This window comes from Haloleucobacter ellipsoideus (genome assembly GCF_052491725.1).
In genome coordinates this window covers 1-56,412 of the sequence record NZ_JBQWAR010000016.1, presented here as the reverse complement: position 1 = coordinate 56,412, position 56,412 = coordinate 1, and the positions used below count along the sequence as shown (strand labels likewise).

Sequence of the window (56,412 nt, the reverse complement as noted above, 5' to 3'; positions counted from 1 at the left end):
GCTCTGTCCGGGTTGATGAGGCCGGAGGCGAGACCAGAATGGTGGCGGTGGCGATCTCTGTGCCATTTGCCGAGGCCACACCATCGAGAAGAACGGTTTTGTCACCCGGATGGGTTTCCCGCACGGTGACCCGCAGGCTGATTTCCGGCCCCACGGGCAGGGGCGCTTTCACATCCACATTCAGCGCCCGCACCGTGCTGCCGGGGCCGGGCAGGCTGGAGCCGACAAGGCCGGCAAAAAGCGAGGAAAGAAGACCGACAGCGACCTGCCCGGCCGCATCTCCGGCCAATGGCGCACCATCTGCGAAGGCATTTGCCCATGCACGTGCATCCGCTGCCTGAAGGGCGCGGCTGGAAGTGGCGCTGTCACCGATCTGAAGTTCGGCGAACGTCTTGTTCGCAAGGGTTGGCATCGAGGGTTCTCCTGGATTTTCACCAGGGGCATGCCGATGCAGAACGGACCGCCCCTGGTCTGCCGTTGATCACGGCGGATGGACATGCGGACAGGTTCTCGTTTGAAGAGGCGAGGGGAGAAACTCCCCTCGCCGGACCGCTATCAGGAAGCGGCGATAGGCTTGTTGATGATGCTCTTGGCTTCGCGCCGGTCGGCAATGGCGAAGTACAGCAGCTTCACCAGATCCATCACCACCATCCAGATCAGGACATAGACCCAGACCAGACCGATCATGCTCCACGGCAGGGGCGGCACAAGGCCGACGCCGAAGGCGCAGATCAGAACGGCGACGATCTGGGTGCCCACCACTGCAAGGAACAGCGGAGCACTGGGATAAGGCGGGCAGAACAGCGAGCCACGCGTACGCACCACGAAGAGCAGCAGATGGCCGCCGGCAGCAAGCTGAAGGAACAGCATGGTCTGCAGATGCGGGAAGTCCATGTGCATGAACTCCATGAGGCTGCTGTTCTTCATCCAGTACATGCAGATCATGACAAGGCCGAAGCTCTGCACCAGCGCCATCAGGCCCATGATGGACGAGAAGATGATGATGCGGTGCATGTTCCACTTCACGGGTTGTGAAGCGGGTTTCACATTGTCATAGGCAATGGTCATGATCGGGATGTCATCCAGCAGCGCCAGAACCACGATCATGATGGCCGTGAGCGGCTGGAAGTCGAACACCAGATAGCCGAGCACAACGACCAGCATGATGTCGATGGTCATCGCGATGCGGTAGTACACATAGCTGGTGATGCGCTCGAAGATCGCGCGCGATTCATTGATCGCGTTGACGATGGTCGAGAGGCCGGGGGCGGTGAGGATGAGAGCCGCAGCGCTGCGGGCAGCATCCGTTGCACCACTCACGGCCACGCCGCAATCGGCCTGCTTCAGGGCCGGGGCGTCGTTCACGCCGTCGCCGGTCATGGCAACGATATGACCACGCTCCTGAAGCGCCTTCACGATTTCGAACTTGTGCTCGGGGAACACGCGACCGAAACCGTCCGCCTGCTCAACGGCGCGGGCGGCGTCCAGCGGAATATGGTTCGGGTCCATATCCTTGCTGAAGACATTGGAGGCCACCAGCAGGTTGGAACCGATGCCCAGCTCGCGGGAGATCTCGGAGCCGATAGCCACGTCGTCACCGGTCACCATCTTCACGCCGAGGCCAAGCTTCTTGGCTTCGGCAATGGTGGCCTTGGCATCCGGGCGCGGCGGATCAAGCAGCGGCAGAAGGCCGAGCAGGGTCCAGCTCTTGCCGCCATCCTCGGAGCGCGCAACGCCAAGCGCACGCGTGCCGTGGGAGGCAAGCTCGGAAACCTTGCCGAAATAGACCGGCCCGTCGCCTTCCGTTGCATCTTCCTTGATGCCGCACAGGGCGGCGATCGCCTGGGGCGCGCCCTTGGCGAACTGGAGCTGCTTGCCATCGGGACCGGTGACAATGCCGACAGTCTTCTTGTTGACCGGATCGAAGGGCACAAAGTCCACGACCTTGTACTGGTCGAGCACCTTGGGGTCCTTCAGCGCCTTCACGACAGCCATGTCGATGGCATCCGTGCTCTGGCGCTGGCTCGCGATGGCGGCACCCACGACAAGGTCATCCGGCTGCGTGCCGGAGAAGGGGATCGGCGTCTGCAGGGCAAGCTGGTTCATGGTCAGCGTGCCGGTCTTGTCCGAGCACAGCACGTCCACGCCGGCCAGTTCCTCGATCGCCGACAGGCGGGACACGATGGCCTTCTGCTTGGACAGGGCCAGCGCACCCAGAGCCATGGTCACCGACATGACGGCCGGCAGGGCGACAGGCACCGAGGCCACCAGCAGAACCAGAACGAACTGGGCGATTTCACCCGCTTCAGACCACTTCCACACACCATCCGACGCCAGATCACGCCACACCTGCGTGCCGATGAGGATCACGGCCAGGATGACAGCGAGAAGGATCAGGAAGTCACCGATACGGGTAACGGCCTGCTCGGCATGGGACTTGGCGCCGGCAGAAGCCACGAGCTTGGCCGTGCGGCCAAAGAAGGTGTTGTTGCCGGTTGCCGTCACCACACCGATCATCGACCCCTGACGCGCGATGGAGCCGGAGAAGCCGTTGTCGCCAATCTTCTTGGAGACGGGCAGGGACTCACCCGTGAGGGCGGCCTGATCAACGGAAAGATACTTGCCGTCAAACAGCACAACATCCGCCGGCAGGATTTCACCGCCCGCAATGGTGACGACGTCACCGGGGACGATATCCGCGGCATCGACCTCGACCCAGGAGCCGTCACGCAATACATGCGCCTTGAGCGCGAGGCCCTTCTTCAGGGCAGCCAGGGCGCTGGCCGCCTTGTTGTCCTGCCAGAAGCCGACAGCCGCATTATAAAGCAGCAGGGCCGTGACGACGATGAAGTCCGGCCAGTCCTGACGCAGCAGCGAAATGATGGCTGCAGCCTCGATCATCCATGCGATCGGGCTCCAGAAATAGCCGAGGAGCTTCTTCCAGCGGCTTTCTTCATGGGCCTCGATCGAGTTGGGGCCATATTTGGCAAGGCGCTGCTTGGCCTCGGCCGAAGAAAGGCCCTTCTCGGAAGACTGGTTGTTCTTGAAAACAGCAGCGATACCCGCTGCATCAAGCGTTGTTTTCTTTTGTGCACCCGAAGATGCGCTGGCGGCTGCGCCTGAGGGCGCAGAAGTTCCTGCAACTGTTGCTGAGGCCGTCGGCGACATGGAGTCCCCCATTCCTGTGTGCGGCACTTCATATTTCGATGCTGCCAGGCAATGCGTGCCTGACAGCATCATGCATTAGGGTAGAAATACCCTGTTTTGATTGCTCACTAAGCCCTTATGAGCAAATCCGAGGACTACTCACCCGCCGGAGCAAGCTGGTGAGTGCTCTCATTTGTGGGCACGCTGTTGTTCGCGGCCAGGGTCAGGGATGCGCCTTTCGGGGCGTTGACATCGAGAATCTGGGCGATCTTCTGCGTGCGCTGAGCCGCGGCAGGACTCAGGGCACCCTGCGCACTCGCGATGGAAACAACTTCATTCAGAAGCTTCTGTCGTTGATCCTTGTCAGTAACCAGATCAGACAATGCATCAATCGCCTTGTCCTGGTGCTCATCGAGCAGGATCATGAAGAACTGCTCACGCACCATCGACTTGAAGTCTTCAACGGAAAGATCCATCAGATTCTTGCGGGCGATGTTCAGCGCTTCAGCCGCACGCTCATCCAGCACGCGTTCCGCGGACAGGACATAGAGGACGGAGCGGATCAGCGCCTCGTTGAAGCCGCCGGCATGGACGAGAGAGGCAATTCTCTCCGCCTTCTGCTTGCGCTCTTCCAGCGCCTGCGGGCTCACGGCCGGCAGCTCGCGCACCTTCTCCCCATCATTCAGGCCAAGCAAGCCCTGCACTTGAGGAGAGCCGAAGATGCCGAAGAAGGTCTGCTCCATGGCACGGTCCCGCGCATCGCGGAACAGGTTCAGAGAGTTGTTGATCTGGTCGGAGATCTGCTGCTGGAAGGCAAGCAGGGGGTTGTCCTGCTTCGTGGTGACGCGCTGCTCACGTACCTTTTCAGCCAGCTGGGCCACAGGCTTCATGAACGGGTTGCTGTCTGCAAACAGCGTATAGCTGAGGCGCAGCGGGTTGGCGTCAATGAGGAACTGGGCCAGTTGCGGGGTCGCGAACGCCTTGACGGCCGGGCGCAGGAAGGTGCGATAGAGAGAGTGGTTGATCTCGCTCAGGCGCTTGACGGCCGCGAAGGCGCGGTCATCTTCCGGCGTGTTGCGGCCATAGGCGCGCAGGTCATCAAATGTGCGCATCTCGAAGCGGCTGTGCCATGCGGGCTTGCCGGCCTTGATGTCTTCCTCGCTGGCCGGGGTGATGACCAGCTCGAACAGGCCGGGCGGCAGGCAATCGATGAAATTCATCAGCCGCACCATTTCCTCGTCCTCTTTCGCCCCCACCTTGGCGGAGACGAAAATGGCGAGATGGCCAACCTTCTGGTTCATGCAATAGACAACCGTGCGGCCCTGGGCGCGCATGTCGTCCACATCCTTGTACAGGTCCAGAATCCAGCCCAGGGTCTGCGGCGGCGGGCTGATATTGTCACCCAGCGAGGTGAACACGATGATGGGCGATGTAATGTTGCGAAGGTCGAAGACCTTGCCGTCGCTGGAGCGGAGCTCGTTGCGGGTGAGCTTGTCACCAATGAACATTTCATCGACGAGATACTGGATTTCACCCCCGTTCAGGAAGATGAAGTCACCCCACCACTTCTCAAAGCCGAGATAGCGCGGGCCATCGGTGTCGATATTGGCATAGACATCATACTGCTTGCTCCACAGCCAGTTGGCCGGGTTCAGCCCGTCGAAGTTCAGGATGAGCCATGTGCCATCGAACTTGCCGCCGGTGAGATCGCTCACCAGTTCGGTGATCCAGGAGCCGCCGAGCAGACCGCCGGCATAGCGCATGGGGTTCTTGCCATGCTCGCCCTGCCAGTAGGACATGGGAGAGCCGGCGACCATGGTGGGGCCGAACAGGTCCGGCCGCAGCATGGCGACCATGAGGGTCTGATAGCCCGCCTGACAGTTGCCGATGGCGAAGGGGCGCGGCGCATCAGGGTGAAGGCGGACGATATGTTCAAAGAACTTCACCTGGCCTTCCACCACATCGAGGAAGGTCTGGTTCGGCTCGGGCTGGGCCGAGAAGCCGATGAAATAGACCGCATGGCCATTGGCCAGCGCATCGCCGATTTCGCTCGAGGTCTTGAAGCCGCCAATTCCCGGGCCCTGGCCAGCACGCGGGTCCACAACCACCACGGGGCGCTTGCTGGGGTTGATGACGGTGCCTTCCGGGGGAATGATGCGCGAAAGGGAATAGTTGATCGGACGATCCAGTGAACGGCCGCTGACAAGGATCTCGTGATCGAAGGTTAGAACGGTCGACATCGGGCGCGATGTCATGTCCTTCTGCTCGTTGCCCCGCTGGCGCAGCAGATCAAGGAAAAGAATGCTCCTTTGCCAGGCATCTACCGCATAGTTGGGAAGAGGTGCGGAGCTGGTGGCCTGAATGCCCCAGTTCTTGGCCTGATCCGCAACGGATGCGAGAGGCGCGGGCAGGGTCCAAGGGCCGATTGTAACGGTAGAGGTCGTGGTGGGTTCACCGGACATTACATCCTCCTGACAGGAAAGCATGGCACGGGGCATTGACGGCAGGTCACGCTGGGTAAAACGAGACGTGCCAGGAAACAGTCATTCCTAACTTCTCGTTAAGAATTTAGGGGTCGGCCTCATCGAAGGCAACTGTGTATACGCCTTCTGAAGATTATTTTTTGCAGCGCAATAACATATGACAATCTAAGTCGCTGTCTGTACTGGCTTATTTTCGGATTCTCGGGCCGGGATGACGGTGCATGGAGGGCCTGTGTCGTTTCGGCGTCTCGAAAATCCATTTTATTTCAATGGGATATGCGGCTGATGTTGTGGTCTGTCCATGTGCTTATGGTGGTATTATGGTCTTGTCAATGCATTCCTGGATGAAGCGCATGATTTAGAGTAACCTTGCCACATGGTAATGTGGGGCGATCATCTGTTTTTCTGAAATTATAATAATATCAACGCGGTGCATGCCGCCGTTGATGTGCCTCAAATGTTTTTACATGGAATTCCAGAATTTCCTGTCGCCGCAAAGATTATGATCCTGGAATTTTGCCTGTTTGTTGTGCGAATACAGAATCGTGGATGAGGCGCGCCATGCTCCGGCAAGCGGCTGGCACGCCTTCAGCGGCCCCGCCTGTGGTGCGCCCTTCGCATATGCGCTAAAGGGCTTATAATGCTCGCCTTATGGCTCATTCAGCATGTGCGAGAAGCGGGGCGACATGAGAGATTTCACCTGCCTGTATGCTCACGACTTTCTGCGGGTTGCGACCTGCGTGCCCCAGGCCAGCGTTGCAACGCCTGATCTGGCGGCCGAACGCACCCTGGAGCAGGCAGCCGAGGGCAGTGCGCGTGGCGCGGCAGTCATGCTCTTTCCCGAGCTGGGCCTTTCCTCATATGCCATAGATGACCTGCTGTTTCAGGATGCGCTGCAGGCTGCCGTGGATGATGCGCTGGCGCGGATCATCACCGCCTCTTTTGATCTCTATCCCGTGCTGGTGGTTGGCGCGCCCCTGCGCTGGGAGGGGCGGCTCTATAATGCGGCCATTGTCATCCATCGCGGGCTGGTTCTGGGGGTCGTGCCCAAGAGCTATCTGCCGAACTATCGTGAATTCTATGAGGCGCGGCATTTCACGCCCGGCGCACAGTTGCGCGGGCAGACCATCCGCGTGGCCGGGCAGGAGGTGCCTTTTGGCGTTGACCTGCTGTTCCGCGCGACAGGAGATGTCCCCTTCACCTTCCATGTGGAGATTTGCGAGGATCTGTGGGTGCCGCTGCCGCCATCCTGTCATGCCGCCCTGGCGGGGGCAGAGCTGCTGCTGAACCTTTCGGCCAGCAATATCACCATCGGCAAGGCGCGCATCCGCAAGGAGCTGTGTGCGGCGCAATCGGCCCGCACGGTTGCGGCCTATGCCTATTCTGCCGCCGGGCCGGGCGAGTCCACAACAGATCTGGCCTGGGATGGACAGGCCGCGCTGTTTGAGTGTGGTGAGCTTCTGGCAGAAAGCGCACGTTTCCCGGATGGCTCGACCATGGTGATGGGCGATGTGGATCTCGGCCGGATCCGGCAGGAGCGCATGCGGCTGAACAGTTTCGGCGCCTGCGCGCAGGTCGAGGGGCAAAAAGGCGGAGCCTTCCGCACCGCAAGCTTCTTCATGCCCGCGCCGGGAGAGCCTGTGGCGCTGGAGCGCAATGTGCCGCGCTTTCCCTTTGTGCCGGCCGATCCCGCCCGCCTCCGGGAGGATTGCTACGAGGCCTACCAGATCCAGATACAGGGCCTTGCCCAGAGGCTGCGCTCAACGGGCATGCAGCATGTGGTGATTGGCGTTTCGGGTGGGCTGGATTCCACACAGGCGCTGATTGTCGCCGTCAAGGCCATGGACCAGTGCGGCCTGCCGCGCACAAATGTTCTGGCCTATACCCTGCCGGGCTTTGCAACCTCTGACGAGACAAAGGCCAATGCCTGGGCCCTGATGCGCGCCCTTGGGGTGAGCGCGGAGGAAATCGACATTCGCCCTGCCGCGCGGCAGATGCTGGCGGATATGGGCCACCCCTTTGCGGAGGGCGAGGCGGTTTATGATGTGACCTTCGAGAATGTGCAGGCCGGGCTGCGGACCGATTATCTGTTCCGCCTTGCCAACCAGAAGCGGGCTCTTGTGGTCGGTACGGGGGATCTTTCAGAGCTGGCTCTGGGCTGGTGCACATTCGGTGTGGGGGATCACATGTCCCACTACAATGTGAATGCCTCCGTCTCGAAAACGCTGATCCAGCACCTCATCCGCTTCGTGGCGCATGAGCCGGACATGCGCGGGGAGATCGCGGACATTCTGGAAGCCATTCTGGCAACCGAAATTTCCCCGGAACTGGTGCCCGCTGCTCCCGGTGCCGCCATCCAGTCCACCCAGCAGATTGTCGGGCCCTATCCGTTGCAGGATTTCACCCTGTATTATCTGACCCGCTATGGCTTCCGCCCATCCAAGATTGCCTATCTCGCCCACCATGCCTGGCATGATGCGGGGCGGGGCGGGTGGCCCGGGGCATTGCCGGAAAATGAGCGCCGGGCTTATGACCTGCCCGAGATCAAGCACTGGATGCAGGTGTTTCTGGGGCGTTTCTTCACCAGCCAGTTCAAGCGTTCCACCCTGCCGAACGGGCCGAAGATCTCGTCTGGCGGGTCGCTCTCCCCGCGCGGAGACTGGCGTGCCCCATCAGATGCGGGCCCCGGCCCCTGGCTGGATGAGCTGAACCGCAACGTGCCCGATTGAGCCGGTTCCGCAGCTTTTCCTCCCTCTGGTCCTGTCTTGTGAGGAGACGATATCTTGTCCTCCCAGCCTGCGAGTGATCTGCGTGCTGTGCGCAGCAGTTATGGCGATGTGCGTTTCAGCTTCAGGCCCGGACAGAATGCTGTGGAGGGCGGATACCATATTGATGTGCTGGACCCTGAGGGGCACAAAATTCTGCGCACCCTGGAGGTGACAGAGCCGCCGCGGGCCGATGGGCTGATCACGGTCGATTATCCGGTTGGCGATGCATCGGAGGATTTCGGCTTTCCGCCGACATGGCTGGCATGGCAGGTGAGGGCGGGCAAGGAGGCCCCGGTGAAGGCCGCCGGTGATGTGGTGCTGGATAATCCGGCGATCATCAGGAAAATGGTTGTCCTCGGTATCAATTCACTGGTTGGCGGCTATTTCAATGATCTGTCAGACCCCAGCAATCCCGGCGGCACGGGGGCTGAAGGGCGTCGCGATCTGGTGGCCGCGGCCACGTTTCGCCGCCGCTATGCGGAGCTGGCAGGGTTGAAGGAGGTGGAGGTTCTGCCCCTGATGACTGTCGTGGGTTCCAGCCCCATCAATCCGATGCCGTATCAGAAGGGGTTTGATCCGAACAATTACTGGTGGAACCCGGACAGGAACGAGCCCGGCCCCAATCTGCTGATGGCAGACAGGATTGTCCGTGAAACCGGCATGGCGCCAGCATATTTCGTTGAATCCGGCCCCGGTGAGACGACAGGTATCATGCACGCCCCGAAGGAGATGCGCCCGGCCATTCTGGAGGCATGGCGCAAATCGAATATCGCCATGCTGAAATGGATGCGGGAGCACTGGGGGAATCCTGATCTGGAAATCTGGTTTCAGGGGGCGACAAGCTCATTCTGGGGCGAGGATATTCCCCCCACGGAAGTCAATGCCGAGGGCGCGCAACTGCTGCGGGATCTGCAAACCCGCATGGCGCTTGAGGATGAAGGCTTCAAGATGGGCAGTTATGTGCCGCGTGCCCATGACTGGCAGACCTATGCCAATGAAATGGAGCTGGGCGTGGGCTGGATCCATTACACCGTGGATGGCTATCACGATGCCGCCCGTGAGATGGCGGAATCCATGGCCAGAAACCGCAACATGGCGCTTGATCCGCCGGAATGGACAACGCTGCGTGTGGTCGAGGATATCCATGGTGCAAAGCAGGCCAATGGGGATAACCGTGTTGAATGGAAGCCGCGCCCCGGGGCAAAGGGGTGGTGGTATGTCAATAAGCGTGCCGATACGAAGGAGGTCATAAGCTCCGGTGTGCTCAGCGTGCCGCATTTTATTTTCACCGCGGATGAGCAGGTGCGCGAATATGGGGGGCAGGGCAGCTATATGGTGATGGAGATTGGCGAATACAGCCCATCCTCAAATATCCGTGGGCCGGGAACCATGTTTGAGGGCACGGTGGAATAATCATGCCCTGCCGAGACATCGCCGAAAGCATGCGCTTTATGTTTCCACGATGTCAGAACGTCCCGTCGATCTGTCTCCGGTGAACCACCGCCAGTTTTCCTGCAGCACCAGCCGTCCAGAGGCATCGCGGGCGGGTGGGGATGGAGTGGCAGTGGCTGGCCATCACCTCGCCAGCCTGATTGATGTGGTGATAAACGAAATCCAGTTCCCTATTCTCCAGAACCGTGCCGAGCAGATCGCCTTCACGGATCACGCCGCCGGAGTAGTCGCCACTCAGGATAGCCCCGTTCTGGCGGTATCTGAAAACGGTCTCAGTGCCTGTTTCCCCGTTTTCACTGTTGGAAAGTACCCGGAAACATCGTCCATCATAGTTCATGATATGGCCCGCCGCCCTGTTTTCACGTGAACTGCTTGCGATGATGGGTGGCACAGCATGGCAGCAATAACCAGAGAACCCTTGCAAGCGGGGCGTGGATAGGTCATCTCCACGCAAATTTCCGTGGACTCATTTCATGAACATGCTGCGTATTTATTGGCGGGCTCTGGTGCTGCTTGGGCCTCAGGCGAAGATGGGTGCTGTGCTTGCAGTCTCCAATCTTGCGCTGGCGCTGGCCCAGTTTGCCGAACCGATCCTGTTCGGCCGCATCATCGAGGCGCTGGTGCAGGCGCAGGCTTCATCCCGCATCCCGACCTTTGGCGAGATGACGCCCTTGCTGGCGGCATGGGTGGGCTTCGGCCTGTTCAACATTGCCGCCGGCGTTCTGATCTCCCTGCATGCGGACCGGCTTTCGCACCGTCGCCGGCTGGGGGTGCTGACCCAGTATTTCGAGCATGTCCTCCAGCTGCCCCTGAGCTATCACGGGGAAACCCATTCCGGGCGGCTGCTGAAGGTGATGCTGGAGGGCGTCAACGCGCTCTGGGGCCTCTGGCTCTCCTTCTTCCGGCAGGACTGTGCGGCGATCATCTCGCTGGTGGTGCTGGTGCCAGTGGGCATCTGGATCAACTGGCGGCTGGGGCTCATCCTCATTGGCCTGATGGTCGTGTTCGGCCTCATCACGGGTTATGTGGTGCGCCGCACCGAGACCATGCAGAAGGAGGTGGAGGAATATAATTCCAGCCTTGCCGAACGCACCTCGGATGCCCTGGGCAATGTGGCGGTGATCCAGAGCTTCACCCGCGTCGAGGCCGAGGTGAAGGACCTGCGCAACACCGCCGCCCGTGTGCTGGAGATCCAGATCCCCGTTCTTTCCTGGTGGGCCGTGGTGTCCATGACCACGCGCGCCGCCACCACTCTCACCATTCTGGTGATCCTGCTGGTGGGCACCTGGCTTTATATTCAGGGGCTGGCGGATATCGGGCAGATTGTGACCTATGTGGCTTTTGCCAATCTGCTGATCGGCAAGCTGGATGCCACTGTGAGCTTTTTCAACCGCCTGCTGATGTCTGGCCCGCGGCTGAGCCAGTTCTTCCAGGTTCTCGATACGGTTGGTGCGGTGCGCGATGCGCCCGATGCCAGGCCGCTTGAAAATGTGAAGGGCGATGTCGTCTTCGATCGGGTCTGCTTTTCCTATGATGGCAAGCGCCCGGCGCTGGAGAATGTGAGCCTGCATGCCGCGCCCGGCCAGACCTTCGCTCTGGTGGGCACCACCGGTGCCGGCAAATCCACAGCTCTGGCCATGCTCCACCGTGTGTTCGATCCGCAATCGGGGGCGGTGCGGATTGATGGGATGGATCTGCGCCATGCCACGCTTGAGTCTCTTCGCGCATCCATCGGCGTGGTGTTTCAGGAGCCTCTGCTTTTCAATCGCTCGATCGAGGAAAATCTGCGCGTCGGCAAGCCGGATGCTACCGAGGCGGAGCTGCGAGACGCCTTGCGGCGGGCGCAGGCGCTGGAGCTGGTGGAGCGTAATCCGCTGGGGCTGAAGGCATTGGTGGGGGAGAGGGGCAGGGCCCTTTCCGGGGGAGAGCGGCAGCGCCTCTCCATCGCACGCGCCATCCTCAAGAACCCGCCCATTCTCATTCTTGATGAAGCCACCAGCGCGCTGGATGCGGCGACCGAGGTGAAGGTGCAGGCGGCTCTGGAAGAAGTGATGCGTGGCCGCACCACATTCGTGATCGCCCACCGTCTGGCGACCATCCGCCATGCTGACCAGATTCTGGTGTTCGAGCATGGCCGGGTGGTGGAGCAGGGGACGTTTGACCAGCTTGTTGCGCATGACGGGCGCTTCGCCACGCTGGCCCGCGCCCAGTTCATGGCAGAAAAGAAGGATGCTTCGGCAGAGGCCTGATGCGTGTTCGAGGTTGCGCCTTTCAGGCGCAGCCTCTCATGCCCTCTGATCCGCTTTGCGGCCATTGCACCAGCGCCAGGGTCTTCAACCCGCACAGCTCCAGCCCGGTAGCTACCCAGTCACAAGGGGAGCGCATGAATGGGCCTGCCTATGTGATGGGCGATAGAGAGCGCGCAAGCATGAGTACACATGCATATGCTCCGGCAGGATCATGTCCTTGCCAGAGTAATAGAGCGTGAAAATCCATACTCTCCCGAAGGAGATATTGATTATTCAAATTTCAGGGAGAAGAAGTAAGTGGCGGGAGTGACGGGGCTCGAACCCGCGACCTCCGGCGTGACAGGCCGGCGCTCTAACCAACTGAGCTACACCCCCGTGTCGGTCACCGCTGTCAGCGCCGCCGGAGTGAGACGCTAGATATAGGAGCTCTTTTTTTTCGTCAAGCAGCCCCTGTCACATTCCGGACAAGGCCTGTGGACATCTTTCTGGAATCGTTGCCAACTCTATATTTGGGGCCTCCCCTGTCATGGCTGTTGTCTCCTGCCATGGGGGTGCGAAAATGCTCTTTCATGCAGGGTGATGGAATCAAGGTGGGAACATGCCAGTGAATCGCCGGATAAAACTGCCGGATGGGGAGAGCATTCCCGCCTTGGGGCAGGGCACCTGGATGATGGCCGAGCATCCGCACCAGCGTGCGCAGGAAATCGCGGCATTGCGCGCCGGGCTCGATCTGGGGCTGACGCTGATCGATACCGCGGAAATGTATGCGGATGGAGGCGCGGAGACTCTGGTGGGCGAGGCGATAGAGGGGCGGAGGGATGAGGTTTTCCTCGTTTCCAAGGTCTATCCTCATAATGGCACGCGGGCCGGTGTCATGGCCGCCTGTGAGCGCAGCCTGCGCCGGCTGAGGGTGGAGCGGCTGGATCTTTATCTGCTGCACTGGCGCGAGGAGATTCCGCTCGAAGAGAGTATCGCCGGGTTCGAGGCGCTTCAGGCGGCGGGCAAGATCCGCATGTGGGGTGTCAGCAATTTTGATGTGACGGATATGGAGGATCTGTTCGCCGCTGGCGGTGCGGCCTGTGCCACCAATCAGGTGCTGTATAATGTGACCCGGCGCGGCCCTGAATATGACCTGTTCCCGGCTCTCTCTTCCAGAGGCATTCCGCCCATGGCCTACAGCCCGCTGGAGCAGGCGGCCCTGCCGAAGGGAAGCGTGCTTGAGGCCATTGGGCGCAAGCATGGCGCGGATGCCTATCAGGTGGCCTTGGCATGGGTGCTGAGGCGGCCGGACATGATTGCGGTTCCCAAGGCTGGAGACCCTCGCCATGTCGCGGCGAATGCCCGGGCGCTGGAGCTGGTGCTGGATGAAGAGGATCTGGCTGCGATTGATGCCGCCTTTCCCCCGCCATCCCGGAAACGCCCGCTGGAGATGATCTGAAGGGCGGGAGCTGTTTCAGGCAGGCTGACCGGCCAGATGGTCCAGCAGGGCGCGCGCGGCATGCGAAGGTTCCTCGCCCGCGCATGTGCATAGGGAGAGGCGGCGCACGGCCCATCTGTCCGTCAGGCGAAGCATGGCCAGTGTGCCGGACCTCAAATGGCGGCGCGCGGCAGTCTGCGGGACAATGGCTGTGCCCGCACCATCGGCAACCATGCGGCAGATGGCATCGAAGCCGGGCAGGCGGAGGCGTATTTTCTGTTCGGTTCCGGTCTTGCGGGCCTGTGTCCCGATATGCTCCTGCAAGGCGCCGCCCATGAGAGCGATGAAATGATCGCCAAGCAGATCGGCAAAGGCCACGCGCTTTTGTGTCGCCATGGCGTGGCTGCGCGGGAGGATGGCGACCAGCCGGTCTATGGCGAAGGGGCGCAGTTCAAGCCCTGTCGTATCCACCGCATCGGAGAGAACCCCGATTTCGGCAAAGCCGGCGGAAACGGTGCGGGCAATATCCACGCTCTGCCTTTCACGCAGGTCGATATCCATGCGTGGATTGGCGGCCAGCCAGGGGCCAAGGCGGGCCGGAAGAAATTCCGTAATGGCTGCCGTATTCGCCACGATGCGAATGGATGTGCGCAGCGCGCGCGCATGTTCACCAAGCTCGCCCCGCATCTGTGCAATCTGATGCAGAATGAGACGGGCATGATGGGCAAGCGCCTCTCCTGCTTCCGTCAGCTGCACGCCGCGCCTTCCACGCTTCAGCAGCAAGACCTGTCCATCGGCCTCCATGTTACGCAAGCGCTCACTGGCGGCCGGCAGGGACAGGCCAGCCTGTGCCGCCCCGTGCGTGATGCTGCCAGCCTCCGCCACGGCAAGAAACAGGCGCAGGTCTGTGAGATCAAACCGCATATGGGCAGGTTAGGGCAGAATCAGCCTTCGGGCCAGCCGAAGCCTTGCTGCGTGAAAGCCGCATTGTGGATGGGGCAGGGTGCTTTATGCCGGAGGCATGATGGATCATTCTTTCCTCCTCATTCTGGCGGTTTTCGCCACCTTCTCTCTGGCCGGTTTCGTCAAGGGCGTCACCGGAATGGGGCTTCCGACGGTTGCCATGGGCGTGCTGGGGGCCTTGCTCTCGCCGCTGGCGGCGGCAAGCCTGCTCATCGTGCCCTCATTCATCACCAATGTCTGGCAATTGCTGGCGGGCCCGCATGTCGGCAAGCTGGTGGCGCGCCTGTGGCTGATGATGATCGCGATCATCCTTGGCACCCTTGCCGGCTCGGCAGTGCTGACAAGTGGAGACACCAGTCTCGCCACGGCCGCGCTTGGGGCGGCGCTTGTCATCTATGCCGCCTATACGCTTCTTGCACAGCCCCTGCGGATTCCCTCGCGCGCTGAAGGCTGGCTTTCACCGCTGGTGGGCCTTCTCACGGGCATTGTGGCGGGCGGCACAGGGGTCTTTGTCATTCCGGCGGTGCCCTATCTTCAGGCGCTGGGGCTGGAGAAAGAGGATCTGGTGCAGGCGCTGGGGCTGTCCTTCACTGTATCCACCATGGCGCTGGCCGGAGGGCTGGCATGGCATGGCGCGTATCAGTTCGACAATCTGGCCGCATCCGCCCTTGCCATCGTGCCCTCGCTGCTGGGCATGTGGGTGGGGCAGAAGCTGCGCGGGCGGATCAGCCAGCCGGTGTTTCGCCGCTGGTTCCTGATCTGCCTTTGCGTGCTTGGTGGCGAGATGCTGTTCAGTTCGGTTCTTTGAACTTCGCCTTTTTTGCCCTGAATTCGGGCAGGGTGGGCTGAGTCTGTCGCGAATGTGTCCGCCTGCCACATGTTCGGGGGTAATCTGAGACCTCTTCCCGATCTTGCGCCAGCCGCCGTGCCTTTAACCGCATTTTAAGGTTAATGCCGCAGGGTGCCTGCCCATTTTCCGTTTACGACGGAGCGGGGGTGCGTTTCCCGTTGATTCTGAAAGGGTTCCATTCTGTCGGTCGGAAGGTGTGCCGCTGATCACCTGCAACCCGATGTGACGGCAAAGCCACAGCTCCGGGCCATTCAGGCCCCGCAGGCCATGCCGGCCCTTCCAGTGCCGTGATGCCGCCATAAAACGCCATGAAACCGGAAGGTGAAGCGGAGCAGTGCAGTTGCGGGTACGGCTTGCAAGTGCATCTGACGTCGCTTTGTTCGAGGTATGAGCAAAATGCGGAAGCATTCGGTGGCGTTTCAGTCAGTTATCATGAGTGTGGTTGTCACGGGCCGCAGGCATGCGCGCAGGTTGCCGGTTTCTTCCCGCCACCGGGGCGCCGTAGGGTTGCCTTGTCTCGGCCCCGATATTGCCAATGCTTCCTGCGATGCTTCCAGCATTATGTCGATGAATCATCTTTCTCTTCAGGGCGGCGCGCCCATGCATCACAGGAGCCTTGCGGGCCATCGCCCGGCCGCACGCCCTTCTTGGTGTTTTGCTGGTGCCCTTTTTGCCGGAATGATGGGCATCTGGCTCAGCGTGCCACAGGCTCATGCTTTCGATGGCACCGCTTCCAACGGGCTTGACCCGCAGATTTTGACGCCCCCCGCCAATGTGCCGCAGGCTCCGGCGGTGGTCACCGTGGATGAAGCCTTCCGCACCGGCGCCCGCGCCCTGCGTTCCGGCGAGACCGCCAAGGGGCTGGATGCCCTGAGCTATGCCGCCGCGCAGGGCCATGCCGTTGCGCAGTGGAAGCTGGGGCGCATCTATGCGGATGGTGACGGCGTCACCCGCGATGACGCCAAGGCGTTCCGCTATTTCAGCAATATCGCCAACTCCCACGCGGAAGACTATCCGGGCACGCCGCAGGCGCGCTTTGTGTCGAACGCCTTTGTCGCCCTGGGGTCCTACTATCTGGTGGGCATTCCTTCCGCCGGTGTCGCGCGGGATGAAAACCGCGCGCGGGACATGTTCTCCTACGCCGCATCCTATTTCGGTGATCCAGAGGCCCAGTATCGTCTGGGGCGCCTGTATCTGGAAGGCATCAATGGCCACCGCAATACCCGCAGCGCCGGCCGCTGGCTGACCCTTGCCGCACAGAAAGGCCAGTTCGAGGCCCAGGCTCTTCTGGGTGAGCTTCTGTTCCGTGGGGCGGACGGGATCGTGCGTCAGCCGGCACGCGGCCTGATGTGGCTGACCCTGGCGCGTGATGGGGCCGCCCGGCCTGAGGACAAGTGGGTGGTTGACCTGCACGAGGAAATCTTCGCCGAAGCCTCGCAGGAGGATCAGGCCAAGGCATACAGCTATCTGGAAAAGTGGCTGAAGACAGCGCAGCGCTGAACATGAGCGGGGGCGCACCCCATCAGGGCAGCTTGGCCCCGCACTCTGCCGGGTGATGGGGAAGGGCTGATCCGAGCCCATGTGACATGTTCAACTGCGAGCCTGTCCAGATATGATGGGTCGGCGAGAGGGCATCCGGCTGATCCAGAGTTCCGATCGTGATATCGACCTCGCTCTCCTGCGCCATATCGAAGAGGATCGGGCTGCCGCATGCGCCACAAAAGCCGCGCCTGACACCGGGCGAGGATTCGAACTGGCGCAGCATTCCCCGCACCATATGGAAAGCCCCGCGCGGCACGGATGCCCATGGCACTGCCGATGCGCCGGAAGCGCGTCTGCACATGGTGCAATGACACCAGAAGGCGCTGGTGACAGAGCTGATGCGATAGCGGACCTGCCCGCACAGGCAGCCGCCCTCGATGGGTGTGCGGAACCTTCCGCTCATGCGGAAAGTGAGAATTCCGCCCACACGGGCACATGGTCGGAAGGCTTGGTCCAGCCACGCACATGCTTGTCTATGCCTGTCGCCACCAGCTTGTCCGCCGCCTGGGGAGAAAGCAGCAGGTGATCGATGCGGATGCCCTTGTCGCGTTGCCAGGCTCCGGCCTGATAGTCCCAGAAGCTGTAGAGGCGGGCGGCATCGGTGGTGGCGCGCACGGCTTCTGTCAGTCCCAGATTGAGGAGGCTGCGGAAGGCGGAGCGGGTGCGTGGCAGGAACAGCGCATCATTCACCCACGCCTCCGGCTCCGCGGCGTCTATGGCGGCGGGAATCACATTGAAATCCCCGGCGAGAATGAGAGGCTCTTCCAGCTTCAGCCGGTCCTCGGCCAGAGCTGTCAGGCGCTGCATGAAGCCCAGCTTGTAGGGATATTTTTCCGTATCCGGCGGGTTGCCATTGGGCAGATAGAGGCAGCACACGCGCACCACGCCGCCCTTTACCGAAACAACCGCCTCGATAAAACGGGCCTGCGTGTCCTCTTCATCACCCGGCAGGCCATGGGTCACATCCTCCAGCGGCAGGCGGGAGAGCAGGGCGACGCCGTTGAATGTTTTCTGCCCATGGACAGCGACATTATAACCCAGTGCCTCGAAAGGCTCGCGCGGGAAGGCTTCTGTCTGGCACTTGATTTCCTGAAGGCAGACCACGTCTGGCTGGGTTTCCTGCAGCCATGCAATGGCGTGGTCCAGCCGCTGGCGAATGGAGTTGACGTTCCAGGTGGCGATGCGCATGTCGGGGCGGCTCCTTTGGGCGGCAGGATAAGCCCTGAGCCCGGGGCGGCAAGAGGGCTGCGGTGTGAAGATGTGAGCCGGGCTGGGTGCATCGCGGCTTGCATGTGCGGCTAAAGGGTGGCATGCACACACCCGAACTGGAACAGGTGGAAGTGGGCGTATGACGTTCGCGTCAATCGAATTTCTTTTTTATTTCTTTCCGCTGTTCCTGGTGAGTTATTTCTCCGCGAAGACCATCACGACGCGGAATTACATATTCCTTGCCTTTTCACTCGTATTTTATGGCGCGGGTTATACACCGCACATTCTCATCCTCCTCGTCTCGGTTGCGGTGAATTATTATCTCGCCTTGGCCATTGACCAGAGAGAGGCGGGAGAGCGAAAGCGGGTGCTGGCCTATGGCGTCACCTTCAACCTCGCCTTGCTCGGTGTGTTCAAATATACCGGCTTTATCATTGATAATGTGAATGATGTGGTGGGGCCAATGGGGCTTCACCTTCCCGTTCCGCAGATTTCACTGCCGCTTGGAATATCCTTTTATTCATTCCATGCGATTTCCTATCTTGCCGACATCTACAAGAAGAAGGTGCGGGCGAACCGGGATTTTGCGCAATTCTCCCTCTATATGTGCATGTTCCCGCAGCTGGTGGCCGGCCCCATCGTGCGCTACTCCACCGTGGCGCGCCAGCTTTCGGAGCGGCGCACCACATGGGGGCGCTTTTCTGCCGGTGCACGCCTTTTCGCCATTGGTCTGGGCTGGAAGGTGCTGATTGCGGATGAGGTGGCGCGGCTGGTGGATGGTGTGTTCGATGCCACAACCAACCCCACCTTCATCGAGGCATGGCTGGGCCTGTATGCCTATACCATCCAGATCTATTTCGACTTTGCCGGCTATTCCACCATGGCCGTGGGGCTGGGCGTGATGGTGGGCTTTGCCCTGCCACGCAACTTCCGCATGCCTTATACGGCGCGCTCCATCACCGAGTTCTGGCGGCGCTGGCATATGAGCCTGTCGGCCTTCCTGCGGGACTATCTCTATATTCCGCTGGGTGGAAACCGGAAGGGCGAGTATCGCACCTATATCAACCTCTCCATCGTGTTCCTGCTGTGTGGCCTGTGGCACGGGGCGAGCTGGAATTTTGTGATCTGGGGCGCACATCACGGCGCGTTCCTGATTCTGGAACGGGCGTGGCTGGGCAAGGTTCTGAAGAGGCTTCCGGGCTTCATCTCCCAGTTTTATGCCGTTGTTGTGGTCATGCTCGGCTGGGTCTGGTTCCGTGCGGATACGCTGGATGGGGCGGTGCAGATGTTCCAGGGTCTGGCCGGGTTCAATGGCCTGTATCGTGAATCCATGGCGCTCTATTTCGGCCTGTACCCGCTTTCCGTGGCGGCGCTTGTGGGCGGCGGACTCATCGGCTTCATCCGCTGGCGGCGGAACCGGCTGTTTGGTGGCGAGGGGGTGTTGTCGGCCATTGCGGATTATGCCCTCATTGCCGCCATCATGGTGCTGAGCGTTATCTGGGTTGGGGGCACGACCTCCACGCCCTTCCTCTATTACCGGTTCTGATGCCATGAGAATGCTCTCACGCCATCGCCGCTATCTTGGGGCTGTTGTTGCCGGTTTTACCGGCCTGTTGCTGCTTTCCAATGTCATTCCGGACCCTCTGGGCCGGTGGGAGGCGCGTACGGAATACAACCCCTCGGCCTCCTGGGATGTGCGTCTGCAACAGGGGTTGCGCATTGCGGGGGAGTATCTGAATGACAATTTCGGCTTCCGCGCCACCATTCCGCTGATGTTGCGCAACTTCCGCGAGGAGGTGTCCTCGCCCGATACCAACAATGTCTATACGGGCCGGAACGGGCAGTTCTTCTGGGGGAGGGAGGGTGCACCTTTCCAGTCCTCCGGGGCACTGGTGCGCACGCAGGATGTGGAGCGCTTCGTCTTCATGATTGGCGAGATGCAGCGCATTCTGGGCCCGCGCGGCACGAAAATCGTTGTCGCCCTGCCGCCGAATGCCCAGTCTGTCGATCTGGATGAGCTGCCGCCATGGCATGACGCGCTGAATTACCCCACCACGGAATATCAGCTCGCGCTGGACGGGTTGCGTGCCGAGGGCGTGACCACGGTGGACCTGCGAGAGGTGCTGCGCGAGGCGCCCAAGCCGCGCTTTCTGGAGACCGACACCCACTGGAATGTCCGCTCTTCCATGCTGGCCTTCAATGCGGTGATGCGCGCCGCGGACAAGCCCGGCTGGCAGCTGGATATGAACACCATGCTGGGCCACATGTATGAGATTCCCGCCGGTGATCTTCTGCGCACCATGCGGATGCCGCCGGACATCAAGACCCACAATTTTGCGCCGAATGTCCCCGTACGCGCATCTGCTCCCCGGCCAGACCCTGCGCTGCTTCATCACAATGTGCACCCGGCCTTCCGTTCTGTGGCCTTCGATTATGCGAAGACCGGGCCGCGCGTGCTCATCATGGGCGATTCCTTCACAGGCGGCTTCTGGGCCAATCTGTTCGTGAATTCCGATGCAAGCGTGGTGGCATGGATGCACGCATCCCGGCTCGTCACCGGCTCATGTGATTTCAATTTTACGGATATTGAGCGCTTTGCGCCGGATATTCTGATCTATGCCCGCACCGAGCGCTTCTTCCCCTGCGAGGCGGGGGACTGGCCCACCGGGCTGCCGCGCCCCGGCATGAGGGGCTGGCCGGAAGGCGCCGCCCCTTAAGCTGTCCGCCCTGTAAAAAAGGCTGGCCGCAGGGCATGCGCCAGCCTTTTCGGTTATGCGATATGGCTCCTGGGTGCCTGTGGGCGGGCCAGCCTCAGAGCGCAAAGCTGGTGCCGCACCCGCAACTGGCTACCGCCAGCGGGTTCTGCACCTTGAAGGCAGCCCCCATCAGGTCCGAGACATAATCGAGTTCCGAGCCGCGCACATAATCAAGCGAGATGGCATCCACCACCAGCTTTGCGCCATTTTTCTCGACGACATAATCATCGTCATTCTGCTCGGTGGTGATGTCATATTTGTAGGAGAAGCCGGAGCACCCTCCGCCTTCCACGCTCAGCCGCAGGAAAGACCCTTGAGGTTCCTTGGTCATGATCTGGCTGATCTTGCGCGCGGCCTTGTCGGTGATGGAAAAAGCCGTGGGCTCCGAAGCGTGCGTGGTAATGGGCTGTGTGGCATTCATGGTATCGACTTTGCGAACAGAAGCTGGCAACTCCCCTGAAAGGTAAGGGCAGGGCGGCAGAATTTAAAGGGCATGCGGCGTATTCCGCTTGCCGGAGTGACGCGCAACTGTCATCCGGGCGGTATCAACTGCCCTTGCGCGGCGTGACAGGGCGCGGACGGGACATGGGGTGAGGGAGGGTGCGGCATGGCGGTTTCCGGTGCGAAGCTTCGCGTTCTGTGGTCATCGGACCCTTATGCGTCTCGTGGCCGTCTGGTGGCGGAGGAGGACAGCCCGCCCCGCAGCGCCTTCCGCCGCGATTGTGACCGGGTGATCCATTCCACGGCTTTCCGCCGTCTGCGTCACAAGACGCAGGTCTTCAGCTTCAATGAGGGGGATCATTACCGCACGCGGCTGACCCATACGCTGGAGGTGGCGCAGGTGGCGCGTTCCATCGCCCGTGCTCTGGGGCTGGATGAGGATCTGGCCGAGGCGCTGGCTCTCTCGCATGATCTTGGCCACCCTCCCTTCGCCCATGCCGGAGAGCGGGCGCTGAACGACTGCATGAAGGAGCAGGGCGGGTTTGACCATAATGCCCAGTCTCTTCGCGTGGTCACGCGCATCGAGCGCCGATATGCGCGGTTTGACGGGCTGAACCTCACATGGGAGACCCTTGAGGGAATCGCCAAGCACAATGGTCCGCTGACCGACCGGGAGGGCAATGGCATCGGCCGCTATGCCTCCACCGGCCTGCCTCACGCCTTTGCCGCCTATAATGAGCAGCAGGATCTGGAATTGTGGAGCCATGCGGGCGCAGAGGCGCAGGTGGCCGCCATTGCCGATGACATTGCCTATGATGTCCATGATCTGGATGACGGCATCCGCGCCCGCATGTTCACGCTGGATGACCTGACCACACTGCCGCTGGTGGGGGATGCGGTTCTGGAAGTGCGCACGCTGTATCCGAACCTTGAAATGCCCCGCGCCGTGGGTGAGGTGTTGCGCCGTGTCATCACCCGTTTCATCGAGGATGTGGTGCTGGAGAGCGAGAATCGCGCCGCCCGGTCTGGCGTTGCAAGCGCTCAGGATGTGCGCGCTCTCGGGCACCCCCTCGTCGGCTTCAGCCCGGAGGTGACCCGGGCGGAGCAGGCGCTGAAGGGCTTTCTCTATCCGCAGATGTATCGCCATGCGCGGGTGGAGCGGGTCATGGCGGATGCCCAGCAGGTCGTGCGTGACCTGTTCGCCCATTTTCTGGCCCATCCGCACGACATGCCGCCTTCCTGGCATGACGATCTGGAGAGCCTGAACGACGAGCGCCTCGCCCGCCGGGTGACAGACTATATCGCCGGCATGACGGACCGTTATGCCCTGGACCAGCACGCCCGTTTTTTTGACACGACGCCGGATCTGCGATAGGCGCGACCCCGGCCAATCGATCGGAATACCCCATGAACGTTTATGCGATCTTCGCAGTGCATGTGCGCGAAGCTGTCGCCGCCCTCGCTTCCGAGGGCCTCGTGCCTGCCGGGCTTGATCTTTCCCGCGTGGTGGTGGAGCCCCCGCGTGATGCGAGCCATGGCGATCTTGCGACCAATGCCGCCATGGTGCTGGCCAAGGAAGCGCGCATGAAGCCGCGCGATCTGGCCGAGCGCATCGTGGAAAAGCTTGCCGCCGCTCCCCATGTGATCAAGGTGGATGTGGCCGGCCCCGGCTTCATCAATATCACGCTGGAACCCTCCTTCTGGCCCACCGTGCTCGCCGCCGTGCTGGAGCAGGGCCGGGATTTCGGGCGCACCAGCCTTGGCGCCAATGCGCCGGTGAATGTGGAATATGTCTCCGCCAACCCCACCGGCCCCATGCATGTGGGCCATTGCCGGGGCGCGGTGTTTGGGGATGCCATGGCCCGGTTGCTGGCTTTTGCCGGCTTCGCCGTCACCAAGGAGTATTATATCAATGATGCGGGCGCACAGGTTGATGTGCTCGCCCGCTCCGCTTTCCTGCGCTATCGCGAGGCGCTGGGCGAGGACATCGGCACGATCCCGGATGGACTTTATCCGGGTGACTATCTCGTTCCGGTCGGTCAGGTGCTGGCGAAAGAGCATGGTGACAGGCTGAAGGCCCTGCCGGAAGCCGAATGGCTGCCGCTGGTACGCGATGTGGCCATTGATATGATGATGGCCGCCATTCGTGAGGATCTGGCCGCTCTTGGCATCAGTTTCGATGTGTTCTTCTCCGAACGCTCCCTCTCGCGCGGGGGGGAGGACAAGGTCGCGGCCACAATCGAGAGCCTGCGTGCTTCGGGAGAGGTTTATGAAGGCCGTCTTCCGCCGCCCAAGGGCGCGCCTGCGGAAGACTGGGAAGACCGCGAGCAGACCCTGTTCCGCTCCACCGCCTTTGGTGACGATGTGGACCGCCCGCTCATCAAGTCGGATGGCAGCTACACCTATTTTGCGGGCGATATTGCCTATCACAAGAACAAGGTGGACCGCGGTTTCCTCAAGATGATCGACGTCTGGGGCGCGGACCATGGGGGCTATGTGAAGCGCATGCAGGCGGCCGTGAAGGCTGTCAGCGCGGGCAGGGCCGATCTGGATGTGGAGCTGATCCAGCTCGTGCGCCTGCTGCGCAATGGTGAGCCGGTTCGCATGTCCAAGCGGGCAGGATCTTTCGTCACCCTGCGCGATGTGGTGGATGAGGTGGGCCGGGATGCGGTGCGCTTCATGATGCTGTTCCGCAAGAATGATGCCTCGCTGGACTTCGATCTCGCCAAGGTCATCGAGCAGTCACGCGAAAACCCGGTTTTCTATGTGCAATATGCCCATGCGCGTGCCTGTTCCATTCTGCGCAATGCCCATGCCACGCTGAGCGATCTGCCCGCCGAGGCGCGTGCCTATGGCTCTGCCGCTCTGGTGCGTCTGGATGATGAGGGAGAGCAGGGGCTGCTCAAGCGTCTGGCCTCCTGGCCGCGCCTTGTGGAGCAGGCGGCCAGCGCGCGCGAGCCGCACCGGATCGCCTTCTTTCTGCATGAGCTGGCCAGTGATTTTCACGGGCAGTGGAACAGAGGAAAAGACCTGCCTCATTTACGCTTCATTATAGAGAATGATCGAGAGTTGACCTCGGCTCGCCTGGCATTGGTTCATGGCGTGGCTGCGGTACTCGCCTCCGGTCTGGATATATTGGGGGTAGAGGCCGTCGAGGAGATGATCTAGCCGCTCGTTCGCGGTTCCCAGGCAGCAGGTCGCGCCGGGTCCGTGCCGCCTGCCCGGGTGGAAAGTGCATCGAGCGGCATCGCGTGATATCGAGGCGACATGAGCGACGACAGCAGGTTCCGCTACCGGCGCGAGGACGGTGCAGGGCAAGATGGGCGACGGACACCGGCTTCGCCGCCCGTGCCGCCGCCCGCGCGCCCGGTTTCGGGGCCGGCCGCGCCGCCCCGCACCCCTCCCGCACCGCCGCCCCGGCCTGCGGAGCGTCCGCCGGTTCGTCAGGTGCGTGCGCCGGCTCCCACGCCTGCCGCACCCGGCGGAGCTGACCCACTCGCGGAGCTTGCCCGCCTGATGGATGAGCAGGATGCGTTCGCGCCCCCGCCTCGCCCGCAGCCGCGCGGAACAGAGCCGGTTCCCCCGCGGCGGGACCCCTCCAGGATAGAGGAATTGCGGGCAGAGGCCGCCCGGCTTGAGGCCCTGCGCGCCAAGCAGGCCGCCGCCCGGCAGGCCCCTCCACGTGCGCCTGGGCCGCCGCGTGCACCTGAGCAGAAACCGCAGGACTATGCGCAGGAGCGCCAGTTGCGGGAAGCACAGGTGCGTGAGGCCCATGCACGCCAGTTGCGCCAGCAGCAGATTGAAGAACGTCGCGAGGCCGCGCGGCAGGAACTGATGCGCCAGGAGCAGGCCCGTCAGGCCCAGGCGCGCCAGATCGCCAACCGTCGTGAGCTTCCTCCGCCTGATTCGGCCCCGCGGGCAGATGTGCGTCAGGATCGCCCTCCCGCACCCCGCACGGCGCCCCCCCGTCCTTCAGGCGCAGAGGCATATGAGGCTGAAACCGGCACCCGCCGTGAGAGCCCCGCCCAGCGCCCCGAGCCGCCCGCCTTCCTGATGGCCGGGCGGACACGCCCTGCAACTCCGGGGCTGGATGAGCCACAGGCACTCGATCCGCGTCAGGTGGCGGCGGCAGAGCGTGCCGCGCGCGTTGCCGCCCGGCAGGATATTTCTGCCGAACGCCCGGCCTATGGCGCAGATGAGCGCGCCCGGCAGCCGGATCCGCGCACCGCAGCACCGCAGCGCCGGGCCCCCAGCCTGCAAAGCCCGCCCCAGCGCACTTTGCTGACCCCGCCCTCCACGGCGGACCGGGTTGACGAGAACGGGAATTCCGTTCGTCTGGGTTATGGGTCTCTGGCTCATCAGCGGGCCGTGCAGCAGGAACGGGAGGCTCAGGCCGCTGCCCGGCCGCGGGAGGACGAGTTCTCCCCGGGCGCTTATCGCGAACCGCCACCCCCGCCGCGCCCCGCGCCAGCGCCTGCGCGCGAGGAGCCGGCCGGAAAGCCGGACAGCGCGAACTATGCCTATTCGGCCACACGCCGCGAAAGCGAGCAGTATGGCTATGATGAATATGACGACCGCTATGATCCCGAATATGCCGATGACGGCTATATGCCGCCGCATGGGGAGGAGATCTATGATGGGGAGCAGCGCCGCAGGAAGGGTCGCCGCGCCGTTCTTGCCGTTGCAGCGGGGCTTGCAATCGTCGTGCTGGGCACGGCCGGTGTCTTTGCCTATCGGATGGTAACGGGCGGAACGCTCATCGGCTCCGGCAGCACGCCGCCGGTCATTCGTGCCGATACCAACCCCAGCAAGATCATTACCCCGCCTTCCGCGCCTGATCCGCAGCAGAAGATGATCTATGATCGCGTGGGTACTGCGGGTGCAGACGAGCAGGTGCTGCCGCGTGAAGAGGCTCCGGTGGATGTGTCCACGGTGGCCGCTCCGCGCGCGACGCCGCCCGAGGGCATAACCCCGGAAACCACGGAGCCGAAGCGGGTGCGCACATTGACCGTGCGTGCGGATGGCACCGTGGTCGAGGATGGCGGAGCGACGACTGTCGCGCAAAATACCGAAAGCCCCCTGAGCGAGCCGGAGGCGGATCTCCCGGCGGCGGCCAGCACGGGCGGGAATGGCTTTGTCGTTCAGGTGGCCTCCCAGCGTTCCGAGGCGGATGCACAGGGCTCCTGGAAGGCATTGCAGACGCGCTATCCCAACCTGCTCAGCAGCTATACAGCTTCCGTGAAGCAGGTGAATCTGGGTGAGCGGGGCATCTATTATCGTGCTCAGGTCGGCCCCTTCGCCAGCCGCGATGAGGCGAACAAGCTGTGCCAGAGCCTGCGCGCTCAGGGCGGCGACTGCGTCGTCAATCGCGAATAGGCTGGCCAACTGCTTGGCCCATGAACAAAAAAGGCGGCGCCCCATGATGGAGCGCCGCCTTTTTCATCTTTTGCCGCAAGATCAGGCGGCAATCAGGGGCACGCCCAGCCGGCCGGCCAGATCCTGAATATACTGATAGGCAGTGCGCCCGGAGCGGGAGCCGCGCGTTGTGGCCCATTCCAGCGCCTCGGGCCGCCAAGCGGCTTCCTCGATCGGCAGATTGTGATGCGCGATATAGGCGGCGACCATCGCCAGATATTCATCCTGGCTGCATTTGTGGAAGCCAAGCCACAGGCCGAAACGGTCTGACAGCGACACCTTCTCCTCAATCGCCTCGCCGGGATTGATGGCGGTGGAGCGCTCATTATCCATCATGTCGCGCGGCAGGAGGTGGCGGCGATTGGAGGTGGCATAGAACAGGACATTCTCGGGCCGCCCCTCGATGCCGCCTTCCAGCACGGCTTTGAGGGATTTGTATGAGGTATCATCGGTATCAAACGAGAGGTCGTCGCAGAACACGATGAACCGGTGATGGGAACCGCGGACCAGAGCCATCAGGCCCGGCAGGGTCTCGATATCCTCGCGGTGAATCTCGATGAGCTTCAGGCGCGGGCCATCCTTGGTGTCCAGCGTCTTGTTCACCATGGCGTGGGCGGCCTTCACCAGCGAGCTCTTGCCCATGCCGCGCGCACCCCACAGCAGGGCATTATTGGCCGGCAGGCCATGAGCGAAGCGGCGGGTGTTTTCCAGAAGCTGCTCGCGTGCACGGCTGATGCCCTGCAGCAGCTCCATCTCGACGCGGTTGACCCGCGCCACGGGCTCAAGATGAGCCGGATTGGCCTGCCATACAAAAGCATCAGCGGCATCCAGATCCGCCATGGATGGCGGCTGCGGGGCCAGACGCTCGAGAGCATTCGCAATGCGGACCAGCGTCGCGAGGGTGTTCTGGACAGTTTCAGAATCCAATTGAGCAGACATGCGTATTCCTCCGCCCATGGGGATAGATCCGGGTGCGCCTGACTGCAAGCGTGATCCGACGGCCATATTCCGGATGGTCTCACAGGGTTGTGTGGTGAGGTTCAGGTTGCATCACAAGCTCGCCTTAACTTCTTTCTACCAGAGTGAAACGGACGCGCATGAATGTGGGGCTTTTGCCGGGGGCCGTGCGGCACTCATTCGCGAAAGGCAGAGCTTATGCGAGTAAAACGGAATATCCGTTCAGTAGATGTAATGGCGGGCGCCTTCATGCTGCCTGCCTTGCTGGTTCCACTCTCCGCCAATGCCGGGGAGGTGGTGTCTTCCGCCAGCCGTGCACTGAATGCGAACGGCTCAACCTCCATGAACTATTCCACCAGCCTGGATGAGCTGGGGGCGACCTTCGGGCTGAACATGTCCGCACCGCCGGCAAGCATCGCGCCCCAGCCGGTGCCGGGAGTGGATTCGGTGAGTGGCACGGCCTATGCCCGCGTCTCGCTTTCCAGATTGCCGGAATGGTTGATGTGGCAGAATGGGGCGGTGAATCTTGTCATCAATCCCACAGCGGAAGAGAGTCGCATCGGCACGAACTTCTCCCGGTCATGGGTTGTCACCGATGGTCTCAAGGCCACGCTGGCGGATAGCTATGCCGTGACGCACAGGCTTTCCGGAGACAGCAGCTGGAAAACTGACAAATCCCTGAGCGTGAAGCTGGAGAATACGGGCACAACCCTCTCCATCGCGACCTCTGTCACGGATAGTGCGCATAATTTTCAGCATCGGCTGTCCGCCCGCCAGAATATTTTCGGCAATCTGAATGTGACCACCAGCCTGACGGACACGGGCACGAGCTATGACAAGAGCATCCGCGCCGGCCTGTCGCACCGCTGGTGAGATGTGACGGCGATAGTGCGCCGCTACTGGATCAGCCCCAGCGTGATGAGGGTGAGGACAATGTAACGGCCGGCCTTGGCGAGGGTCACCAGCAGGACAAAGCTCCAGAAGGGCTCGCGCATCACACCGGCCGCCACGGTCAGGGCATCGCCCACCAGGGGCATCCAGCTCAGCAGCAGGCTCCAGCGCCCCCACCGTCGATACCAGCCTGAGGCCCTCTCAAGCCCCTTCTCGCTCACAGGAAACCAGCGGTGATGGCGCAGGTGCTCGACACCCACGCCCATCAGCCAGTTGATGACAGAGCCTGCGACATTGCCCGCTGTCGCGACCAGAACAAGCGTGACCGGATTGTAGTTGCCCAATGCCAGAAGGCCCACCAGCACAGCCTCGGACTGCGCGGGCAGAAGGGTTGCGGCAATGAAGGCGACCGCGAACAGCCCGGCGAGGGGAAACAGATCTTCCATGGCCCTCCCGCCCGGATCAGCCGCAGCGCGTCTCAGCCGGCAGCACCGGCCTCATCGCGTCTCTGAAGCAGGCGCACAGCAACCAGAAGCGCGTAAGCTGCAAGGCTGCCGCCGATCACGATGGCAAAGCCATAGGGATTATAGGCATCCATGCCCGCGCCCGTGAGCGGGGGGCCGACAATGAGGCCGACGGAATACATCATCACGAAAGCCGCATTGGCGGCGGCCAGATCCCCGCCATGGAAACGCGCGCCCAGATGCGCAAGCCCGACGGTATAGAGTGAACCAACCACGCCTGTGGCCAGAAACACCATGGCGAGAAAGGCAAAGCTATGCGCATCGAGAAGGGTGAGGCAAAAGCAGCCCGCGCCCCCGAGCGCCGAGCAGCCGCACAGCAGAAGGCGACGATCCACCTTGTCGCTGACAAGGCCCAGCGGAATCTGGAAGGCGACATTGCCCATCACGGCGATTGTCAGCAGCAGGGAGGCACTGGCCTCCGGCAGGCCAAGCCGCATGCCATAGACCGGCAGGAAGCTGAGGACCGATGTCTCCATCGCCCCGAAGACCAGCGCCGCCAGAAGGGCGGTTGGGGAGCGGCGCAAAAAGGTGAAAATGCCGTGGCTGGAATTGTCCGCGATGGCGGGCGCCATGCCGCGTGCAAACAGGATGGGCAGCGCGCCAGCCAGCAAAACAAGCGCACCGGCGACATATGGGGTCCAGCCGGTCGAGCCCAGAATGCTCAGCATCACCGGCCCCAATGCCGCGCCGATTGAAAGCGCCGTGGCATAGATGCCCATGATCAGGCCGCGCCGATGGGGCGGGGCCACGGCATTGATCCAGAACTCACTGACAACGAACAGAACGCACAGCGCCCCGCCGAAAATGAAACGCAGCGGAAACCAGAGAATGAAGGAGGGCACCGCCTTGAAGGAGAGAAGGCATATGGCGGTGACAATCGTTCCCGAGATGAGCAGCGCGCGCGCCCCCATGGTGCGCACCATGCGGGGCACGAAGGGCGCGAGAATGATGGTTGCAAGGCCCGCAACCGCCGTGTTGAGCCCGATCAGGGTGCTGGAGATGCCGCGCGATTCCAGTTCCAGCGCCAGAAGCGGGATGGACAGGCTGAGACCCACGCCCACGACGGCGATGGCGGATATGGCGATGGCTATCGAAGCCGCCTGGCTCATGGCCGTCTGGCTTGTCGCCTTGGGCGGCGGGACTGGGGCGTGCATGGATCGGTTTTCTGTTCAGGCAATCAGGGTCCGCACCATGCGGCCATGGCGCATGGCATAGGAAGGCACCGGCAGCCGTGGATGGAAGCCGGCCTCGAACCGTGCGGCCAGCTCCTCGATGACGACATGGGTGACGGTCGGAAGCTCCATGGACCGTGTTTCCTCGAAGGTCAACCAGCGCAGGTCCACGAATTCCCTGTCCGGCCCCACCATGCCCGGCACTTCCCCACAGATGGTGGCCGCATCGGCCACGAAGAAGCGGGTGTCGAAGCGGCGCGGCCGGCGTGGCGGCGTAATGGCGCGGGCCACAAAGGTCAGCGCGCCCAGATCAGGATAGATGCCATGCTGCCGGAAGGCGTCCCAATCCTCACAGGGAACTTGCGGCGCGCCCAGATCGGAGCAGCCCAGAAGCAGACCGGTTTCCTCATAAAGCTCGCGTATGGCGGCTGTGGCAAGCCCGCGTGCCCGTGCCGCGCTGGGGCGCTGCACGCCGCTCATCAACCGGCGTTCGCTGTCTGAATCGAGTACGCCATAAACAGGCATGGACTTGTCGAAACTCTCCAGCCGGCCGCCGGGGAAGACGAAGAAATTCGGCATGAATTTCATGTCCGGGTGGCGGCGGCCCATCAGGAGGCGGGGCTGGCGCCCCTTGCGATCAACCACGATGATGGCGGATGCATCACGCGGGCGCATATAGTTCGAGTTCTGTCCCCGCTCATCCTTGAGCAGTCTGTTCATGTAATCCTGCATGTCGGTCATGCGCGTTCAACTCTCTCTGGGCGCGGACGTCAGATCCATCCGGGGATGGATCTATTTCTTCCGGCCGACCTTGTTCCGGCCGGGGCCGGGGGAACGTCCGGCTTTCGGGCGCCCAGCCGGGCGGGCGGAGCGGCGCTGGGCGCCTTTCAGCCTTGTGCCTTCCGAAAGCAGCTCGAAGCGCAGGGCGCCCGCAACAGGGGCGGCTTCTATCAGCTTCACCTCCACCCGGTCACCTATGCGGTGCATTTCGCCGGAGCGGGAGCCGATCAGGGCCTGCCGGGCTTCATCAAAGTGGAAATAATCCGCCCCGAGCGTGGCGGCGGGAATGAAGCCGTCTGCGCCGGTGTCATCCAGGGAGATGAACAGGCCCGCCTTGGTGGCTCCGGAAATCCGGCCATTGAAGGTGGCTCCCACCTGATCGGCCAGATGATGGGCGATCAGCCGGTCCACGGTTTCCCGCTCCGCCGCCATGGCGCGCCGCTCTGTCACCGAGATGGCCGCGGCGACCTCGCCGAGCATGGCCGGGGTGGTTTCCTCCGGCAGCCCGTCCGTTCCCAGCCCCAGTGCGCGGATAAGCGCACGGTGGGCGACAAGGTCCGCATAGCGGCGGATGGGAGAGGTGAAGTGCGCATATCGGCGCAGGTTCAGGCCAAAATGCCCATAATTTTCGGAGACATATTCCGCCTGACACTGGCTGCGCAGAATGACCTGATTGACCAGCGGTTCAAGATCGCTCGTCTCGACCTGATGCAGGATGCGGTTGAAATGCGCTGGGCGCACCGCATCCGTGCGGGGCAGGGCGATGTCGATGGTCTTGAGGAAGTCCCGCAGCGCGGAGAGTTTTTCCAGCGAAGGTGCATCATGCACGCGATAGATGAGCGGAGAGCGTTTCTCCTCCAGCATCTCCGCTGTCGCGACATTGGCGAGGATCATGAATTCCTCGATGAGCCTGTGCGCATCCAGCCGCAATGGCACGGTCACCCGGTCCACCGTGCCTTCTGGCGTCAGCACGATCTTGCGCTCCGGCAGATTCAGTTCAAGCGGCTCGCGCTGGTCCCGCGCCCGTTTCACGGCGGCATAGGCGGCATAAAGCGGCTTCAGGACGGATTCCAGAAGCGGCCCCGTGGTGTCATCGGTGCGGCCTTCAATGGCATCCTGCGCCTGTGCATAGGCGAGACGGGCGGCGGAGCGCATCATGATGCGGTGGAAGCTGTGGCGGCGCTTGCGGCCATCCGCGCCGATCACCATCCGCACGGCCATTGCCGGGCGATCTTCTTCCGGGCGCAGGGAGCACAGATCGTTCGAGATCCGCTCCGGCAGCATGGGCACGACCCGGTCCGGGAAATAGACCGAGTTGCCGCGCAGCAATGCCTCGCGATCCAGCGCCGAGCCAGGGCGGACATAGGCGGCGACATCGGCAATGGCGACGGTCACGATAAAGCCGTCCGGATTGGCGGGGTCGCTGTCCATTGCCGCATGGACAGCGTCGTCATGGTCCTTGGCATCGGGCGGATCGATGGTGATGAGCGGCAGCTGTCGCCAGTCCTCACGCCCTTTCAGCGTGGCATGGCGTGCCGCCTCGGCCTCCTTCACCACCGCTTCGGGAAAGACATGGGGAATGGAATGGGCATGCAGCGCGATGAGGCTGACAGCCTTCTCATGCTTGAGTGAGCCCAGCTTCTCCTTCACCCGCGCCATGGGCAGGCCGAAAACCCGCTGGCGCAGAAGCTCGACGCTGACCAGATCGCCATCGCTCGCACCACCTTCGGCACCGGGCGGCACCATCAGTTCACGTCCGGCGGCCTTCTTGTCTATGGGCACGATGCGCCCGCCACCTTCCAGATGGCTGTGGAAGATGCCGAGGGTCTGTTTGCGGGCCTTTTCCAGCACCTTGATGATGCGCCCGGCATAGATGTTCCCCAGTTCCGGGCTGCCTTCCACAATACGCAGCAAGACCCGGTCTGCCAGTCCCGGCGCGGGCGTTTTGGCCGGGCGGCGGCCATTGGTGCGGGGAATGCGCACGATGATGCGGGGCGCCTCGCCATGCTCCTCGCTGTCCCACTCCACCGGGGTGGCGACAAGCTCTCCATCCGAATCGCGCCCGGTAATATCCGCCAGAACGACGCCCGGCAGCGATCCGGGCACATGCAGCTTGCGCTGGCGCCGGTCCACCGTGCCTTCATCGGCCAGCTCGCGCAGCATGGCTTTCAGCTCCACCTTCTGCGGGGCGGAAAGGCCGAAGGCGCGCGCAATATCCCGCTTGCCCACATCGCCGCCATGAGAGGCGATGAAGGCCAGTATTTCCTTCTTTGACGGCATCTCGCCATTGGCGCGGGGGGCGAAGACAAACGCTTCCGCATTCGCCTGCTCTGCCGCCGCGCGCTTGCGTGCGGCGCGGGTTTTGGAAGGACGGGAGGGGGCGGGCGTGGCGGTGCGCTTGGTGGGGCGTTTAGGCAATGTCTGGCGGTTCCATGCAAGGACGCCCGGATGAAGCGTCGCGGTGAGCATAATCAGGCTGCGCCGAAATGCGAGGGGGCGCGGTTTTTTCTCGTTTCATCCGCACGGGCAGGGCAGGCGGCCGGCTTGTGGATAGCTTGTCGCGAGGCGCTGAAAACCCCGCCAGCGCATTTTGGCCCTCACGCTGCCGCTTTCACGATGCTAAGAGGGGGTAACGTCGAGTTAAGGTTTTTTCGCCGTCGAGGCCGTTTTGGATCACCGCACGCCCCGTACTTCTGAATTGCTTGCAGCTGTTCTTTCCTCCCAGGAGGGAGACAAGGTGGCTATCGGCGATCTGGTCAATGCCCTGCGCAATCGTGCGTTCGGCATCCTGTTTCTGCTGTTTGGCATTCCAAACTGCATTCCCATGCCGCCCGGCATACCCGTCATCTGCGGCATCATTCTGGCTCTCATCGGGCTTCAGATGGCGCTGGGGCGGCATGATCTGTGGCTGCCGGATGTGATCGCAAGGCGAACCTTCTCCCGCGCCATGCTGGAAAAGGTCGTCAACCGCTCGCGCCCCTATATCCGCAAGTTCGAGAACTGGTCCCAGCCGCGTTATGCGCATGTGTCCGGTCCGCTGGGGCGGCACCTGATCGGGGCGACCGTGGTCGTGCTGGGGCTGGTGCTGGCCTTTTTGCCGATTCCCTTCTTCGGCAATATCCCGCCGGGAATCGCGGTCTGCATTCTTGGCCTTGGACTTGTGGAGCGGGATGGGCTCATCATCATGGTGGGCTATGTTGCAAGCATTCTCGCCCTTATCGCGCTGGCCTTCATGGCATGGGCGCTCTGGAAGGGCGCGCTGGCCATCATCTGATGCGCGCCTGTTCTCATATGCCTCCGGTCTGGTCCGATGCGTGTTGACGCCTTTGATTTCGAGCTTCCGCCCGAGCGGATCGCCCTGCGCCCCGCCGAGCCGCGTGAAAGTGCCCGCCTGCTGGTGGTGCAACCCGGTGGCGCGGAGGAGCTGACGGATGCGCATGTGCGCGATCTGCCCTCCTTTCTGCATGCCGGTGATGTGCTGGTGGTGAATGATACCCGCGTCATCCCCGCAGCGCTGAATGGCATACGCAGCCGTGAGGGCGGCAGTGATGTGCGCATAGAGGCCAATCTGGTGAAGCGGCGTGATGGGCGCGTCTGGACGGCCTTCGCCAAGCCCGCCAAGCGTCTGCGCATCGCAGATGTGATCCGTTTCGAGGGCGCGGAAGGGATGGAGCTGGAAGCCACTGTCACCGAAAAGCGCGAGGCGGAGGTGGACCTGTCCTTCGCCCTCTCCGGTGCGGAGCTGGATGCGGCCATTGCCAGTGTCGGCCATATGCCGATTCCGCCCTATATCGCCGCCCGCCGCGCCGAGGATGCGCGTGACCGGACAGACTACCAGACCCTGTTCGCCGCCGTTGATGGCTCTGTCGCCGCCCCCACCGCCAGCCTGCACTTCACCCCGGCCCTGATGGGGGAGCTGGAGGCCAAGGGCGTCGAGGTGGTGCGCGTAACCCTGCATGTGGGTGCGGGCACCTTCCTGCCCGTAAAGGCCGATGACACGGAAGGCCACACCATGCATGCGGAGTGGGGGGAGGTTTCAGCCGAGGCCGCCGCCGCACTGAATGCCGCAAAGGCGAGGGGCGGGCGCATTTTCACTGTCGGCTCCACATCCACCCGTCTGGTGGAAAGTGCCGCCAGCGCGGATGGTGTGGTCAGCCCCTTCATCGGCGAAACGGATATCTTCATCACCCCCGGGTACCGCTTTCGCGCGGTGGATGCGATGATGACCAATTTCCATCTGCCGCGCTCCACACTGGTGATGCTGGTGGCGGCCCTTGTGGGGCATGAAACGCAAAAGCGCGCCTATGCCCACGCCATTGCCACCGGCTATCGCTTCTATTCCTATGGCGATGCCTGCCTGCTTCTGCCACAAACAGCCCCATGATGACTGAAAATACTGCTTCCAAGCCTGACACCTTCTCCTTCACCATCACCGGCAAGAATGGCGCGGCCCGCACCGGTTATGTCTCCACCCCGCGCGGGCGCATCCGCACACCGGCCTTCATGCCTGTGGGCACGGCTGCGACGGTGAAGGGGCTCTATTTCAATCAGGTGAAGGAAGCCGGTGCGGATGTGGTGCTGGGCAATACCTACCACCTCATGCTGCGCCCCGGTGCCGAACGTATTGCCAGGCTCGGCGGGCTGCATCGCTTCATGGGGTGGGACGGGCCGATCTTGACCGACTCCGGCGGCTTTCAGGTGATGTCCCTCTCTTCACTGCGCAAGATGAGCGAGGAGGGAGTCTCCTTCCGCTCCCATGTGGATGGTGCGCCCTATATGATGTCGCCGGAAAGGTCCGTCGAAATTCAGGGGCTTCTGGGCGCAGATATCCAGATGCAGCTGGATGAGTGCGTGAAGCTCCCCTGCTCGGATGAGGATACCGAGCGCGCCATGCGCCTCTCCCTGCGCTGGGCCGAGCGCTCCAGGCGGGCCTTTGAGCTTCAGCCCAAGGGGCGGGCCATTTTTGGCATCGTGCAGGGCGGGGCTTCCAGAACCTTGCGGGTGGAGTCGGCCCAGGCGCTGGCGGATATGGATTTCCCCGGCTATTCCATTGGCGGCCTTGCGGTGGGTGAGCCGCAAGAGGTGATGCTGGAGATGATCGAGACGGTGGAGCCGCACCTGCCATCCACCAAGCCGCGCTATCTGATGGGCGTGGGTACTCCGGATGATCTCCTTGAATCGGTTGCCCGTGGCGTGGACATGTTCGATTGCGTGATGCCCACCCGCTCCGGCCGCCATGCCCTGGCCTTCACCCGCTTTGGCCGCATCAATCTGAAGAATGCCCGCCACGCCGATGACCCGCGCCCGCTGGATGAAACCAGTGAGTGCCCCGCCATGCGGGACTATTCACGCGCGTATCTCCATCATCTCATCCGCTGCAATGAAATGCTCGGCTCCATGCTGCTGACATGGGCGAACACCCATTATTACCAGCAGCTCATGGCCGGTGCCCGCGCCGCTATCGCCGAGGGGCGCTATGCCGATTACATGGCGCAGACCAAGGAGGGCTGGGCACGTGGTGATATCGCTCCATGGCAGGGATAGGCTTTGGGCAGCATGACGCACCTGTCGATACCATTTCAGCCTGACATTGCACGGATCATGACGTAAGGTCATCTGAGCCGGGAGAGCTGCTTGCATGGATACTTTCTTCGCCGCATCCAAACTGTTCTGGTTTTTCGCCGCCCCTTCAAATGCACTCGTTCTGCTTTTGGCGCTGGCGGTGGTGATGCTGGTGATCGGCTGGAGATGGATCGGGCGGGTCTTTCTGGTGGTGTCGGTCGGCGGGCTTGTGGTCTTTGGCTTCTCCCCGCTGGCGAATTACATTCTTTCCCCGCTTGAAGAGCGGTTTCCGCAGTTTCACGATGACGGGCGGCCCATTACCGGCATTCTGGTGCTGGGTGGCGCGGAACTGCCGGATATTGGCCTTGCACGGGGGCAGCCGGCCTTTTCGGAAGCGGGTGAGCGCATCATCATGTTTGCCGAATATGCCCGACGCTATCCGGAGGCGCGGCTCGCCTTCATTGGCGGCAGTGGTGCGCTGATGCCGGAGGGTGTGGGGCGTGAGGCGCAGATGATGCGTGAGAGCCTGACAGCTCTGGGTATTGATCCCGCCCGTGTGGAGCTGGAGGAATATTCCCGCAACACGGCCGAGAACGCCCTGTTCGCCAAGAGGCTGCTTCAGCCCAAGGCGGGTGAGAACTGGCTGCTCATCACCAGCGCATTCCATATGCCGCGCGCCGTGGGCTGCTTCCGGGCGGTGGATTTCCCCATCATTCCGGCACCGGTCGATTTCCGAACCGTGAGCACGGAGCGGCTGAACGAAATGTTCTCGCGCGCCGCAAGCGGACTGGATTTTACCGATGTCAGCGTGAAGGAATGGGTCGGCCTCATCGCCTATTACATGACAGGTAAGACCGACGCCCTGTTTCCCGCACCAAAGCCGTGATCTGAACCGGGCAGGGCGATGTTGTCGGCCGTGCGCGCCCGGCCCGGCGGCATGTCGTCTGGTTCTGATTTAGCCGTTCCGCGGAAGCCCCAGCCGATACACCCCGCGCAACTGCGCCGGATCTATCGGCTTGCCCTTGCGGTAGATCAGAAGCTGGCCGGCCTCTGCGAGCTGGAGCGCCACACGCCGCACCTCCGGCAGAACCTGTTGCCATTTTTCACCGGGGGCCACCGCCTGTGCGACATCCATCGGTGCCAGTGTGCGGCCGGCAGGGCAGGCGGCTGCAAGGCGCAGAATGGCCTCTTCAATCTCTTTCGGCAGGCCGGAATGATCGATGGCGGAAGATGTCGCGCTGGAATCAGCGCCGGGAGCAGGATGTGTCATGCGTCTTTGGTAGGGGCAGTTTCGCCGTTTCCACAATGCCGACCTTCGGGGGAGTGCGGCATTTGTGCGCGAAATGCACAGAAGCATGCCCTCTCATTTGCTCCGGCCATGGATCTGGCATCTGGAACATGCGTTTACCCTGAATTCAGGCAGGAATGTGGAGAAGGCACGGCCGGCCTGCCTCCCCCTTGCCACACGGTTTATGAAATCTTAAAAGAGCGTGGTTCCGTTCATCTTTCATGATGGATGGGGCACTCGTGCAATGAACTGCTGATTCACATCATGAATGTTGTCCAGACTCGCTCCTGCTGGGGTGTTGCGCGCACCGCGCTCACCGTCTTTCTCCTGGGAGTTGCTGTTGTCTATCTCTTCGGAGGGTTTGATCCCTCCGCGCTGAATGTGAAGTAGGTCATCGAAGCGTTTTCTGGCTGCATACCGCGCTCCTGAACGGTGGGTTCCGGTTCGGGAGCTGGGCGATGTGGCAGCCGGCCATGGTTTCCTTATTCTGACTGATCCGCATCCGGACAGGGCATGAGAGCGTTTTCACGCATCATGTCCTGTCCGCGCGCCTCCATTTGGCTTTCCCATTTGCGGCAAGGGCGTTATCAGAGGGGCATGGCTGTCAATCTTCTCAAGCTGTGTGTCGGCGTTTCAGACATTGAAGAGCTGGAAGGCTGGATTGGGGAACGCCGGGCTCTGGCCCTGAAAGCTGGCGTGCCTTTCGAGCAGACCCACACCACCCGCATGGTACCCAACCGTGCTGAGGAGCTGCTGGATGGTGGCTCTCTCTATTGGGTCATCCGCGGGGAAATCTCTGCGCGCCAGAAACTTCTTGATATTCGCCCCTTTGTGGATGGCGAAGGCATCCGCCGGTGCGCTCTGGTGCTGGAGCCTGAGGTGGTGCGTGTGGTTCCGCGTCCTTCCCGTCCTTTTCAGGGCTGGCGTTATCTGAAAACGGAAGATGCCCCGGCGGATCTGGCGCAGGCTGGAGAAGCGCTGGCGAACATGCCAGAAGAGATGCGCCGGGAACTGGCGGCCCTCGGTCTGCTTTAAAGACTTTCCGTAAGGGCCATCCGGCCTTGTAGCTTCTTCTGCAACCAGTAGACTTCACCACCGGGCCGACTCAGTGCCCATTCATCTGTTCCGGCCATGCACGCGCAAGCTGGCCAGGCAGATTGCCGGAAACTCGCGGGGGAGTTTTTCATGGCGCCATACAGGCTTGAAGCCTTTATCCGGAATGGCCCGCTGGCCGGGCCGCATGTATTGGGCACCTCTGTTCCGCAATCAGGGCGGGAGTGAGGGATATGGCGTCTGCGCCTCCAAATCTGCCTCAGGACAGCTGGCTCGGCCGGGTGCTGCGCTTGCGCAAGGAGAAGGCTCCGCCACATCCTGCACCGGTGCGGCGCTCTCCCAATCCTCCCCCCATCAAGGAATCCGCCCCTGCACAGAATGATGTGCGGACCACTTTCAGCCGGGCCACGGAACTGCATCGTCAGGGCCGCTTTGAAGAAGCTATCGCGCTCTATCGCGGGCTTGTGCAAGCGCAGCCCGCCCGGCTGGATATCCAGCGTTTGCTGACATTTGCGCTCCTGCAGGCCGGGCAGGCAAAAGAGGCCATGGCCTGTGCCCGCCATGCCTGTGAGATGCACCCCGCCCGCCCCGAAGCCCATCTGCTCGTGGGGGCCGTGCAGCAGGTCAAGCGCGACTGGCTCGGCGCTCTGGAGACATATGAATCCGTTCGGCAGATGGCCCCTTCCTGTGGAGAGGCAAGCTATCTGGCGGGGAAGGTGCTGGCCAGCCTTGGGCGTCATGCCGAGGCGCTGGAGCGTTATACGCAGGCGCTTGAACTGGACCCTACCGCCACGGATGCCCGCATTCATCGCGCCCGCGCCTTTGCCCGGCTTGGCCGGGAGGCCGAGGCGCTGGAGGATTGTGACCGCCTTGTTGCGGCCCAGCCCAAACAGGTGTCTCACCTGCTTCTGAAGGGCGGCATTCTGCTGGATGCAGGACGCCACGAACAGGCCATGGTTGTTGCCGATGAAGCCCTTGCCCTCTCCCCCCGCCTTTTTGAGGCGCATTTTCTGCGCGGGCAGGGCCTTGAGGGGCTGGGTGCATATGAAGAGGCGCGCAAAGCCTTCAACATGGCGCTGAGCTGTGCGCCACAGCGTTATGAGGTGCTGGCCCGCCTTGCGGGGCTGGAGCGGCGGCGGCATCAGCCGGGCTTTTCTGCCGCGCTGTGCGATATCGCCCTCGCGCTCGACCCTGATAATATCGATGTCCATTATGAACGTGCCGCTGCCCGGCGCGAGCTTGGGCAGCTTTGTGAAGCGCTGGACGATATAGAGGCCGTTCTGAAACATGTGCCGGATGAGGTGCAGGTTCTGGCGCTCAAGTCACAATTGCTGCTGGATCTTGGGCAAGTGGATGAGGCGCGCACCTGCATGGATACCGCCTTTCTGGCCGATCCATCTGCCCCCTTCATTCAGTATCTTCGCGCCAGGGACAATCTGGCCCGGCGGAACTGGAGCGAGGGCTGGGCGGGCTTTGAAAGCCGGCTTCCATTCGCTCCACTCTCTCACGAAGCGCTGCCATTTTCCCGCTGGAACGGCTTGGACAGGCCGGGTGACCTGATCGTGGTGGGGGAGGCGAGCCTTTCGGAAATGCTCCTCTTCGCCCGGCTTCTGCGCACATTGTGTGATCAGGGCCTGAGGGTACATCTTCTGGTTCCGCCTGAACATATGGCCCTGCTGCGACGGGTGGATGCGCGGGTGCAGGTCATCAGTGACATCAGCCAGATCGACCCTCTCACGCCCGGGCTGTTCTGGGTGCCGATGGGCAGTCTGCCCGGCCTCATCTCCCCCGATCCGGCAGGATGGCCTCGCCCGCCATATCTTCCGGTTGATTCCGAGCGGGTCGTGCGCTGGCGCTATCTTCAGGAGGATGCACCTGAAAAGCTGCGTATCGGCATTTGCTGGGCGGATGATGCCGCCCGGCCAGAGAATGCGGGTCGCTCCATCCCCCTTTCCGCCTTTGCGCCACTGGCTCAGATGCAAGATGTGCAGCTCATCAGCCTTCAGGCCGGTCCGGGCGCGGCGGAGCTGGACCATGTGCCTTTTGCAGATCGCATCATCCGCCTTGATCCCCGGCGGGATGCCGATGGCGCCTTTATTGATACCTCCGCCATCCTGCAGCATCTGGATCTTGTCGTGACTGGAGACCTGGCCCTGAGCCATCTGGCTGGCGCGCGCGGCCGGCCTGTCTTCACCGCCTTGCGCATCGCCCCCCGGTGGTATTGGGGATATGAGGGGGCGCATACCCCCTTTTATCCAGACATGACCCTGTTCCGGCAAAGCCGGGTGGGAGAGTGGGGTGATGTGTTTGCCCGCATCGCCGAATCTGTCACCACCCGCCTTGATGAGCGCCGGGCAGCCGTGCAGGCCATCATCAGCTCTTCATGAAAGCATGCCTTCCATTATGGGGCTGATGCCCTTTCCGATGTTGCCGGCTTTCCACATTTTGGCGCTTGAGAGCGGTTTCACCTGTGGAACATGTCTCTATGCCTTGCAAAACCGTCTCCGGTTCGGCATAGGAGGGGAACCGGAGACGTGGCCGAGAGGCTGAAGGCACTCGTTTGCTAAATGAGCAGACCCCAAAAAGGTCTCGAGGGTTCGAATCCCTCCGTCTCCGCCATTTCGGTATAAAACCGGGAACGCCGATTCCCGCCGTCTTCCCTCCTTTCGCAGCTACCAGCGTCCGCAATAGGTGCTTTTGGTCCCATGATGCGGATTGCGCCCTTCGCGACCTAGACACGCTGCGCAAAGGTTCGGACGTGTTCCCGCCGATATCTCCGGCGCGGTGTCGTTAGCCAATCTTCGACGCCTGATCGCCCTGGAACTTCAGGAAGCGTTCCCGGAGCCGGAGGCTGGGGAACTGGACAGTGGAGGCGTCGGCGGGAGTGATGACCGGTGGGCAGGCCCGATCATGCTATTCGGCTGGAAGGCGGCGGTTATCGCCGCGACCATCTGCGCGCGCTCGCCCAGCGTGTCGGGGTCGCGAAGGGCGAAATTCGCATCATGGGATCGAAGTCCGGCTGCTACAGACGCTTGTGGCAGGAAGTGGCGGGCCGAAGACGAAGAAACGGAGAACTACACCTACGCTATAGCCCCCTAAATAGAGATACGAGAAATTGACTCAAAATAAGTAGAAGTTTTATGCATCTTTCAGATGGAATGCACGCCGAGCCGGGCGTTCGACGCTAGGTAACCTGAGCGGCAAAAGGGGTGTGACCGTCTTGAGTTGTCAGGCATCAAATATGGCTAGCATCTTCTCAATCTATTCATGGCTGCAAGGCAAAGATGCGCCAGTTCTCAACTCATCCTCTCCCTCTTTTTGGTCTTCGGCAGCTTGATGTCCATGGCATCGTCACTATTGGCGTCATCGCCGTCGATCAGCCCGTCATCATAGCTCTCGACTTCACCCTCTTCGATTTTGTGGGTCGGGAAGGAAATATAGTCCAGCGCGTCCGGGTTGAAGAACGCGGTGCGATGATAGCCCTCATATGGTAAGCAGATCATGTTCGGTTCGTCGTTTTGGCCGTAGGGATAGTGGATATCAATAAGAGGCTCGATGCATTCGAAAAGGTTGCAATCGATATAGGCGATTTCCCGTCGCTTGCCGGTCGAGAACTGGACCGTCACCGTGTGAGCTAGAGCCACAATCTCATCGGTTTCCGCCGCTCTCGTGGCTTTCTCAATCGCGAGGTTCTCAGGTTTGATGGCACCCTCAGCGACCAACTCATCGAACTGCTCGTCGGTAATCATGATCTGGCGTTGGACGCGCTCAACATCGTCCTTAGCAAAATCCGATGTGTAGTCGCCTCCTGCAACCTCTTCATCTCGAATGGCCTCGACGATGGCCCAGTCGCGCGTGTCAGGCATCTGGATTGGTGTTGCCAGTTTATAGTCCTGATGATCCGGCCCGTAGGTGTCATAAGCTTCACTGGAAAAATAGAACTCGGAGATGGCCTTGTGCCGGATCGCCACGGTGCGGTTACCCAAGTCCTTGATAACGATGAACCGCTTGTCGCTCTGCAACTCTTCATAGGCTTGCGCGCGCGCCTCTTCCGAAATCGAAAGCACCAACGGCTCGCCGCCGCCGACGAAATGCACCGCACACTCACCGTAATATTGTAGCTCCAGCGGAGCCTCATCGTCATAGAACGCTGCCTTTTTCGGCGGGTGCCGACCAAGCAATTCCAATTCGGTGGTCTTGAAGTGCTTTGCCAGCTTGGCAAGGTGGCTTTTCGGGATCTCGGCCTTGCCGGTTTAGCGCGCCAACTCAATGTGAGGCGGCAAGCTGTCTACCAATGGCGCGCTGTTCCCCCCTCCCGTGTCCTTGAAGTGGAGCGCATCACCGGCGTTTCCCGCCATGATCTGCGCCCTGATTTGTTCGGCCCTGTGCCGGACATGTCCAGCCTCGCTCAACCCGACGCGCCGGGAAAGGTGCAAATTTCGGAAAATTGCGCATGACACAGGCACTGGAGCGTTCCGCGCGGCGGCATCGTCATGCCGATTATCTGGCCCTCAAGGGGGCGACGCGACGGCTGGTGGAGGCGTGCGGCGGGCAGGAATCTGCCGCCACGGTTACGCGCGTGGCCCCGCAAACCCTCAACAAATATGGCCACCCGCATGAGGGTGTTTTCGCGCCCGTGGATGTGGTGGCGGATCTGGAGGCCGATGCCGGTGATCTGCTGGTGACGCGGGCACTGGCCACTATCTCCGGGCATGTGCTGGTGCGCCTGCCGGAGGGGATCGAGGGTAGCGGGTGCTGGTATGGCCATATCGCAGATGTGGCGCAGGGGGCGGGGGAAGTGGTGCGCCGGCTCGGCGCGGCGCTGGCGGACGATGGCGAGGTGAGCGCGTGCGAAATTCGCGAGCTGCGCCTGCTGGAGCCGATCCGCGCCGCGATTGTCGATCTGGTGGAACTGGAAAGGGCTTTGGCTGTCATCAAGCGGGGGGCAGGAGAATGAGCCGTCATCCCTCTGAGCCCGCTGCGGGAACGCTGGCCCGTGCCGTTCTGGATCTGGCGCGGGAGGGTGAGCGGGGCGCGGCCCTATGCGGACCTGCCCGGCTATGACGGCGCCGCCGGCGCCGCCCGGCTGCTGGTGGAGCGCGGATTTGCCGGCATCGGGGATGCGCTGGCCGCCGTTCTGCCAGAGGTGCCGCCCGCCCTCGCGCAGCGCGGGGACGTGGGGGTCATTGATGAAAATGGCGAGGAGGCGGGCGTCGTGGTGATCGGCGCTGACGTGCTGGGCATGGCCCCGGCCGGCCTCACCCGTGTGCCGCGTGCCCGGCTCAAACGGGCGTTTCGAGTGGGATGATCAATGGGCGGCTTTTTCCAGAGCCTCGGTCATCTTCGCGCGCCAGTCCTTTCCACCGATCGCCTTGAACCGGGCAATGATTTCAGGGGCAAGGCGCAGTGTCACAGCCTCCTTGGGGCTTTCCACCTTTGGGCGGCCCCGTGCGCGACGGATGCTTTCGGCAAGCTCTGGCAGGGCCTCGGCAAAGGGGCGGGCCTGCGCCATTTCGGCGTCTGTCAGCTCCGGGTTATCAGACACTTCATCCCAGTCCTGCCGGGTAAAACCTTGTCCGGGCTCGAATGACTTCATCTTCTTGCCGGTCATAGGAGTTTCCTTTCCTTGGGGCTGGCGCGGCGCATGGAAATGACTGAAAGCGCCTGCGTGCCCAGCGCGAGAAAGATCACCACGATAGTGCCGTCCGCGCGGCGGCCTATCGCCTTGAACCGGCCCTGCTTGGCCGGGATCACCAGAGATGATGCGAAGAACTCAAGGTCGAGATCGGCAAAGTCCATACCGTGCTTGGCAAGGTTGGCGAGGCGCTTGGGTTCATCCCATGTGATCTGCATTTAATTTTCGTACACGAAAAATAAGAGACACGCAATAGCCGCCCCTTGCCGGGCGGTTTTTTGTTTGGGGGTAGCATGCCTTTTATCGGTGCGGCGGTTGTCGGGGCCATCGGGCTTGCCGGCACAACGGCGGGTGCCATTGTCGGTGGCCTGATCAATGTCGGCGTGGCCGGCGGGCTAGCCTACGCCTCGTCGGCGCTGGGGGGTGAGAAGGCCGGCAAGGTGCAAACCAGCGTGCGGACCGATGTGGAGATGGGCGGCGGCCAACCGCGCGGCAGCCTCTACGGGCGCTGCGGCACGGCCGGCTATCTGGCCTATTTCAATACGTTTCTTGAAAACAACAATATGGCCGATCTGGTCTATGTCATCGGCGATGGGCCGCATGACGGGCTGGAGGTGGTCTGGGTCAATGGCGAACGCCGCGCCGTGCGCCAGATCGCCGGCAACGCATATCGTACCGGCTATGAGGTTGTGGGCGTTGGCGTGGGCGGCGCCTCCTATCTGCATATCACCCTCTATCACGGCTATCCGCCTCGGCTCAATCCTGGCGATGTTCGTCTCGGTCAGCGGCGACGGCATCATCGACAGGGCCGGCAAGGCGCAGGGCGGTGTCGATATTCTCAACAATTTGCGCTTCGCAGAAACCGGCACGGGCCAGATCGTGCGCATCGCAATAAACAACGCGGCCATTGCAGCGCTGATCGAACTTAACCCGGAATATGCTGCCATTGCCCGGGCTCGCCTTGAGGCGGATTGGGCTGGGGCCATCGCGCGTGCGGCCCGGACTGCTGCGCCTGCATTATTCGCACGCCCCATTCTACCGCCGAAAATGATATGGACCGGCTGGAGGAAGACCTGCTGGCCATTTGCGGGTCGTCGGCTGCCCTCACCGGTATCCACGCGGCCAAGGGCGCGGCCTCGCATATTGGCTGGACCCCGCGCCTGTTTGCTGTGCCGGGCTACACACATCAGGTGCTGGGGGCGGGCGAGGCCAACCCGGTGGTGGCTGAATTTCCTGCAATTTTGGACCAGATGCGGGCGGTAGCTGCTGTGGAGGGGCCGTCAGGGAACCTGAAGGCGGCACAGGACTGGCGTGAGACGTTCACCTCCAATCGTCTCATTCCGATGGCGGGTGGGGTCAAGGTGCGTGGCGGTGAAAGTGCCCAGCTGCAGCGGCCCATGGCCGGGCGCATTCTTGGTGTGGCGGTACGCGCGATCATGAAAAGGGTGGTTTGCCATTTCATAGCTGGGCGGGCCAGCCGGTGCATGGCATCGTGGCGCCGGGATGGGAGCATGATTTCTCACTGACCGATGGGGCCAATACCGGGCAGGATCTGCTGGCGGCCAATATCGGCATCATCGAGCGCGGTGAGATTGGGGTGGATGATGCGATTGCAGATTCCGGTTTTATCTTCATCGGCACCGACCATGCCGATACCACCAACACCTGGCCATTCTATCACCAGACGCGCGGCAATGATTATCTCTGGCTCAGCTTCCTGAAAATCCTGCGCAATTATCTGGGCAAGTACAACATCACCATTCAGGCGGTGCAGGCGGCGGTCAACACCATGAACCGCCGTATGCGCGACCTGATGGCAAAAGAGCTGCTCTACAAGGGTTCACGCATCCAGCTCGACAGCGGCGTGAATGGGGTGGACGCCATTCGTGGCGGCAAGGTCACACTCGACCCCATCTATGAAATTCCTGCTGTATGGCGGCGCGCGCATTTGCGCACCTCGCCCAACGCCCCGGCGGTTGAGGCTTTCGTGGAAGATCTTGCGGACGCGATTGCACGCCTCGCGGCCTGATGCCGGCTGTGCCTGCCAGCCGGGCACACCTTTGCCCAAAACCACACATTCAAAGGAACGATCATGGCACGCAACACGCTGTTCCACTGGGAAACCGCAAACATGTATTGCGGTGATGTCGAGCCGGATAAGTAAAAACATCTTGCAATCAAGAATATCAAGCTTGAAAAGATGGCGGAAACCTATGTTGACCACAAGTCTGGCGGCGGGCCAGTTGGTGTGGAGTTCGGTGTGGGTATGGAAAAGTTCGGCTTTTCTTTCGGTTATTTTGGCCTTGATCCGGAAATGATGGTGCAGTTCGGGCTGGGGACGCAGTCGCGACGGATCTACACCATCTACAATGGCATACGAGATCTGCAGGCGGACAAGATCATTCAGCGCAAGATGATCATTGAGGCGCGGCTGGGCGGACTTGAAGAAGACCAGTTTTCGCGCGGTGAAGCTCATGGCGCGAATTACACACTGAATGAAATCATGCATTTCGAGATGTGGTGGGAAGGCCGCGCGAAGCCCCTGTTCGAATGGGATTTCTTTTCTGGTGGCTGGGTGGTGGGAGGTTCTGACCAGGCCGCCGCCATGAATGCCGCGCTCGGCATCGGTATCTGACGGTGCAGCTATGACGGACAATACCAATCTTTGGGATCAGCCGGACGATGCGGCGCTTCTGGGGGGAGGGGCAACAACTGCCCCTGCCACCTTCCCGCTGGATGAGCGGGGGCGGACGCTGGAAGCCGCCCGGGCAGCCGCATTCCCCAGCCTTGCCCCCGTGGAGACTGGACTAGCCGGCGGTACGCGGGAAGCAGAGCTGGCAAAGGCGAGCAATAACTTTGCAGATGTGGAGACAGGCTCACCAGATCCTGTTGAAGCGCCTGAAATCATTTCGCCAGCCCCCTCTATCATCTATGCCGAGGATTGCCCCGATGTGGATGTTGTGCCCCTGCGGCACCCGTTTCAGGTGGGCGAGCGCTGGGTGCGTGAGATCCGCATTCCTCCCCCCACACTCGGCCTGCTGATCGGATTGGGCGGTGGGATGGTGGGAAACCTGCTCGCGGTTGCTGAATCCATGACGGGTGAGGACACCTTTGTGCTGACAGCCCTGCGTGGCGGGGATGAAGAGCGCGTGTTGCAGGCGGTGCGGCGCAAACTGCCCCGGCGCGCCCGGCGTCTGCTCGATGAGGTGTCGTAGCCATGGGTGATGTGGTCTCTACGCTCATTCTGCGCCTGAGGGATCAGGTTTCCGGGCCGGCAAAAGGCATCCAGCGCGCGTTAAGGCAAACTGATGCCGCCGCACGCGGCCTCCGTGGCCGCGGAGGGGTTCTGGGTCAGGTTGGTGAGCGCGGCTCACTGGCCATGATGGCGGGCCGGGCCGTGTTTGCGGCAGCGGCCACGGGTGGTGTTGCTGTTGCCGCGCGTCGGGCCGTGGTGGACTTCGCTGCTCTGGAACGGCGGATGACCTATGTACACGCGCATTCCGTCTGCGGAGGATTTCTGGTGAGCTGGAAAACAGATCTCAAAATAACGGATCTGGAGCCGGATCGGCGGATCGAGGTGACATGCAGGCGCTGTGGCAAGATGCGCTATGTCCGCGCCGGAGAGGCCGCGGCCTATCCGGCGCTGTCTCAATCCTATCTGGATGAGGTGGAGAAGGCTCTACGCTGCCGGGATCGGTTCTGCCGTGGCCCGGTCAGAATTGCGCTGCCGCATCAGGGGCAGATGGAAGGGTTTGTGGGTGGGATGGCGTGAGATAGGGGCGGCCCCGCGCTGCGGCGTGGGGCTTCTTTTTGCTATTGAGACCACGAACAAATCTGGAACATGCTTCGGGACTTTTTCGGGACTATCTGTCACCGTATCTGCAAACGGATGACATTTGGTTCCGATTTGTTCCAATTTATGCAGTTTCTGAAGTGTGGCTCTCGACCTTTCCAGTCGGAAATATCTATTTGAAATTTAATGGAAACTTCTGGCGGGCCGAGAACGATAGAGATGATCACTACATTTTCGCTATGGCCCTCTCCGGGTGATAATTTCCATGAAGGAATCACGGTGATCTGAACGCCGCTTGACGGCCACGCCGAGGGATATGTCGCGGGTTTCGGGAATTTTGCAACGACGCGACAGAGGGATGACCCAGCTGAATGAAATTCAACGTATCGCATCGGCCGCGAGATTATTTATCGAACCAGTATGGCACCGCTGGCATCAATCGGGAGGTCGCACCGTGCATCCCCCGTCCAGACATATTTGCGGTAGAACCAGCTTGTTTCTACGGGATGTGCTGAGACATGAGGGGCATCCTGCCGAATGGATGAGCGGAACGCCATATGCCGGAAAAAGCGGGGCACCTGATGCAGCGTGCGGATTTTACTCTGGAGCGCAATGGGAAGGCCACGCCTGGGTCGTTTCCGGAAATATCATAGTTGACATAACGGCCGATCAATTCGGCTGGGATCCTATCGTCATCACATCGATTTCCGACACACGCTATGTTGGGTCCGTAGATTTGGCGGACCCCGCTGCCATAAAGGCACGTCATGAAACCATAGCGGCACTATGGCCTGAGTGGATAGGCTTCCGGTCGAACTTCGATCCGTCGCACAAATTCTATATATCGCGACAAAATAGGGATCACTGATTTTTAGGGAAAAATCTGTCGCAAAAGTCTCGTGCGAAAGTCTGACTTGCGCGGCTGACTTTTGCGACACATCACGGCAAGCTCCGCGGGACGAAGCTACCGCTTGCGATAGGAAGGCAAGCCCCTGCGATGGGACATGCCTTTGGCTGTTATGCTGCCGATGAGAAATCCAGATTGGTCGGCTTCATGAACAGCTTGCCACCGCCGGCCGTTACCGGCCAACCAGCCTGCGCCTCGCCAAACGTCAAGTTTTTCACGCACATGCTGCCGTAGCCGTTCAGGAGCAGACCATAATGGATGCTTGCCGCGCTATCGGGAACGTCGAGGACGATGCGACGGGTTGTCCAGTCGTTCGTGCCGCGCAAGGAACCTTCACCGACACGATCCAACATGTTGTCGAACCGGAGAACCTGCCCAAGAGACTGATCGACACGCATCCATATCGATGCCGCATCCGCATCATCGGTGCTGATCATAGCAGAAAGAGCCAGCTTTCGCTCCCGATAGGGTTCGGCGGTTATGCTCTGCATCATCACGCCGAAGCTATCTGATGGCAGGACGATGCCATCCGCGCGACCAGCACGGCAGGCTATCTTCGCGACACCGGGCGCTTCGGTGTCCATGCCAATCCGGTAGATTGAGCGGTCCGTATGTCGTGCAAGCTTCCAGCCTTCCGGCAGCGCGAGGTGATCCATCGACGCGCGATTCGCTGTCGCGGCAATCCGTGCTGAAAGCTGGTTCCAGTCCTTTAATCCGAACTGTTGCGCCACAAGTTCAAGGCATTCGCTGTGCGAGCGCTCTATTCCATTATGTGCAAGTGATTGTCGGAGATTTTTCGCCAGTATCTTGGCGTCCATGAAGCTGTGCATGCTCTGTTTCCTTAAAGGCGGAAACGCTTTCGCGCGCCGGTGCTCGCGTTGCCGACAATCCGCCCAAAGGGTCAGAGGTCATGCTATGCTGTGAGTGCATTCACCATTCCGACTTCGGATGCGAGCGGCAGGCTGCACCAGCCTCTCTGACAGCTTATCAACGGCGATGAATGACAGCAATGGGTTCAAACCGACTGTTGCGAAAGTTAGGATAATTGCGACGCCTCCGTACTCGGGAGATGATCGAGCGGGAGAGGTGCTTGGGATTTGACGGTCTGGATCGCAAAATTGCTGCGTATGTCGTTCACGCCCGGTAACTTGAGCAGCGTGCCGAGCAGGAAGCGTTCATAGGCCGCCAGATCGGGAACGACGACCTGCAACAGAAAGTCGGCCTCTCCCGATACCAGATGGCAGGACACGACCTCCCGCAAGGCGCGAACCGCTTCCCTGAACGCCGCTGCCGGCTCGTCATGGTGGCGCTCGACCTTGACGCTCACGAAAACGGTCAGACCAAGCCCCAAGCCCGCGCGATCGAGGCTCGCATGATAGCCGCCGATCACGCCGGACTGTTCCAGAATCCGCACACGCCGCAGGCATGGCGAAGGCGATAGCCCGGCGACCTCCGCGAGCTGCACGTTAGTCAGGCGGGCGTCCCGCTGCAAGGCGGCGAGGATACGGCGGTCGATGGCATCCAGCTTCAATTTTGGCATCCTTTAGCATCTTTAGCGAGAAGATTAGCATAACTCGCCAATATGTTCCTGCATCTCAGCACAACTTGCAAGGACATGCCCTCGATATTCACGGTAGCCTGAACCGAAACATTATCATCGGGGGGCGGGCTCATGGCCGATTTAGGATTGTTCATCGGGGCACTGGTCGTCGTCTATCTGGTGCCGGGGCCGGATATGGTTCTGATCCTGCAAACCGGCGCGACGGGGGGGCGTGGGCCGGCTATCGCTACAGCGGCGGGTCTGGCGCTCGCGCGAGCGGCGCACGTAACTCTGGCGGCGCTCGGACTTGCGGCCTTGCTCACCACAAGCCCGATGACATTCGAGGTCGTGCGCTTCGCCGGTGCGACCTATCTCATATGGCTCGGAATCCAAATCCTGCGTGCCCGGTCACTCCTGCCCGAAGCGACGGCAACGCAGACGCCAAGCCGGGCGCACTCCTGTGGATCGTGCTTCTATCAGGGGCTACTGACGAATATCCTCAACCCCAAGGCGCTGCTGTTTTGCTCTGTGCTGTTGCCGCAGTTCGTCCACGCCGGCCCAGAAAGTATGGCGGGGCAATTCCTGCTGTTGGGGGTGATCCTTGTTAGCGTGGGGCTGGCCTTCGATCTCGTGTATGCGAGCGCTGGTTTCGTTCTCGGCCGATGGATCGCCCGTCGTCCGCTGGTGCAGACGCTTCAACGATGGGTGTTCGCGACGATGTTGATCGGTTTCGGGCTTCGACTGGCCCTTTCGCCACGTCCCTTCTGACTCCTGTGTCCCGATATTAGGATTTGTGCGACTTACCAACTTCCTGCGAGGGCCGCGCCTGCCAGAAGAGCGCCAGTCAGGATATTCGACAGGAACAAGCGGTAATTCAGCTCCGGCCTTTTGAGGTCAACACGCCATGCCTGCCAAGCCAGATGGGCCGCGACAATGACCATGCCAACCGCGTAGAGCATCGACATATCTAGCAGCCAGCCCCCAACCGCCCACGAAACGACGGCGAGGGCATAGAACAGGCCAATGCAGGCTTTCCCGTTTCGGCCGAACAATATCGCGGTCGACTTCAAGCCCAAGCGGGTATCGTCCGCCACATCGACATAGGCGTAAACCGTGTCATAGCCGATCTGCCACGCTATTGCGCCGATCCACATAGCGACGGCCCCGGCCGGGATCGTTCCCGAAACCTCCGCCCATGCCATCAACATTCCCCAATTGAACGCCGCGCCCAAGACGGCTTGCGGCCAATGCGTGAAGCGTTTGCAAAGGGGGTAGATGAACACGAGCGGCAACACGCATATCGCTACGAGGCGCGTGAAGGGGGTCAGGAAAAACAGCAACAACGCAGCTAGGGCGAGTTCTGCGGCAAGAAACACTATTGCGCTGTGGAGCCGGAGTTGACCACTCGCCAGCGGGCGAAAGCGGGTCCGCTCCACATGCCCGTCAAACTTGCGATCCGCGATATCATTGACTGTCGAGCCGGCGCTTCGCATCAGGAACGCACCGAGACAGAACACCACCAGAAGCCAGATTTCAGGGAGCCCGTGGGCCGCCTGTATAAGAGCAGCCAAGCAGGGGAAAAGTGTAAGCCAAATGCCTACTGGCCGATCAATCCGGGCAAGTCTCGCATAGGGACGCCAAGAGATAGGCAATCGACGATCGACCCAATCTCCAAGGCGGATATCGCTCAAATCTGGACGGCTCGAAGTGGTCATCTGTATATCTCAATTATTGTCGCGAAAATCCCGAAACCCGCGACACAGTTTTCGGCCAAAACCTATGAAGTAGCAAGCATTTGCGCGGCGTTGCCGCGCAATGGCGGGCAGCGCTGCGATTGTGGTGTCTTCGCGCCGCCCGCCATCGGTCACGCCCGATCCTGATGCGATCGAATTCTGTCGTGTGCGCCTGCTGGCTGTCCCTCTGCGAACGCCTCCTTCCCCTTTCCGGCCCACAGTTCTCGCGCCCGTTCAGCATCTTCGCTCCTGAGCTTTTCGGCCATCCAGAGTAGTGCGCCGTAGGTCATGGCGCGGTCGTCGCCGGTCAATTCGACGATGCCCGACTTGACGACAAGACCGCCGAGCTCGATGAGGTGCCGCGTTCTCTTGCGGCGCTCGACCTGCCAGTTACGCATGTCATGCCGCGCCTGTGCCGCCTGATGCCGATTGCGGGCTGCCCGGTTGCGTTTGAGCGCTGCCAGTGTCGCGGTCAGTTGCCGTCGCTGATCGCCGCGATTTGCTGCGAAAGAACGCCGCCCCGCGCTTGGCCCATGCCTCTTTCCTTCCGGCATCGGTTGTTTCCGCTAAGACGATCAGCGCGCCAGCCAGTTCATCGACGGTGAGCGTATCGGCTCCGGTGGCGATGACCAGTTCGCCGAGTTGCTGCACCTTGCGCGTTTTCAGTTCCTTGGCCTTGTCTTCCAGCGCCTTCAATTCCGCGTCGTAGTCCCGTGGCTTGCGCATCATCATCTCCATAAGCTGTTGATGTGGCGATGATAGTTGTACAGGCGGCCGAACGCAGTATTGTTGCCGGGACGGTCTGGCACGGCCCGGTCCATCCCGAGATTTTTTCGAAGGAGGGCGCGCTTATACGTCGTTCCGACGTGCGCTTGACCGTGGCAATGCTTGATCGCGATGGCGATCTATCATCTTCACGTCAAGGTCATTGGCCGCAAGGCCGGAAGCAGTGCGGTGGCGTCCGCCGCCTACCGTTCGGCCTCGCGGCTGCGCGACGAGCGCATCGACCGCGTGCAGGACTTTTCCGCCAAGCGCGGCGTCGTCCATTCCGAGGTCATGCTGCCGGATGGCGCGCCCGAGCATCTTGGCGACCGCGAACGGCTCTGGAACGATGTGGAGGCGTTCGAGGTCAGAAAGGACGCCCAGCTTGCCCGCGAGGTCGAGTTCGCCATTCCACGCGAGATGACGCAGGCGCAGGGCATCGAGCTTGCCCGCGACTTCGCACAGGCGGAATTTGTCGATCAGGGCATGATCGCCGACCTGAATGTGCATTGGGACATCGGCGAGGACGGGATGCCCAAACCCCATGCTCATGTCATGCTCACCATGCGCGAAGTCGATGAGGATGGTTTCGGCCCGAAAGTCCGGGAGTGGAACCGCACGGAGATGGTCGAACGGTGGCGAGAACGCTGGGCAGAGCATGTCAACGAGCGGCTGGCCGAACTCGACATCGACGCCCGCATTGACCATCGCAGCCTTGAGGCGCAGGGCATCGGGCTGGAGCCGCAAAGCCAGATCGGCGCACCCGCGCAGCGGATCGAGGGTGAAGGCGTCGAAGCGGCAGACCGTGTCGAGATGCACCGCGAGATCGCGCGCAACAATGGCGACCGGGTCATCACCGATCCTTCCGTGGCGCTGGACGCGATCACACATCAGCAATCGACGTTCACGCGCCGGGACATGGCGAAGTTCGCACACCGGCACAGCGACGGCATCGACCAGTTCAACGAGGTCATCGGTGCGATGCGCAATTCGCCCGATCTGGTCGAGCTTGGGCAGGACGGACGCGGCGAGGACCGTTTCACCACCCGCGACATGATCGACGCCGAACAGCGTTTGCATCGTGCGGCGGAATTGATGGCCGAGAAGGAATTGCACGAGGTCAGCGACCGTGACAGAGAGGCCGCACTCGCCCGCGCGGAAGAACGCGGCCTTGTTCTTTCCGGCGAGCAGGCCCACGCGCTGGCACATGTGACGGACGGGCGCGATCTTGGCGTTGTCGTCGGCTATGCCGGCACGGGAAAGAGCGCCATGCTTGGCGTGGCCCGCGAGGCATGGGAAGCGGCGGGCTTTGAGGTTCGCGGCGTTGCCCTGTCCGGCATCGCTGCCGAGAATCTGGAAGGCGGATCGGGCATATCCTCGCGCACCATCGCCAGCATGGAACACGGCTGGGGACAGGGCCGCGACATGCTCACCAGCCGCGACGTGCTTGTCATCGACGAGGCGGGCATGGTCGGCACGCGGCAGATGGAGCGCGTTCTGTCCCATGCCGCCGAGGCTGGCGCAAAGGTTGTTCTGGTCGGCGATCCGCAGCAGTTGCAATCCATCGAGGCGGGCGCGGCGTTCCGGTCTATCCACGACCGTCATGGTGGCGTGGAAATCCATGAGGTGCGACGCCAGCGCGAGGACTGGCAGCGTGACGCGACCCGTGATCTGGCGACAGGAAGAACCGGCAATGCGATCAGCGCCTATGACCGTCACGGCATGGTGCATTCCGCCGAAACGCGCGAGCAGGCGCGCGGCGATCTGATCGACCGCTGGGACCGCGACCGGCAGGCATCGCCAGACAACAGCCGCATCATCCTCACCCACACCAACGCCGAGGTCCGCGAACTCAACGAGGCGGCCCGTGACCGGATGCGGGCGGCGGGTGATCTGGGCGAGGACGTGCGCGTGACCGTCGAGCGCGGCGACCGGAATTTTGCCAGCGGGGATCGCGTCATGTTCCTGCAAAACGAGCGCGGTCTTGGTGTGAAGAACGGCACATTGGGGACCATTGAGCAGGTCAGCGCGCAGAGCATGACCGTGCAGACAGACGATGGCCGCTCTATCGCGTTCGACCTGAAAGACTACGACCGGATCGACCACGGCTATGCCGCGACCATCCATAAGGCGCAGGGCATGACGGTGGATCGGACGCATGTGCTGGCGACACCGGGCGTGGACACCCATGGCAGCTATGTTTCCCTGTCGCGCCATCGCGACGGCACGGACCTGCATTATGGTCGCGACGACTTCGCCAGTCAGGACAAACTCGTCAACATCCTGTCGCGTGACAGGTCGAAGGACATGGCGACGGATTACGACCCGGCGCAGGATTATGCCGAACGGCGCGGCATCACCTTCCGCGCCCGTGTCGCACAGATCATGCGCAGGCTGATGCCGGAACGGATGCGCGATGCTGTCAATGACATGCTCGACCGTCTGCACCAGCATGACAACGCCGCGCCTGGTCGCGAGGCCGTGCAGCACCCGGAAAGGGAAAGCGCCGGGAAGACAGGACCGGAACGGCAGGCCGGGGAAGACCCGGAGACCGCGTTGCGCCGTGCCCGTGGCCGGGCCTTTGTCCGTCATGCCCGTGCCGTGGACACGATCTTCGGGGCGCAGGCGCGAGACATGGCCGCCACACCCGAACAAGTGCAGGAACTGCACGAAGCCCGTGCCGGATTTGACGATGTGCGTCCTCACGGTTCCCGCGATGCCGAGGCGGTCTATAAACGGAATCCCGACTTTGCCGCCGATGTCGCCTCTGGCGATCCTGATCGCGCCGCGCCTGCAAGGCGCGCTCTGCAACTGGAAACCGAGATGCGCCAAAATCCCGAACTGCGCGCCGACCGCTTCGTGGAGCGGTTCCGGGACCTCAAGCAGACTGGCGACCGCCAGTATGCGGCAGGCAACTATTCCGGCTACAAGGCCGCGCGAGCAGAGATGGGCAACATGGCAAAAAGCCTTGAGCGCGATGCGCAGATGGAATCCCTGCTCGAAGGTCGCAAGAAGCAACTCGGCATCGACATGGATTTCGACTCAGGCATGAGGCTGGGGCGGCAACTTTCCCTCAGTCATGGCCTTGGCAGAGGCCGGGGCATCGGATTGTAGAGCGAAGAA

At 61.8% G+C, this 56,412-nt stretch carries 52 protein-coding genes and 2 tRNA genes (1 of these 54 only partly in view); 31 read left to right on the top strand and 23 right to left on the bottom strand.

The features are described from left to right. From ACT6QG_RS04720 to ACT6QG_RS04710, 3 genes are all read right to left on the bottom strand, one after another. A protein-coding gene (locus ACT6QG_RS04720) for a bifunctional enoyl-CoA hydratase/phosphate acetyltransferase (protein ID WP_444976426.1) crosses the window boundary here: on the bottom strand, positions 1-412 show its start. Its footprint begins 947 nt before the window's first position; only the first 412 of its 1,359 coding nucleotides appear in the window; its start codon is at positions 410-412; its stop codon lies off the left edge, out of view. A 143-nt stretch (positions 413-555) separates the two neighbouring features. Beyond that, the gene (locus ACT6QG_RS04715) at positions 556-3,168 is read right to left on the bottom strand and encodes a plasma-membrane proton-efflux P-type ATPase (protein ID WP_444976425.1); all 2,613 of its coding nucleotides are present in this window, start codon (positions 3,166-3,168) and stop codon (positions 556-558) included. A gap of 134 nt (positions 3,169-3,302) precedes the next feature. After that, positions 3,303-5,609 (bottom strand): DUF3141 domain-containing protein, encoded by a 2,307-nt coding sequence (locus ACT6QG_RS04710; protein WP_444976424.1) that lies wholly within the window; start codon positions 5,607-5,609, stop codon positions 3,303-3,305. A gap of 707 nt (positions 5,610-6,316) precedes the next feature. Between ACT6QG_RS04710 and ACT6QG_RS04705 the strand changes: the two genes are divergently transcribed. After that, positions 6,317-8,359, top strand: a complete 2,043-nt coding sequence (locus ACT6QG_RS04705; RefSeq protein WP_444976423.1) for an NAD(+) synthase — start codon at positions 6,317-6,319, stop codon at positions 8,357-8,359. Positions 8,360-8,413: 54 nt separating this feature from the next. Continuing rightward, entirely contained in the window at positions 8,414-9,811 is a 1,398-nt protein-coding gene (locus ACT6QG_RS04700; protein WP_444976422.1) for a hypothetical protein, read from the top strand. Positions 9,812-9,863: 52 nt separating this feature from the next. Here ACT6QG_RS04700 and ACT6QG_RS04695 read toward each other — a convergent pair whose 3' ends face one another. Then, positions 9,864-10,187 (bottom strand): avidin-fold protein, encoded by a 324-nt coding sequence (locus tag ACT6QG_RS04695; protein WP_444976421.1) that lies wholly within the window; start codon positions 10,185-10,187, stop codon positions 9,864-9,866. 136 nt (positions 10,188-10,323) lie between these two features. On the opposite strand from ACT6QG_RS04695, the gene ACT6QG_RS04690 reads away from it, so the two are divergent. Then, positions 10,324-12,099, top strand: a complete 1,776-nt coding sequence (locus ACT6QG_RS04690; RefSeq protein ID WP_444976420.1) for a glucan ABC transporter ATP-binding protein/ permease — start codon at positions 10,324-10,326, stop codon at positions 12,097-12,099. Positions 12,100-12,397: 298 nt separating this feature from the next. On the opposite strand, the gene ACT6QG_RS04685 is transcribed toward ACT6QG_RS04690, so the two are convergent. Beyond that, positions 12,398-12,474, bottom strand: a tRNA-Asp gene (locus ACT6QG_RS04685). 223 nt (positions 12,475-12,697) lie between these two features. Here ACT6QG_RS04685 and ACT6QG_RS04680 point away from each other — a divergent pair. Then, positions 12,698-13,537, top strand: a complete 840-nt coding sequence (locus tag ACT6QG_RS04680) for an aldo/keto reductase (RefSeq protein WP_444976419.1) — start codon at positions 12,698-12,700, stop codon at positions 13,535-13,537. 15 nt (positions 13,538-13,552) lie between these two features. On the opposite strand, the gene ACT6QG_RS04675 is transcribed toward ACT6QG_RS04680, so the two are convergent. Continuing rightward, complete coding sequence (locus ACT6QG_RS04675) at positions 13,553-14,440, bottom strand: LysR family transcriptional regulator (protein ID WP_444976418.1); 888 nt, start codon at positions 14,438-14,440, stop codon at positions 13,553-13,555. 97 nt (positions 14,441-14,537) lie between these two features. On the opposite strand from ACT6QG_RS04675, the gene ACT6QG_RS04670 reads away from it, so the two are divergent. Then, positions 14,538-15,287 carry a sulfite exporter TauE/SafE family protein gene (locus tag ACT6QG_RS04670; protein ID WP_444976417.1) on the top strand — a complete coding sequence of 250 codons (750 nt, stop codon included), beginning with the start codon at positions 14,538-14,540 and terminating at the stop codon, positions 15,285-15,287. Between the two features lie 720 nt (positions 15,288-16,007). Then, positions 16,008-16,829 carry a tetratricopeptide repeat protein gene (locus ACT6QG_RS04665; protein ID WP_444976416.1) on the top strand — a complete coding sequence of 274 codons (822 nt, stop codon included), beginning with the start codon at positions 16,008-16,010 and terminating at the stop codon, positions 16,827-16,829. 22 nt (positions 16,830-16,851) lie between these two features. Here the strand turns inward: ACT6QG_RS04665 and ACT6QG_RS04660 are convergent, their stop codons facing one another. Then, complete coding sequence (locus ACT6QG_RS04660) at positions 16,852-17,274, bottom strand: GFA family protein (protein ID WP_444976415.1); 423 nt, start codon at positions 17,272-17,274, stop codon at positions 16,852-16,854. Then, entirely contained in the window at positions 17,271-18,059 is a 789-nt protein-coding gene (gene xth / locus ACT6QG_RS04655) for an exodeoxyribonuclease III (protein WP_444976414.1), read from the bottom strand. Before xth ends, ACT6QG_RS04660 begins: the two co-directional genes overlap by 4 nt. Positions 18,060-18,270: 211 nt before the next feature. Here xth and ACT6QG_RS04650 point away from each other — a divergent pair, with 211 nt between their 5' ends. Both ACT6QG_RS04650 and ACT6QG_RS04645 read left to right on the top strand, forming a co-directional pair. Then, on the top strand, positions 18,271-19,626 hold the full coding sequence (locus tag ACT6QG_RS04650) for an MBOAT family O-acyltransferase (protein WP_444976413.1): 1,356 nt from the start codon (positions 18,271-18,273) through the stop codon (positions 19,624-19,626). 10 nt (positions 19,627-19,636) lie between these two features. Beyond that, a complete protein-coding gene (locus ACT6QG_RS04645; protein WP_444976412.1) occupies positions 19,637-20,797 on the top strand; it encodes an alginate O-acetyltransferase AlgX-related protein in 1,161 nt (386 codons plus the stop codon). A 94-nt stretch (positions 20,798-20,891) separates the two neighbouring features. Here ACT6QG_RS04645 and erpA read toward each other — a convergent pair whose 3' ends face one another. Continuing rightward, positions 20,892-21,257 carry an iron-sulfur cluster insertion protein ErpA gene (gene erpA / locus ACT6QG_RS04640; protein WP_444976411.1) on the bottom strand — a complete coding sequence of 122 codons (366 nt, stop codon included), beginning with the start codon at positions 21,255-21,257 and terminating at the stop codon, positions 20,892-20,894. 186 nt (positions 21,258-21,443) lie between these two features. Between erpA and ACT6QG_RS04635 the strand changes: the two genes are divergently transcribed. The 3 genes from ACT6QG_RS04635 to ACT6QG_RS04625 all read left to right on the top strand — a co-directional run bounded on the left by ACT6QG_RS04635 (position 21,444) and on the right by ACT6QG_RS04625 (position 26,653). Beyond that, positions 21,444-22,652 (top strand): deoxyguanosinetriphosphate triphosphohydrolase, encoded by a 1,209-nt coding sequence (locus ACT6QG_RS04635; protein ID WP_444976410.1) that lies wholly within the window; start codon positions 21,444-21,446, stop codon positions 22,650-22,652. A 32-nt stretch (positions 22,653-22,684) separates the two neighbouring features. Beyond that, positions 22,685-24,445, top strand: a complete 1,761-nt coding sequence (argS, locus tag ACT6QG_RS04630; protein ID WP_444976409.1) for an arginine--tRNA ligase — start codon at positions 22,685-22,687, stop codon at positions 24,443-24,445. A gap of 99 nt (positions 24,446-24,544) precedes the next feature. After that, positions 24,545-26,653, top strand: a complete 2,109-nt coding sequence (locus ACT6QG_RS04625; protein ID WP_444976408.1) for an SPOR domain-containing protein — start codon at positions 24,545-24,547, stop codon at positions 26,651-26,653. 81 nt (positions 26,654-26,734) lie between these two features. Here ACT6QG_RS04625 and ACT6QG_RS04620 read toward each other — a convergent pair whose 3' ends face one another. Next, the gene (locus tag ACT6QG_RS04620) at positions 26,735-27,631 is read right to left on the bottom strand and encodes an ATP-binding protein (protein WP_444976407.1); all 897 of its coding nucleotides are present in this window, start codon (positions 27,629-27,631) and stop codon (positions 26,735-26,737) included. 267 nt (positions 27,632-27,898) lie between these two features. Between ACT6QG_RS04620 and ACT6QG_RS04615 the strand changes: the two genes are divergently transcribed. Next, on the top strand, positions 27,899-28,522 hold the full coding sequence (locus tag ACT6QG_RS04615) for a hypothetical protein (protein ID WP_444976406.1): 624 nt from the start codon (positions 27,899-27,901) through the stop codon (positions 28,520-28,522). Between the two features lie 23 nt (positions 28,523-28,545). Here ACT6QG_RS04615 and ACT6QG_RS04610 read toward each other — a convergent pair whose 3' ends face one another. From ACT6QG_RS04610 to rnr, 4 genes are all read right to left on the bottom strand, one after another. After that, positions 28,546-28,986 (bottom strand): YqaA family protein, encoded by a 441-nt coding sequence (locus ACT6QG_RS04610; RefSeq protein ID WP_444976405.1) that lies wholly within the window; start codon positions 28,984-28,986, stop codon positions 28,546-28,548. 32 nt (positions 28,987-29,018) lie between these two features. Continuing rightward, positions 29,019-30,218, bottom strand: coding sequence for an MFS transporter (locus tag ACT6QG_RS04605; protein ID WP_444976404.1), 1,200 nt, complete (start codon positions 30,216-30,218; stop codon positions 29,019-29,021). 15 nt (positions 30,219-30,233) lie between these two features. Continuing rightward, the gene (locus tag ACT6QG_RS04600) at positions 30,234-30,956 is read right to left on the bottom strand and encodes an NUDIX hydrolase (RefSeq protein WP_444976403.1); all 723 of its coding nucleotides are present in this window, start codon (positions 30,954-30,956) and stop codon (positions 30,234-30,236) included. 72 nt (positions 30,957-31,028) lie between these two features. Continuing rightward, positions 31,029-33,296 (bottom strand): ribonuclease R, encoded by a 2,268-nt coding sequence (rnr, locus tag ACT6QG_RS04595; RefSeq protein WP_444976506.1) that lies wholly within the window; start codon positions 33,294-33,296, stop codon positions 31,029-31,031. A 388-nt stretch (positions 33,297-33,684) separates the two neighbouring features. Between rnr and ACT6QG_RS04590 the strand changes: the two genes are divergently transcribed. From ACT6QG_RS04590 to ACT6QG_RS04575, 4 genes are all read left to right on the top strand, one after another. After that, positions 33,685-34,290, top strand: coding sequence for an exopolysaccharide biosynthesis protein (locus ACT6QG_RS04590; RefSeq protein WP_444976402.1), 606 nt, complete (start codon positions 33,685-33,687; stop codon positions 34,288-34,290). A 36-nt stretch (positions 34,291-34,326) separates the two neighbouring features. Then, the gene (queA, locus tag ACT6QG_RS04585) at positions 34,327-35,400 is read left to right on the top strand and encodes a tRNA preQ1(34) S-adenosylmethionine ribosyltransferase-isomerase QueA (RefSeq protein ID WP_444976401.1); all 1,074 of its coding nucleotides are present in this window, start codon (positions 34,327-34,329) and stop codon (positions 35,398-35,400) included. Next, a complete protein-coding gene (gene tgt / locus ACT6QG_RS04580; RefSeq protein ID WP_444976400.1) occupies positions 35,400-36,560 on the top strand; it encodes a tRNA guanosine(34) transglycosylase Tgt in 1,161 nt (386 codons plus the stop codon). The genes queA and tgt overlap by 1 nt, the downstream gene beginning before the upstream one ends. 94 nt (positions 36,561-36,654) lie before the next feature. Further along, on the top strand, positions 36,655-37,464 hold the full coding sequence (locus ACT6QG_RS04575) for a YdcF family protein (protein ID WP_444976399.1): 810 nt from the start codon (positions 36,655-36,657) through the stop codon (positions 37,462-37,464). 69 nt (positions 37,465-37,533) lie between these two features. Here ACT6QG_RS04575 and ACT6QG_RS04570 read toward each other — a convergent pair whose 3' ends face one another. Beyond that, the gene (locus ACT6QG_RS04570) at positions 37,534-37,848 is read right to left on the bottom strand and encodes a DUF3253 domain-containing protein (protein WP_444976398.1); all 315 of its coding nucleotides are present in this window, start codon (positions 37,846-37,848) and stop codon (positions 37,534-37,536) included. Positions 37,849-38,130: 282 nt separating this feature from the next. Between ACT6QG_RS04570 and ACT6QG_RS04565 the strand changes: the two genes are divergently transcribed. The 4 genes from ACT6QG_RS04565 (at position 38,131) to ACT6QG_RS04550 (ending at position 41,538) form a co-directional block, all read left to right on the top strand. Next, positions 38,131-38,256 carry a hypothetical protein gene (locus tag ACT6QG_RS04565; protein ID WP_444976397.1) on the top strand — a complete coding sequence of 42 codons (126 nt, stop codon included), beginning with the start codon at positions 38,131-38,133 and terminating at the stop codon, positions 38,254-38,256. Between the two features lie 207 nt (positions 38,257-38,463). Continuing rightward, on the top strand, positions 38,464-38,901 hold the full coding sequence (locus tag ACT6QG_RS04560) for a DUF1489 family protein (RefSeq protein WP_444976396.1): 438 nt from the start codon (positions 38,464-38,466) through the stop codon (positions 38,899-38,901). Between the two features lie 251 nt (positions 38,902-39,152). Further along, the gene (locus tag ACT6QG_RS04555; RefSeq protein ID WP_444976395.1) at positions 39,153-41,306 is read left to right on the top strand and encodes a tetratricopeptide repeat protein; all 2,154 of its coding nucleotides are present in this window, start codon (positions 39,153-39,155) and stop codon (positions 41,304-41,306) included. Between the two features lie 141 nt (positions 41,307-41,447). Then, a tRNA-Ser gene (locus ACT6QG_RS04550) sits at positions 41,448-41,538 on the top strand. Between the two features lie 677 nt (positions 41,539-42,215). Here the strand turns inward: ACT6QG_RS04550 and ACT6QG_RS04545 are convergent. After that, the gene (locus ACT6QG_RS04545; protein ID WP_444976394.1) at positions 42,216-43,106 is read right to left on the bottom strand and encodes a hypothetical protein; all 891 of its coding nucleotides are present in this window, start codon (positions 43,104-43,106) and stop codon (positions 42,216-42,218) included. Between ACT6QG_RS04545 and ACT6QG_RS04540 the strand changes: the two genes are divergently transcribed. The 3 genes from ACT6QG_RS04540 to ACT6QG_RS04530 are packed head-to-tail and all read left to right on the top strand — an operon-like array spanning position 43,086 to position 44,227. After that, positions 43,086-43,376 carry a transcriptional regulator gene (locus tag ACT6QG_RS04540; RefSeq protein ID WP_444976393.1) on the top strand — a complete coding sequence of 97 codons (291 nt, stop codon included), beginning with the start codon at positions 43,086-43,088 and terminating at the stop codon, positions 43,374-43,376. The two genes, ACT6QG_RS04545 and ACT6QG_RS04540, sit on opposite strands and share 21 nt — an antisense overlap. After that, positions 43,373-43,876, top strand: a complete 504-nt coding sequence (locus ACT6QG_RS04535; protein ID WP_444976392.1) for a phage regulatory CII family protein — start codon at positions 43,373-43,375, stop codon at positions 43,874-43,876. The genes ACT6QG_RS04540 and ACT6QG_RS04535 overlap by 4 nt, the downstream gene beginning before the upstream one ends. 39 nt (positions 43,877-43,915) lie before the next feature. Beyond that, positions 43,916-44,227: a DUF6950 family protein gene (locus ACT6QG_RS04530; RefSeq protein ID WP_444976391.1), complete on the top strand. Its 312-nt coding sequence runs from the start codon at positions 43,916-43,918 to the stop codon at positions 44,225-44,227. Here the strand turns inward: ACT6QG_RS04530 and ACT6QG_RS04525 are convergent, their stop codons facing one another. Together ACT6QG_RS04525 and ACT6QG_RS04520 are read right to left on the bottom strand one after the other, a co-directional pair. Next, positions 44,228-44,530, bottom strand: coding sequence for a BrnA antitoxin family protein (locus ACT6QG_RS04525; protein ID WP_444976390.1), 303 nt, complete (start codon positions 44,528-44,530; stop codon positions 44,228-44,230). Further along, on the bottom strand, positions 44,527-44,772 hold the full coding sequence (locus tag ACT6QG_RS04520) for a BrnT family toxin (RefSeq protein WP_444976389.1): 246 nt from the start codon (positions 44,770-44,772) through the stop codon (positions 44,527-44,529). Before ACT6QG_RS04520 ends, ACT6QG_RS04525 begins: the two co-directional genes overlap by 4 nt. Before the next feature lie 75 nt (positions 44,773-44,847). Here ACT6QG_RS04520 and ACT6QG_RS04515 point away from each other — a divergent pair, with 75 nt between their 5' ends. The 6 genes from ACT6QG_RS04515 (at position 44,848) to ACT6QG_RS04490 (ending at position 48,326) form a co-directional block, all read left to right on the top strand. Beyond that, the gene (locus ACT6QG_RS04515) at positions 44,848-45,483 is read left to right on the top strand and encodes a hypothetical protein (RefSeq protein ID WP_444976388.1); all 636 of its coding nucleotides are present in this window, start codon (positions 44,848-44,850) and stop codon (positions 45,481-45,483) included. Positions 45,484-45,606: 123 nt separating this feature from the next. After that, positions 45,607-46,080 carry a hypothetical protein gene (locus tag ACT6QG_RS04510; protein ID WP_444976387.1) on the top strand — a complete coding sequence of 158 codons (474 nt, stop codon included), beginning with the start codon at positions 45,607-45,609 and terminating at the stop codon, positions 46,078-46,080. After that, positions 46,047-46,583, top strand: a complete 537-nt coding sequence (locus ACT6QG_RS04505) for a hypothetical protein (protein WP_444976386.1) — start codon at positions 46,047-46,049, stop codon at positions 46,581-46,583. Before ACT6QG_RS04510 ends, ACT6QG_RS04505 begins: the two co-directional genes overlap by 34 nt. 147 nt (positions 46,584-46,730) lie before the next feature. Beyond that, a complete protein-coding gene (locus ACT6QG_RS04500; protein ID WP_444976505.1) occupies positions 46,731-47,189 on the top strand; it encodes a phage major tail tube protein in 459 nt (152 codons plus the stop codon). A 10-nt stretch (positions 47,190-47,199) separates the two neighbouring features. Beyond that, entirely contained in the window at positions 47,200-47,769 is a 570-nt protein-coding gene (locus tag ACT6QG_RS04495; RefSeq protein ID WP_444976385.1) for a hypothetical protein, read from the top strand. A gap of 2 nt (positions 47,770-47,771) precedes the next feature. Continuing rightward, positions 47,772-48,326, top strand: coding sequence for a hypothetical protein (locus tag ACT6QG_RS04490; RefSeq protein WP_444976384.1), 555 nt, complete (start codon positions 47,772-47,774; stop codon positions 48,324-48,326). 1,038 nt (positions 48,327-49,364) lie between these two features. On the opposite strand, the gene ACT6QG_RS04485 is transcribed toward ACT6QG_RS04490, so the two are convergent. Both ACT6QG_RS04485 and ACT6QG_RS04480 read right to left on the bottom strand, forming a co-directional pair. Then, entirely contained in the window at positions 49,365-50,084 is a 720-nt protein-coding gene (locus ACT6QG_RS04485; protein WP_108128021.1) for a glyoxalase superfamily protein, read from the bottom strand. A 206-nt stretch (positions 50,085-50,290) separates the two neighbouring features. Further along, positions 50,291-50,794, bottom strand: a complete 504-nt coding sequence (locus ACT6QG_RS04480) for an Lrp/AsnC family transcriptional regulator (RefSeq protein ID WP_108128022.1) — start codon at positions 50,792-50,794, stop codon at positions 50,291-50,293. 132 nt (positions 50,795-50,926) lie between these two features. Between ACT6QG_RS04480 and ACT6QG_RS04475 the strand changes: the two genes are divergently transcribed. Next, on the top strand, positions 50,927-51,562 hold the full coding sequence (locus ACT6QG_RS04475) for a LysE family translocator (RefSeq protein ID WP_108128023.1): 636 nt from the start codon (positions 50,927-50,929) through the stop codon (positions 51,560-51,562). A 32-nt stretch (positions 51,563-51,594) separates the two neighbouring features. Here the strand turns inward: ACT6QG_RS04475 and ubiA are convergent, their stop codons facing one another. From ubiA to ACT6QG_RS04460, 3 genes are all read right to left on the bottom strand, one after another. Beyond that, positions 51,595-52,509 carry a 4-hydroxybenzoate octaprenyltransferase gene (gene ubiA, locus ACT6QG_RS04470; protein ID WP_108128024.1) on the bottom strand — a complete coding sequence of 305 codons (915 nt, stop codon included), beginning with the start codon at positions 52,507-52,509 and terminating at the stop codon, positions 51,595-51,597. A 149-nt stretch (positions 52,510-52,658) separates the two neighbouring features. Further along, on the bottom strand, positions 52,659-52,925 hold the full coding sequence (locus tag ACT6QG_RS04465) for a conjugal transfer protein TraD (protein ID WP_108128025.1): 267 nt from the start codon (positions 52,923-52,925) through the stop codon (positions 52,659-52,661). A gap of 1 nt (position 52,926) precedes the next feature. Then, the gene (locus tag ACT6QG_RS04460) at positions 52,927-53,253 is read right to left on the bottom strand and encodes a conjugal transfer protein TraD (protein ID WP_183318926.1); all 327 of its coding nucleotides are present in this window, start codon (positions 53,251-53,253) and stop codon (positions 52,927-52,929) included. A gap of 171 nt (positions 53,254-53,424) precedes the next feature. Between ACT6QG_RS04460 and traA the strand changes: the two genes are divergently transcribed. Next, complete coding sequence (gene traA / locus ACT6QG_RS04455; protein ID WP_108128027.1) at positions 53,425-56,403, top strand: Ti-type conjugative transfer relaxase TraA; 2,979 nt, start codon at positions 53,425-53,427, stop codon at positions 56,401-56,403. Positions 56,404-56,412: the final 9 nt, after the last annotated feature.

Coding starts and splice junctions, on each gene's coding strand:
- ACT6QG_RS04715 (WP_444976425.1), bottom strand. CDS start 3,168: ATGTCGCCGACGGCCTCAGCAACAGTTGCAGGAACTTCTGCGCCCTCA.
- ACT6QG_RS04710 (WP_444976424.1), bottom strand. CDS start 5,609: ATGTCCGGTGAACCCACCACGACCTCTACCGTTACAATCGGCCCTTGG.
- ACT6QG_RS04705 (WP_444976423.1), top strand. CDS start 6,317: ATGAGAGATTTCACCTGCCTGTATGCTCACGACTTTCTGCGGGTTGCG.
- ACT6QG_RS04695 (WP_444976421.1), bottom strand. CDS start 10,187: ATGAACTATGATGGACGATGTTTCCGGGTACTTTCCAACAGTGAAAAC.
- ACT6QG_RS04690 (WP_444976420.1), top strand. CDS start 10,324: ATGAACATGCTGCGTATTTATTGGCGGGCTCTGGTGCTGCTTGGGCCT.
- ACT6QG_RS04680 (WP_444976419.1), top strand. CDS start 12,698: ATGCCAGTGAATCGCCGGATAAAACTGCCGGATGGGGAGAGCATTCCC.
- ACT6QG_RS04675 (WP_444976418.1), bottom strand. CDS start 14,440: ATGCGGTTTGATCTCACAGACCTGCGCCTGTTTCTTGCCGTGGCGGAG.
- ACT6QG_RS04670 (WP_444976417.1), top strand. CDS start 14,538: ATGATGGATCATTCTTTCCTCCTCATTCTGGCGGTTTTCGCCACCTTC.
- ACT6QG_RS04665 (WP_444976416.1), top strand. CDS start 16,008: ATGATGGGCATCTGGCTCAGCGTGCCACAGGCTCATGCTTTCGATGGC.
- ACT6QG_RS04660 (WP_444976415.1), bottom strand. CDS start 17,274: ATGAGCGGAAGGTTCCGCACACCCATCGAGGGCGGCTGCCTGTGCGGG.
- xth (WP_444976414.1), bottom strand. CDS start 18,059: ATGCGCATCGCCACCTGGAACGTCAACTCCATTCGCCAGCGGCTGGAC.
- ACT6QG_RS04645 (WP_444976412.1), top strand. CDS start 19,637: ATGCTCTCACGCCATCGCCGCTATCTTGGGGCTGTTGTTGCCGGTTTT.
- erpA (WP_444976411.1), bottom strand. CDS start 21,257: ATGAATGCCACACAGCCCATTACCACGCACGCTTCGGAGCCCACGGCT.
- ACT6QG_RS04635 (WP_444976410.1), top strand. CDS start 21,444: ATGGCGGTTTCCGGTGCGAAGCTTCGCGTTCTGTGGTCATCGGACCCT.
- argS (WP_444976409.1), top strand. CDS start 22,685: ATGAACGTTTATGCGATCTTCGCAGTGCATGTGCGCGAAGCTGTCGCC.
- ACT6QG_RS04625 (WP_444976408.1), top strand. CDS start 24,545: ATGAGCGACGACAGCAGGTTCCGCTACCGGCGCGAGGACGGTGCAGGG.
- ACT6QG_RS04620 (WP_444976407.1), bottom strand. CDS start 27,631: ATGTCTGCTCAATTGGATTCTGAAACTGTCCAGAACACCCTCGCGACG.
- ACT6QG_RS04615 (WP_444976406.1), top strand. CDS start 27,899: ATGCTGCCTGCCTTGCTGGTTCCACTCTCCGCCAATGCCGGGGAGGTG.
- ACT6QG_RS04610 (WP_444976405.1), bottom strand. CDS start 28,986: ATGGAAGATCTGTTTCCCCTCGCCGGGCTGTTCGCGGTCGCCTTCATT.
- ACT6QG_RS04605 (WP_444976404.1), bottom strand. CDS start 30,218: ATGCACGCCCCAGTCCCGCCGCCCAAGGCGACAAGCCAGACGGCCATG.
- ACT6QG_RS04600 (WP_444976403.1), bottom strand. CDS start 30,956: ATGAACAGACTGCTCAAGGATGAGCGGGGACAGAACTCGAACTATATG.
- rnr (WP_444976506.1), bottom strand. CDS start 33,296: ATGCCGTCAAAGAAGGAAATACTGGCCTTCATCGCCTCTCATGGCGGC.
- queA (WP_444976401.1), top strand. CDS start 34,327: ATGCGTGTTGACGCCTTTGATTTCGAGCTTCCGCCCGAGCGGATCGCC.
- tgt (WP_444976400.1), top strand. CDS start 35,400: ATGACTGAAAATACTGCTTCCAAGCCTGACACCTTCTCCTTCACCATC.
- ACT6QG_RS04575 (WP_444976399.1), top strand. CDS start 36,655: ATGGATACTTTCTTCGCCGCATCCAAACTGTTCTGGTTTTTCGCCGCC.
- ACT6QG_RS04570 (WP_444976398.1), bottom strand. CDS start 37,848: ATGACACATCCTGCTCCCGGCGCTGATTCCAGCGCGACATCTTCCGCC.
- ACT6QG_RS04565 (WP_444976397.1), top strand. CDS start 38,131: ATGAATGTTGTCCAGACTCGCTCCTGCTGGGGTGTTGCGCGCACCGCG.
- ACT6QG_RS04560 (WP_444976396.1), top strand. CDS start 38,464: ATGGCTGTCAATCTTCTCAAGCTGTGTGTCGGCGTTTCAGACATTGAA.
- ACT6QG_RS04555 (WP_444976395.1), top strand. CDS start 39,153: ATGGCGTCTGCGCCTCCAAATCTGCCTCAGGACAGCTGGCTCGGCCGG.
- ACT6QG_RS04535 (WP_444976392.1), top strand. CDS start 43,373: ATGACACAGGCACTGGAGCGTTCCGCGCGGCGGCATCGTCATGCCGAT.
- ACT6QG_RS04525 (WP_444976390.1), bottom strand. CDS start 44,530: ATGACCGGCAAGAAGATGAAGTCATTCGAGCCCGGACAAGGTTTTACC.
- ACT6QG_RS04520 (WP_444976389.1), bottom strand. CDS start 44,772: ATGCAGATCACATGGGATGAACCCAAGCGCCTCGCCAACCTTGCCAAG.
- ACT6QG_RS04515 (WP_444976388.1), top strand. CDS start 44,848: ATGCCTTTTATCGGTGCGGCGGTTGTCGGGGCCATCGGGCTTGCCGGC.
- ACT6QG_RS04510 (WP_444976387.1), top strand. CDS start 45,607: ATGGACCGGCTGGAGGAAGACCTGCTGGCCATTTGCGGGTCGTCGGCT.
- ACT6QG_RS04495 (WP_444976385.1), top strand. CDS start 47,200: ATGACGGACAATACCAATCTTTGGGATCAGCCGGACGATGCGGCGCTT.
- ACT6QG_RS04490 (WP_444976384.1), top strand. CDS start 47,772: ATGGGTGATGTGGTCTCTACGCTCATTCTGCGCCTGAGGGATCAGGTT.
- ACT6QG_RS04485 (WP_108128021.1), bottom strand. CDS start 50,084: ATGCACAGCTTCATGGACGCCAAGATACTGGCGAAAAATCTCCGACAA.
- ACT6QG_RS04480 (WP_108128022.1), bottom strand. CDS start 50,794: ATGCCAAAATTGAAGCTGGATGCCATCGACCGCCGTATCCTCGCCGCC.
- ACT6QG_RS04475 (WP_108128023.1), top strand. CDS start 50,927: ATGGCCGATTTAGGATTGTTCATCGGGGCACTGGTCGTCGTCTATCTG.
- ubiA (WP_108128024.1), bottom strand. CDS start 52,509: ATGACCACTTCGAGCCGTCCAGATTTGAGCGATATCCGCCTTGGAGAT.
- ACT6QG_RS04465 (WP_108128025.1), bottom strand. CDS start 52,925: ATGCGTAACTGGCAGGTCGAGCGCCGCAAGAGAACGCGGCACCTCATC.
- ACT6QG_RS04460 (WP_183318926.1), bottom strand. CDS start 53,253: ATGCGCAAGCCACGGGACTACGACGCGGAATTGAAGGCGCTGGAAGAC.
- traA (WP_108128027.1), top strand. CDS start 53,425: ATGGCGATCTATCATCTTCACGTCAAGGTCATTGGCCGCAAGGCCGGA.